Source organism: Mesorhizobium sp. M1169 (assembly GCF_040318345.1).
Taxonomy (GTDB): Bacteria; Pseudomonadota; Alphaproteobacteria; order Rhizobiales; family Rhizobiaceae; genus Mesorhizobium.
Window position 1 is genome coordinate 1 of the sequence record NZ_JAMYME010000018.1, and the last position, 57,133, is coordinate 57,133.

54 protein-coding genes, 2 pseudogenes and 1 riboswitch are annotated in these 57,133 nt (G+C 60.5%); of the genes and pseudogenes, 36 read left to right on the forward strand and 20 right to left on the reverse strand.

Annotation, left to right across the window (positions count from 1 at the left end; genetic code table 11):
• Positions 1-189 precede the first annotated feature (189 nt).
• Complete coding sequence (locus NKH41_RS18550) at positions 190-492, forward strand: hypothetical protein (protein WP_352473687.1); 303 nt, start codon at positions 190-192, stop codon at positions 490-492.
• Positions 493-975: 483 nt separating this feature from the next.
• Here the strand turns inward: NKH41_RS18550 and NKH41_RS18555 are convergent, their stop codons facing one another.
• Complete coding sequence (locus NKH41_RS18555; protein ID WP_352933254.1) at positions 976-1,452, reverse strand: KTSC domain-containing protein; 477 nt, start codon at positions 1,450-1,452, stop codon at positions 976-978.
• A gap of 20 nt (positions 1,453-1,472) precedes the next feature.
• Here NKH41_RS18555 and NKH41_RS18560 point away from each other — a divergent pair, with 20 nt between their 5' ends.
• The 17 genes from NKH41_RS18560 to NKH41_RS18640 all read left to right on the forward strand — a co-directional run bounded on the left by NKH41_RS18560 (position 1,473) and on the right by NKH41_RS18640 (position 20,112).
• The gene (locus NKH41_RS18560; protein ID WP_352457940.1) at positions 1,473-1,706 is read left to right on the forward strand and encodes a hypothetical protein; all 234 of its coding nucleotides are present in this window, start codon (positions 1,473-1,475) and stop codon (positions 1,704-1,706) included.
• A 313-nt stretch (positions 1,707-2,019) separates the two neighbouring features.
• Complete coding sequence (locus tag NKH41_RS18565) at positions 2,020-2,262, forward strand: GcrA family cell cycle regulator (RefSeq protein WP_352473685.1); 243 nt, start codon at positions 2,020-2,022, stop codon at positions 2,260-2,262.
• Between the two features lie 425 nt (positions 2,263-2,687).
• Positions 2,688-4,715 (forward strand): conjugal transfer protein TraG, encoded by a 2,028-nt coding sequence (locus NKH41_RS18570; protein WP_352933257.1) that lies wholly within the window; start codon positions 2,688-2,690, stop codon positions 4,713-4,715.
• Between the two features lie 120 nt (positions 4,716-4,835).
• Positions 4,836-5,249, forward strand: a complete 414-nt coding sequence (locus NKH41_RS18575) for a CopG family transcriptional regulator (RefSeq protein ID WP_352547797.1) — start codon at positions 4,836-4,838, stop codon at positions 5,247-5,249.
• Positions 5,246-6,214 (forward strand): P-type conjugative transfer ATPase TrbB, encoded by a 969-nt coding sequence (trbB, locus tag NKH41_RS18580; protein WP_352933260.1) that lies wholly within the window; start codon positions 5,246-5,248, stop codon positions 6,212-6,214. Before NKH41_RS18575 ends, trbB begins: the two co-directional genes overlap by 4 nt.
• An 11-nt stretch (positions 6,215-6,225) precedes the next feature.
• Complete coding sequence (locus NKH41_RS18585; RefSeq protein ID WP_352547795.1) at positions 6,226-6,534, forward strand: TrbC/VirB2 family type IV secretion system protein; 309 nt, start codon at positions 6,226-6,228, stop codon at positions 6,532-6,534.
• Entirely contained in the window at positions 6,534-6,806 is a 273-nt protein-coding gene (locus NKH41_RS18590) for a VirB3 family type IV secretion system protein (protein WP_352571685.1), read from the forward strand. Before NKH41_RS18585 ends, NKH41_RS18590 begins: the two co-directional genes overlap by 1 nt.
• Positions 6,800-9,250: a conjugal transfer protein TrbE gene (gene trbE, locus NKH41_RS18595; RefSeq protein ID WP_352933264.1), complete on the forward strand. Its 2,451-nt coding sequence runs from the start codon at positions 6,800-6,802 to the stop codon at positions 9,248-9,250. Before NKH41_RS18590 ends, trbE begins: the two co-directional genes overlap by 7 nt.
• The gene (gene trbJ / locus NKH41_RS18600; RefSeq protein WP_352933267.1) at positions 9,247-9,972 is read left to right on the forward strand and encodes a P-type conjugative transfer protein TrbJ; all 726 of its coding nucleotides are present in this window, start codon (positions 9,247-9,249) and stop codon (positions 9,970-9,972) included. Before trbE ends, trbJ begins: the two co-directional genes overlap by 4 nt.
• A gap of 36 nt (positions 9,973-10,008) precedes the next feature.
• Positions 10,009-11,331, forward strand: coding sequence for a P-type conjugative transfer protein TrbL (gene trbL / locus NKH41_RS18605; RefSeq protein WP_352933270.1), 1,323 nt, complete (start codon positions 10,009-10,011; stop codon positions 11,329-11,331).
• Positions 11,332-12,063, forward strand: a complete 732-nt coding sequence (gene trbF, locus NKH41_RS18610; protein WP_031212913.1) for a conjugal transfer protein TrbF — start codon at positions 11,332-11,334, stop codon at positions 12,061-12,063.
• Positions 12,053-13,081 (forward strand): P-type conjugative transfer protein TrbG, encoded by a 1,029-nt coding sequence (gene trbG, locus NKH41_RS18615; RefSeq protein WP_352746265.1) that lies wholly within the window; start codon positions 12,053-12,055, stop codon positions 13,079-13,081. The genes trbF and trbG overlap by 11 nt, the downstream gene beginning before the upstream one ends.
• A 10-nt stretch (positions 13,082-13,091) precedes the next feature.
• Positions 13,092-14,309, forward strand: coding sequence for a TraB/TrbI/VirB10 family type IV secretion system protein (locus tag NKH41_RS18620; protein WP_352933321.1), 1,218 nt, complete (start codon positions 13,092-13,094; stop codon positions 14,307-14,309).
• Positions 14,310-14,320: 11 nt separating this feature from the next.
• Positions 14,321-14,593, forward strand: a complete 273-nt coding sequence (locus NKH41_RS18625; protein ID WP_352449738.1) for a DUF2274 domain-containing protein — start codon at positions 14,321-14,323, stop codon at positions 14,591-14,593.
• Between the two features lie 798 nt (positions 14,594-15,391).
• The gene (locus NKH41_RS18630; protein ID WP_352690732.1) at positions 15,392-17,422 is read left to right on the forward strand and encodes an AAA family ATPase; all 2,031 of its coding nucleotides are present in this window, start codon (positions 15,392-15,394) and stop codon (positions 17,420-17,422) included.
• Entirely contained in the window at positions 17,422-18,393 is a 972-nt protein-coding gene (locus tag NKH41_RS18635) for an HNH endonuclease family protein (protein WP_352449736.1), read from the forward strand. The genes NKH41_RS18630 and NKH41_RS18635 overlap by 1 nt, the downstream gene beginning before the upstream one ends.
• Positions 18,394-18,405: 12 nt before the next feature.
• Positions 18,406-20,112: a patatin-like phospholipase domain-containing protein gene (locus NKH41_RS18640; RefSeq protein ID WP_352815105.1), complete on the forward strand. Its 1,707-nt coding sequence runs from the start codon at positions 18,406-18,408 to the stop codon at positions 20,110-20,112.
• Between the two features lie 426 nt (positions 20,113-20,538).
• Here the strand turns inward: NKH41_RS18640 and NKH41_RS18645 are convergent, their stop codons facing one another.
• The 5 genes from NKH41_RS18645 to NKH41_RS18665 all read right to left on the reverse strand — a co-directional run bounded on the left by NKH41_RS18645 (position 20,539) and on the right by NKH41_RS18665 (position 26,296).
• Complete coding sequence (locus NKH41_RS18645) at positions 20,539-22,476, reverse strand: DUF3732 domain-containing protein (RefSeq protein ID WP_352933274.1); 1,938 nt, start codon at positions 22,474-22,476, stop codon at positions 20,539-20,541.
• A complete protein-coding gene (locus tag NKH41_RS18650; RefSeq protein ID WP_352449733.1) occupies positions 22,476-22,961 on the reverse strand; it encodes a three component ABC system middle component in 486 nt (161 codons plus the stop codon). Before NKH41_RS18650 ends, NKH41_RS18645 begins: the two co-directional genes overlap by 1 nt.
• Position 22,962: 1 nt before the next feature.
• Positions 22,963-24,150: an ABC-three component system protein gene (locus NKH41_RS18655; RefSeq protein WP_352541482.1), complete on the reverse strand. Its 1,188-nt coding sequence runs from the start codon at positions 24,148-24,150 to the stop codon at positions 22,963-22,965.
• 844 nt (positions 24,151-24,994) lie between these two features.
• Positions 24,995-25,693, reverse strand: coding sequence for a thermonuclease family protein (locus NKH41_RS18660; protein ID WP_352810641.1), 699 nt, complete (start codon positions 25,691-25,693; stop codon positions 24,995-24,997).
• A 123-nt stretch (positions 25,694-25,816) separates the two neighbouring features.
• On the reverse strand, positions 25,817-26,296 hold the full coding sequence (locus tag NKH41_RS18665) for a hypothetical protein (protein ID WP_352933278.1): 480 nt from the start codon (positions 26,294-26,296) through the stop codon (positions 25,817-25,819).
• Between the two features lie 687 nt (positions 26,297-26,983).
• Here NKH41_RS18665 and NKH41_RS18670 point away from each other — a divergent pair.
• Positions 26,984-27,262 (forward strand): annotated as a pseudogene (locus NKH41_RS18670) (integrase core domain-containing protein); the annotation flags it as partial.
• A gap of 124 nt (positions 27,263-27,386) precedes the next feature.
• On the opposite strand, the gene gmd reads toward NKH41_RS18670, so the two are convergent.
• From gmd to NKH41_RS18685, 3 genes and pseudogenes are all read right to left on the reverse strand, one after another.
• Positions 27,387-28,457: a GDP-mannose 4,6-dehydratase gene (gene gmd, locus NKH41_RS18675; RefSeq protein WP_352479096.1), complete on the reverse strand. Its 1,071-nt coding sequence runs from the start codon at positions 28,455-28,457 to the stop codon at positions 27,387-27,389.
• Between the two features lie 131 nt (positions 28,458-28,588).
• Positions 28,589-28,866, reverse strand: a pseudogene (locus NKH41_RS18680) (nodulation factor ABC transporter ATP-binding protein NodI); the annotation flags it as partial.
• 436 nt (positions 28,867-29,302) lie between these two features.
• On the reverse strand, positions 29,303-29,707 hold the full coding sequence (locus NKH41_RS18685) for a hypothetical protein (protein ID WP_352479097.1): 405 nt from the start codon (positions 29,705-29,707) through the stop codon (positions 29,303-29,305).
• A gap of 247 nt (positions 29,708-29,954) precedes the next feature.
• Between NKH41_RS18685 and NKH41_RS18690 the strand changes: the two genes are divergently transcribed.
• The 7 genes from NKH41_RS18690 to NKH41_RS18720 all read left to right on the forward strand — a co-directional run bounded on the left by NKH41_RS18690 (position 29,955) and on the right by NKH41_RS18720 (position 37,126).
• On the forward strand, positions 29,955-30,110 hold the full coding sequence (locus tag NKH41_RS18690; protein WP_352483792.1) for a hypothetical protein: 156 nt from the start codon (positions 29,955-29,957) through the stop codon (positions 30,108-30,110).
• A 393-nt stretch (positions 30,111-30,503) separates the two neighbouring features.
• Complete coding sequence (locus NKH41_RS18695) at positions 30,504-31,493, forward strand: nodulation protein NodZ (RefSeq protein ID WP_352517223.1); 990 nt, start codon at positions 30,504-30,506, stop codon at positions 31,491-31,493.
• Between the two features lie 152 nt (positions 31,494-31,645).
• Complete coding sequence (locus NKH41_RS18700) at positions 31,646-31,807, forward strand: hypothetical protein (protein ID WP_352479197.1); 162 nt, start codon at positions 31,646-31,648, stop codon at positions 31,805-31,807.
• Between the two features lie 55 nt (positions 31,808-31,862).
• Positions 31,863-33,278 carry a mannose-1-phosphate guanylyltransferase/mannose-6-phosphate isomerase gene (locus NKH41_RS18705; RefSeq protein WP_352933281.1) on the forward strand — a complete coding sequence of 472 codons (1,416 nt, stop codon included), beginning with the start codon at positions 31,863-31,865 and terminating at the stop codon, positions 33,276-33,278.
• Between the two features lie 666 nt (positions 33,279-33,944).
• Positions 33,945-34,118 carry a hypothetical protein gene (locus NKH41_RS18710; RefSeq protein WP_352479198.1) on the forward strand — a complete coding sequence of 58 codons (174 nt, stop codon included), beginning with the start codon at positions 33,945-33,947 and terminating at the stop codon, positions 34,116-34,118.
• Between the two features lie 347 nt (positions 34,119-34,465).
• Complete coding sequence (locus NKH41_RS18715; protein WP_352467057.1) at positions 34,466-34,924, forward strand: (2Fe-2S)-binding protein; 459 nt, start codon at positions 34,466-34,468, stop codon at positions 34,922-34,924.
• A 3-nt stretch (positions 34,925-34,927) separates the two neighbouring features.
• Entirely contained in the window at positions 34,928-37,126 is a 2,199-nt protein-coding gene (locus NKH41_RS18720; RefSeq protein ID WP_352933283.1) for a xanthine dehydrogenase family protein molybdopterin-binding subunit, read from the forward strand.
• A gap of 825 nt (positions 37,127-37,951) precedes the next feature.
• Here the strand turns inward: NKH41_RS18720 and NKH41_RS18725 are convergent.
• The 7 genes from NKH41_RS18725 to NKH41_RS18755 form a co-directional block, all read right to left on the reverse strand.
• Positions 37,952-38,152: a hypothetical protein gene (locus NKH41_RS18725; RefSeq protein ID WP_352769308.1), complete on the reverse strand. Its 201-nt coding sequence runs from the start codon at positions 38,150-38,152 to the stop codon at positions 37,952-37,954.
• A 261-nt stretch (positions 38,153-38,413) separates the two neighbouring features.
• Positions 38,414-39,007, reverse strand: a complete 594-nt coding sequence (locus NKH41_RS18730; RefSeq protein ID WP_352474460.1) for a HupE/UreJ family protein — start codon at positions 39,005-39,007, stop codon at positions 38,414-38,416.
• Between the two features lie 47 nt (positions 39,008-39,054).
• Positions 39,055-39,594, reverse strand: coding sequence for a hypothetical protein (locus NKH41_RS18735; protein WP_352474461.1), 540 nt, complete (start codon positions 39,592-39,594; stop codon positions 39,055-39,057).
• Between the two features lie 2 nt (positions 39,595-39,596).
• Positions 39,597-40,805, reverse strand: coding sequence for an agmatinase family protein (locus NKH41_RS18740; RefSeq protein ID WP_352474462.1), 1,209 nt, complete (start codon positions 40,803-40,805; stop codon positions 39,597-39,599).
• A 10-nt stretch (positions 40,806-40,815) separates the two neighbouring features.
• Entirely contained in the window at positions 40,816-41,625 is an 810-nt protein-coding gene (locus NKH41_RS18745; protein WP_352474463.1) for an ATP-binding cassette domain-containing protein, read from the reverse strand.
• A complete protein-coding gene (locus NKH41_RS18750; protein ID WP_352474480.1) occupies positions 41,622-42,500 on the reverse strand; it encodes an ABC transporter permease in 879 nt (292 codons plus the stop codon). The genes NKH41_RS18745 and NKH41_RS18750 overlap by 4 nt, the downstream gene beginning before the upstream one ends.
• Before the next feature lie 38 nt (positions 42,501-42,538).
• Positions 42,539-43,603 carry a putative urea ABC transporter substrate-binding protein gene (locus NKH41_RS18755; protein ID WP_352933287.1) on the reverse strand — a complete coding sequence of 355 codons (1,065 nt, stop codon included), beginning with the start codon at positions 43,601-43,603 and terminating at the stop codon, positions 42,539-42,541.
• A gap of 101 nt (positions 43,604-43,704) precedes the next feature.
• Positions 43,705-43,820: riboswitch (guanidine-I (ykkC/yxkD leader) on the reverse strand.
• 381 nt (positions 43,821-44,201) lie between these two features.
• Here NKH41_RS18755 and NKH41_RS18760 point away from each other — a divergent pair.
• The 7 genes from NKH41_RS18760 to NKH41_RS18790 all read left to right on the forward strand — a co-directional run bounded on the left by NKH41_RS18760 (position 44,202) and on the right by NKH41_RS18790 (position 49,707).
• Positions 44,202-44,843, forward strand: coding sequence for an NADPH-dependent F420 reductase (locus tag NKH41_RS18760; protein ID WP_352769315.1), 642 nt, complete (start codon positions 44,202-44,204; stop codon positions 44,841-44,843).
• Entirely contained in the window at positions 44,840-46,339 is a 1,500-nt protein-coding gene (locus tag NKH41_RS18765) for an aldehyde dehydrogenase family protein (protein WP_352769317.1), read from the forward strand. Before NKH41_RS18760 ends, NKH41_RS18765 begins: the two co-directional genes overlap by 4 nt.
• Entirely contained in the window at positions 46,336-47,106 is a 771-nt protein-coding gene (locus tag NKH41_RS18770) for a type 1 glutamine amidotransferase domain-containing protein (RefSeq protein WP_352769320.1), read from the forward strand. Before NKH41_RS18765 ends, NKH41_RS18770 begins: the two co-directional genes overlap by 4 nt.
• Positions 47,107-47,252: 146 nt before the next feature.
• On the forward strand, positions 47,253-47,597 hold the full coding sequence (locus NKH41_RS18775; protein ID WP_352501397.1) for a hypothetical protein: 345 nt from the start codon (positions 47,253-47,255) through the stop codon (positions 47,595-47,597).
• A gap of 75 nt (positions 47,598-47,672) precedes the next feature.
• Positions 47,673-48,467, forward strand: a complete 795-nt coding sequence (locus NKH41_RS18780; RefSeq protein WP_352501396.1) for a helix-turn-helix domain-containing protein — start codon at positions 47,673-47,675, stop codon at positions 48,465-48,467.
• A 112-nt stretch (positions 48,468-48,579) separates the two neighbouring features.
• On the forward strand, positions 48,580-48,738 hold the full coding sequence (locus tag NKH41_RS18785; RefSeq protein ID WP_352616453.1) for a YdeI/OmpD-associated family protein: 159 nt from the start codon (positions 48,580-48,582) through the stop codon (positions 48,736-48,738).
• Positions 48,739-48,897: 159 nt separating this feature from the next.
• Positions 48,898-49,707 (forward strand): MBL fold metallo-hydrolase, encoded by an 810-nt coding sequence (locus NKH41_RS18790; RefSeq protein WP_352769323.1) that lies wholly within the window; start codon positions 48,898-48,900, stop codon positions 49,705-49,707.
• A gap of 160 nt (positions 49,708-49,867) precedes the next feature.
• On the opposite strand, the gene NKH41_RS18795 is transcribed toward NKH41_RS18790, so the two are convergent.
• Complete coding sequence (locus NKH41_RS18795; RefSeq protein ID WP_352501394.1) at positions 49,868-50,737, reverse strand: LysR family transcriptional regulator; 870 nt, start codon at positions 50,735-50,737, stop codon at positions 49,868-49,870.
• A 235-nt stretch (positions 50,738-50,972) separates the two neighbouring features.
• Here NKH41_RS18795 and NKH41_RS18800 point away from each other — a divergent pair, with 235 nt between their 5' ends.
• From NKH41_RS18800 to NKH41_RS18810, 3 genes are read left to right on the forward strand one after another with little or no spacing between them, the layout of a single operon-like run.
• Positions 50,973-51,128: a YjiS-like domain-containing protein gene (locus NKH41_RS18800; protein WP_352769326.1), complete on the forward strand. Its 156-nt coding sequence runs from the start codon at positions 50,973-50,975 to the stop codon at positions 51,126-51,128.
• 10 nt (positions 51,129-51,138) lie between these two features.
• Positions 51,139-51,684, forward strand: a complete 546-nt coding sequence (locus tag NKH41_RS18805; RefSeq protein ID WP_352769328.1) for an aldo/keto reductase — start codon at positions 51,139-51,141, stop codon at positions 51,682-51,684.
• Positions 51,567-52,121 (forward strand): aldo/keto reductase, encoded by a 555-nt coding sequence (locus tag NKH41_RS18810; protein WP_352933293.1) that lies wholly within the window; start codon positions 51,567-51,569, stop codon positions 52,119-52,121. Before NKH41_RS18805 ends, NKH41_RS18810 begins: the two co-directional genes overlap by 118 nt.
• A 160-nt stretch (positions 52,122-52,281) precedes the next feature.
• Here the strand turns inward: NKH41_RS18810 and NKH41_RS18815 are convergent, their stop codons facing one another.
• From NKH41_RS18815 to NKH41_RS18825, 3 genes are all read right to left on the reverse strand, one after another.
• Positions 52,282-54,171 (reverse strand): calcium-binding protein, encoded by a 1,890-nt coding sequence (locus tag NKH41_RS18815; protein WP_352933296.1) that lies wholly within the window; start codon positions 54,169-54,171, stop codon positions 52,282-52,284.
• A gap of 667 nt (positions 54,172-54,838) precedes the next feature.
• Positions 54,839-55,948, reverse strand: coding sequence for an acyltransferase family protein (locus NKH41_RS18820; RefSeq protein ID WP_352769338.1), 1,110 nt, complete (start codon positions 55,946-55,948; stop codon positions 54,839-54,841).
• 64 nt (positions 55,949-56,012) lie between these two features.
• Positions 56,013-56,801, reverse strand: coding sequence for a class I SAM-dependent methyltransferase (locus tag NKH41_RS18825; RefSeq protein WP_352769341.1), 789 nt, complete (start codon positions 56,799-56,801; stop codon positions 56,013-56,015).
• Between the last annotated feature and the right edge of the window lie 332 nt (positions 56,802-57,133).

The following is a 57,133-nucleotide window of genomic DNA, read 5'->3' on the forward strand; positions in this document are numbered from 1 at the left end:
GGATGCGTTTCATCTTCTTTCTCCTGTCTGAATGCGCGGGATGCGCCTGGCAAATTGAACAGGCAGACAGAAGGAGTGTTCCCCGGTGAAGTTCAACTTTTGTAACTCTGGTCGTAGGTCAGCCTTAGGATGGCCGGCGTATATTAGAGGCCTCTTGAAGAAGACACTGCCCGCACCAGAATCCATGGCATGGCTCGGAGAATAGGCATTGGTGACCAGGTGGCGATTACGGCCAGGGTTCTGACGCGGGTAACAGAGGACCGCGTAAGGGTCTCGATCCCAGGTTACGACTTCCCACATTCCATCATCGACCACACCAAGGTGAACCGAGGCCAGCAAATCGACCTGAAAGGCGAGGTCACGCGCATCGACGAGGACACCGTGACTATCGACCTCGGGCCGCTGGTCACGGTCGACCGTGACAAGGTCCGGCTAATGGAGAAATATCGGCCGCCAAAACGACGAAAGGCACTTGTCGTTGCCCCGGATTAGAACCGACAACATCGCGACAGGCTATGAGGGCAGGCCGCATGACGGGCCGGTAGAGGACCAGTCGAAGCACTTGGTCTACTGCCCAGTCTGCGGCCAAACGTTCGACGCGCGCGATCTTGGACAGGTGTTCCACCACGCTGAGCCGCAGCACGAGCCGCTTCCGGTCGAGCAATAGTCCAGCTAGTTGAGCTCCGGCGGCAGACCGACGTTGAGACCCTTCAGCGCGCCACCGACGTACGTTGGATGAGAAAAGGGTGCTGCGTGCACCGCGCCTTCCCCGCGCGCCGATGTTCCACCTGGACCGCAAAAAAGTCCCGCCGCACTGCCAGAACGGCGGGACCGATCAAACGCTTTGCACCAGGCGGGGGGATGCGGGGTGGGCTTGCCAAGTGAGCGCGGACCGTAACCAACCCTAAGCGCAACGGCGGCAACGCGTCCACCAACCGCCGGTTGGAGCGACAGGACGATTGAGCCGCCGGCAGGTCAGGTCATCCCAGGGTCGCTATCGCTCGCAACCAGACGGTAGCGGAAATTGTTGCGGATGTGGTCGTTGAAATAGCGGCCCTTGGCGAACGCGGCCCGGAACGCGGCAAAGGTTTCCGGCGGTACCCCCTCAAACTCGTACCGCTTGCTGCTGGCGACGAACCACACCGAGAGGGTCCTTCTATCCAGATCATATTCCATCTTGCGGATCGAAGTAGATGGCATGAGCACCACAGGCCGAGGCCCGCGCCCTTGCGGGGAGCGCGGGCCGATCGGGATACCGATCTGCAGCAATACCTGGAGGGGAGGAATGGCTGCGTGCACCGAACTTGCGCGGCGGTCCCGTGTTCCAACCAGGATACACAAAAAGCTAGCCGCACCTTTCGGCATCATGCGGACGTTGGATTTCTGAGAAAGCGGGAGCGTCAATACCAACTTCTGGCGATGGAATTTTCCCGTGAGATAGGCACGCTCCACGGCGAAAGGAGTGCCCCGCCATGGCCGTCCTCGCCTATAACCTTGCCAATGACATCAAAGGATCGTGGAGGGTCGTCTTCGTGCCGGACGAACTGCATCTGTATGTGGAATTCAGCCAGCCAGACGCCGACACAAACCCGGCTGATTGGATGAGCGTTGATGATTTCCTTGCATGGCGGCCGAAAGGCGCACTCCACGAGCGAGCGCGCGACAGCTTGGTTTCGCTCATTTGCAAGGCGCTGACAGGGCGATGAGACACGGCAAACCCGCACCGAGATCGAGTGCGAGCGCCGCGAGTGGGCCTAGGGCCCCACAAGCCAGTGCCACCCCGCCGCCGGCAAACCGCGGCGGGCGAGTGCCTCGGGGACACGATGGTAGATTGCTAATGCGTTCGCGCGTGTGGCCTTAAGTCGCAAACTATTGGCTTCAGAAGCAGGGCGTAGGGCTTCATTGATGGTGCTACCAACACCATATGGTGACCCATAGCCCTCCAAAACGAGAGAAGCTCGTCCCGACGGGTCGCACTGCGGCCGTCAGCTGGTAATTGCTACGAACTAGGAAACCATCATGCCTGAAAATCCTGAAAATATCAGACCAACTTCGAGAGACGTCCCCCTCATTCAGCTAGGCCTCTATCAGTGCCGCTTCCCGGTGAGCGAAGACGCTTCTGTACCTGGCGGTTATCGTTTTTGTGCTGGGCCAACTTCGCCGGATCGCGTCTACTGCGATCACCACCACAACATTGTGACCGCCGTGGACCCTCGTCGAGCCCGTTCGGGTCTTCACCTCGCTCAACGACGCGCCGCGTAAGCCTGACTGGCGGCGGCCTCCCGGCCAGGCGCTATGCGCTCCAAGGCCTTGGCTACGACCTTGCCGTCGGCTCGGTCTGGCCCATCCTGCCTTATGCCGTCTTCGCCGATGTATCCCCGTCGCCCGATTGAGAACGACGACTTCTCGCCGAGCCCTTCAGCTCGCTAATCGCACAAACGCGTCGGCTCCAAAGGTTTGTCTGTCAGCACATCTTCCATGTGCCCGCACCTGAAGCCCCAACATCTTCTGCGACCAAACCGCGTACCTGGCACCGCCGATCGGTTGCTGCGGCGGATTTTTGCTGTTCGCAGCTGAACAATGCCTATCAACCTTGTCATCGCACCTAGTCGCACGTAGCGGCCGTTCGAATTCTCATCGCTCGGCGCGATGTTTGGTCCGTCTGCCCAGAAGAGCGGAGCAAGCCATTGACACCCACGAAGTTGCTGATTGGGCAGATCGCTGTCGTATTCGCAATTGTCATTCTTGGCGTGTGGACTGCAACCCAATGGTGCGCCTACATGCTCTCCTATCAGCCGCCACTGGGCGCGCCATGGTTTGTGACAGTCGGCTGGCCGATCTACCAGCCGTGGAAACTGTTCGAATGGTGGTTCCAATTTGACGCCTATGCGCCTGAAGTCTTCGACAAGGCTGGCATACTTGCCGGAGCCAGCGGGTTCCTGGGCTGTGCCGCCGCGATAGCTGGGTCCCTCTGGCGCGCACGGCAGCGGGGGTTGGTCACCACCTATGGATCCTCACGATGGGCCATGAAGCTGGAGATCGAGAAGGCGGGGCTGTTTCAGCCGGCCGGCGTTTTCCTTGGCGAACTGAATTATCGCTATCTGCGCCATGACGGACCGGAACACGTCATGGCCTTTGCGCCGACACGTTCGGGCAAGGGCGTCGGACTCGTTGTTCCAACCCTTCTTTCCTGGACCGGCTCGGCCGTCATTCACGACATCAAAGGCGAGAACTGGCAGCTGACCTCTGGCTGGAGGTCGAAGTTCTCGCACTGTCTCTTGTTCAATCCGACCGATCCGAGATCGGCGCGGTACAACCCGCTGCTGGAAGTGCGCAAAGGTCCAGATGAGGTCCGCGACGTTCAGAACATCGCCGACATTCTCGTCGATCCGGAAGGCGCGCTGGAGCGGCGGAACCATTGGGAGAAGACCAGTCATTCACTCCTAGTTGGCGCCATCTTGCACGTGCTCTACGCCGAAGAGGAAAAGACACTCGCCCGTGCCGCCACCTTCCTGTCGGACCCGCAACGCTCATTCGCTGCGACACTGCAGCGGATGCTGACCACAAACCACCTCGGCACGGTGGACAAGCCTCAGGTCCATCCGGTCGTGGCCTCGGCGGCTCGTGAGGTGCTGAACAAGTCAGAGAACGAGCGCTCAGGCGTTCTCTCGACCGCCATGTCGTTTCTCGGGCTCTATCGTGATCCAACGGTGGCCGCGGCAACATCGGCCTGCGACTGGCGCATTGCCGACCTTGTGGATGCCGAGCGACCGATGTCGCTGTATCTGGTCGTGCCGCCGTCGGATATCTCGCGCACTAAGCCCCTGGTGCGATTGGTGCTCAATCAAATCGGCCGGCGGCTGACCGAGCGCCTGGAGGGGGATCCAAAGAAGAGCCGCAAGCATCAGCTCCTGATGATGCTGGATGAATTTCCGGCGCTCGGTCGGCTCGACTTCTTCGAGACTGCGCTCGCCTTCATGGCAGGCTACGGCATCCGCGCTTATCTGATAGCGCAATCGTTGAACCAAATCTCCAAAGCCTATGGCGAGAACAACGCCATTCTCGACAATTGCCATGTGCGGATTGCCTTTTCCTCAAATGACGAGCGCACGGCCAAACGCATCTCGGACGCGCTCGGTACCGCGACGGAACTCAGATCGATGCGCAACTATGCCGGCCATCGGTTGGCGCCCTGGTTGTCCCACGTCATGGTAAGCCGCCAAGAGACCGCTCGCCCCCTGCTGACGCCGGGTGAGGTGATGCAGTTGCCGCAGGCTGACGAGCTAATCCTGGTTTCGGGATTGCCGCCGATTCGCGCCAAGAAGTTGCGTTATTACCAGGATCCGAATTTCACGGAGCGAGTGCTGCCTTCGCCGGTGCTGCGCGACGGTGCCTACGCGGATCGGCCCACGTCGCGCCCGGACGATTGGAGCGGACAGGTGCGCGGCGTGGATCGGCGTCTTGCTGGCGACGACGACAGTGCCGGCGCGGGAATCGAAGACGGAGGTGTCCAGCAGCAGCGCCATCCGGGCCTGCGCGAAGAACGGACCCTCGTCGTCCAGGAGCCTGATCAGGGCGATCTGTTCACGCCCGCAGACGATGACTGCGAGACGCTCGCCGACAAGCGCGTCATGGATCGGATTTCCACCGCCGCACGTGCGTACGGCCTCAACGAGGGAATGGGCGACGACAAGGACATCGTGCCCGGCTTCTGAACGGCGCGCCATACGCGGGCGCATCTCAGCGTAGATAACGGCCGTAAGCGATTTCGAGGATCTCGACGATGCTCGTTCCCGTCGCCGGTGCATCAGCGCCGGTCAGAGGGAACGAGCAGCATGAAGCCCCACCGCATTCGTCACCAGTTTTTGCTTGAACCCGAGTTGAGCCAGAAGCTGGAGAACCTCAGCCGCAATCCATCGACCACCAAATCGGCCATTGTGGCGCACGCGGTCGAGACCTTTATCGAGCGGCGTGGGGAGAATGAACTCGACCAGCGCTACGGCAAGAGGCTCGACCGTCTTTCCCGCGACCTCGGACATGTCAGGCGCGATGTCGAGATGATCCTGGAGAGCCTGGCGCTCTTCATCCGCTTTTCGATCACGCTTCATGCTCACACGCCGGTGCCGGACAGGGCCACGCAAGCGATTGCCCAGGAGCGCTTCGACAAATTCGTCGAACAGGTCGGCCGCCAAATCGCTTCCGGGAAACGGTCACTTGGCACCGACGATCGCAGGGGAGGGGAAGGATGAGTTCTCATCCGGAAGCCGACCATCGCCGCCGCGTCATGCTGCGCACCGCCATGGGTCCGGCGATCACCGAAGCCCTTGCCGATCCGACCGTCATTGAGGTGATGGTCAATCCCGACGGTGCGCTGCGGCTCGACCGGTTGGGTGAAGGCCGGGTCGACACCGGCGTGCACATGCATCCTTCTGAGGCCGAACGCATCATCCGCCTGGTCGCCTCCCACGTGCGCGCCGAGGCGCATGCTGACAATCCGATTGTCAGCGCCGAATTGCCATCGGGCGAGCGCTTCGAGGGTCTGCTGCCGCCTGTCGTGCTGGGGCCATGCTTCGCCATCCGAAAGCCTGCGGCGAAACTCTACACGTTGGCCGACTATGTCGCCGACCGGGTCATGCTGCCGCTGCAGGCCGATGCGCTGCAGAAGGCGGTCCGCGAGCGGCGCAACATCCTGGTCGCCGGCGGCACGTCGTCGGGCAAGACAACACTTGCCAATGCGCTGCTGGCACAAGCCGCCGATTGCGACGAGCGGGTGATCCTGATCGAGGACACGCGCGAACTGCAATGCGCGGCGAAGGATTGCGTTGCCTTGAGGACGAGGCGGGGGTCGGTCACGCTCGCCGATCTCGTGCGCTCGACCCTGCGGCTCAGACCCGACCGCATCATCGTGGGCGAAGTCAGGGGCGCGGAAGCCCTGGACATGCTGAAGGCATGGAACACCGGGCATCCCGGCGGCATCGCGACGGTTCACGCCAATTCGGCGCGCTCCGCTCTCTACCGTATCGAGCAGCTCGCCCAGGAAGCCGTCGTCACCGTTCCCCGCCGCCTCATCGCTGATGCGGTAGATCTGATCGTCTTCATCGCTGGGCGCGGATCCTCGCGCCGCATTGACGCGATCGCTGAGGTCACCGGTCTCGACAGCAGCGGTGATTACGCCATCACCCCGCTCACGCTTCCGCAACTCCAGCAGTTTTGAAAGGTCACCTCATGCTCAAGAAGCTTCGCTTCCTTTCGTCCACCGCGCTCGCGTTTCTTCTCACCCTCCCGGCCCACGCAGCGGGCTCCGGAATGCCTTGGGAACAGCCGCTGCAGCAGATCCTTGAGTCGGTGCAGGGACCGGTCGCCAAGATCGTCGCGGTGATCATCATCATCACCACCGGCCTGACCCTTGCTTTCGGTGACACGGCAGGCGGTTTTCGCCGGCTGATCCAGATTGTCTTCGGCCTGTCGATCGCCTTCGCGGCATCGAGCTTCTTTCTCTCCTTCTTCTCCTTCGGCGGCGGGGCACTCGTCTGATGGCCACCGGAGAGCAGCATGTCGAGGGTTTCGAAGTCCCCGTTCACAGGGCATTGACTGAGCCGATCCTGCTGGGCGGCGCGCCGCGAGCGGTGGCGATCCTCAACGGCACGGTGGCCGCGGCAATAGGCCTTGGCCTGCAGCAGTGGATCGCCGGACTGGCGCTCTGGATCGCCGGCCACACCCTCGCGGTCTTTGCCGCTCGCCGCGATCCGGACTTCGCCAGCGTGCTTGTCCGTCATCTTCGCCTGAAGGGGTGGCTTGCATGCTGAACCTTTCGGAGTATCGCGGCAAAGCCGATCGGCTTGCCGACCATCTGCCCTGGGCCGCTTTGGTCGCGCCCGGCATCGTGCTCAATAAAGACAGTAGCTTCCAGCGAACCTTCCGGTTCCGTGGCCCCGACCTTGAAAGCGCGACCGAAGCCGAGTTGGTCGGCATCTGCGCACGAGCCAACAATGCGCTACGAAGGTTGGGCTCCGGATGGGGGTTGTTTTTCGAGGCCGAGCGCGTTGAAGCGCTGGGCTATCCGAGCTCGGCTTTTCCCGATGCTGCCTCATGGCTGGTCGATGAGGAAAGGCGCGCGGCCTTCGAGGGCAAGGTCGCGCACTTCGAGAGTCGCTATCATCTGACCTTGGTCTTCATGCCGGCGCCAGATGGCCAGGCGCGGGCGGAAAGCGCACTGGTCGACTCGCATCACTCGGGAGGGGCTAGAGACTGGCGCCAGGAGCTGGCGTGGTTTCGCGACGAGACCGACCGCGTCCTGGATTTGCTGTCCGGGTTCATGCCGGAAGTGCGCGCCCTCGATGATGCCGAGACGCTAACCTATCTGCACGGCACAATCTCGACCTACCGCCATCCGGTCGCCATGCCGGAAACGCCAATGTATCTCGACGGTGTTCTGGTTGACGCGCCGCTTACCGGCGGCCTGGAGCCGATGCTGGGTGAGCAGCATCTGTGCACCCTCACCATCCTTGGTTTCCCGAACGTCACCCGGCCAGGGATCCTCGACGCGCTCAACCATCAGGATTTCGCCTACCGCTGGATGACGCGCTTCATCCCGCTCGACAAGACGGAAGCCACAAAGACACTGACCCGGTTGCGCCGTCAGTGGTTTGCCAAGCGCAAATCGGTCGCAGCCATCCTGCGCGAGGTCGTGACCAACGAACCCGTCCCTCTCGTCGATAGTGACGCCGACAACAAGGCGCTCGATGCGGATGTCGCCCTTCAGGCATTGGGCGGCGATCACGTCGGCTTCGGCTATCTCACCACAACGGTGACGGTATGGGACCAGGACCGACAGGCCGCCGCGGAAAAGCTCCGAGCGGTTGAGCGCATAGTCAATGGGCTCGGCTTCACCACGATCCGTGAAAGCATCAATGCGGTCGAGGCGTGGCTCGGCTCGTTGCCCGGTCATGTCTACGCTAACGTTCGCCAGCCGCTCGTTCACACGCTGAATCTTGCCCATGTCATGCCGCTGTCGTCGGCGTGGGCCGGTCCGGTGGATAACGAGCATCTCGCCAACGTGACTGGGACCGAATCCCCGCCGCTTCTCTTCGCAGAGACCAACGGGTCGACACCGTTTCGGCTTTCCACCCATGTCGACGATGTCGGTCACATGCTGATCGTTGGTCCGACCGGTGCCGGCAAGTCGGTTCTGCTCGCGCTAGTCGCTCTGCAGTTTCGACGCTATGCCGGGGCGCAGGTCTATGTCTTCGACAAGGGCAATTCGGCTCGTGCGGCAACACTGGCCATGGGCGGAGAACACCACGCGCTGGGCGCGGATGGTGCGCTTGCCTTCCAGCCACTGAGCAATATCGGCGACCAGACTACTCGCAGCTGGGCGGCGGAATGGATAGCCGGCCTCGTTGCCCATGAGAATGTCAGCGTTACGCCGGAGGTAAAGGAGGCGATCTGGTCGGCACTCATCAGCCTTGCGACTGCGCCGGTGCAGGAACGCACGCTGACGGGCCTGTCGGTTCTGCTTCAGTCCAATGGGCTCAAGGCCGCGTTGATGCCCTACACGCTCGACGGTCCCTTCGGCCGGCTGCTCGATGCCGATGAAGATCGGCTGGCTTTGTCGGATGTGCAGTGTTTCGAGACCGAAGAGCTGATGCACAGCCAAGGCGCTGTGCTCCCGGTGCTCACCTATCTGTTCCATCGTCTCGAGGAGCGGTTCGACGGACGGCCGACGCTGCTGATGCTCGACGAGGCGTGGGTCTATCTCGACAACCCTCTCTTTGCCGCCCGCATCCGCGAATGGCTGAAGGTGCTGCGAAAGAAGAACGTCTCCGTGATTTTCGCCACGCAGTCACTTGCAGAGATCGCTGCCTCGTCGATCGCGCCGGCAATCATCGAGAGCTGCCCACAGCGCATTTTTCTTCCCAATGACCGTGCCGTGGAACCGCAGGTGCGGGCAGCCTATGAGTGCTTCGGCCTGAACGAGCGGCAAATCGAATTGGTCGCCCGTGCCACACCGAAGCGCCAGTATTACCTGCAGTCACGCCGCGGCAACCGCCTCTTCGAGCTCGGGCTCGGCCCGATCGCTCTTGCGCTCTGCGGCGCCTCTGATCCGGCCACGCAAGCTTTGATCGACAGCGTCCTGTCAGAGCACGGGCAGGACAGCTTTGCCTCCCGGTTCCTGAGTGCGCGCGGCCTCGATTGGGCTGCCGAGCTTCTCCAGCAATTCCCTCAACCAGACAAGGAGCAATCGTCATGATGCGGCGCCGCCTTCTCACCAGCCTGATCACCGTTTCCCTGATCGCAAAACCAATGGCCGACTACGTTCAGCCGGCCCACGCCCTGATCGTGTTCGATCCGTCGAATTATGCGCAGAACGTGCTGACAGCGGCACGTTCCCTGGAGCAGATAAACAACCAGATCCAGTCGCTTCAGAACCAGGCGACGATGCTGCAGAACATGGCGCGGCACCTTCAGCGCCTGGATTTTTCTTCCGTGGGCCAGCTCACAGGTTCGCTCCAACGGATCGACGGCCTGATGACCCAGGCCAGCGGCCTGAGCTTCGATCTCGACAAGCTTCAGAACCAGTGGCGTGTGCAATATCCGGAAAGCTACGACGCCACAATCGAGGTCAACGATGTGGCGAGCGCCGCGCGCGAGCGCTGGCAAAACGCCATGCAGGCGTTCCGCCAAACCATGAGCGCGCAGTCGCAGATCGTGGAGAACGTGCGGGCCGACGGCGACCTGCTTACCGATCTCGTCAACCGCAGTCAGGGCGCGGCAGGTGCCCTTGAGGCAAGCCAGGCCACCAATCAGCTGATCGCGCTTTCGACCAAGCAGCAGATCCAGATCCAGACGCTGCTCGCGACCCAGTTCCGGGCTGAAGCCGAAGATGCTGCCCGCAAGGCGCAGTCCGAGGAAGCCGCCCGCGAGACGACGAAGCGTTTCCTCGGCACCGGTACGGCCTATCCCGGCAACTGATCAGCAGTTCTTCAAGACAACGAGGAAGGCGGCGACATGAATGACCTCGGCGTCATTGATCGCTTCATGGAGACTTTTACCCGCTATATTGATAGCGGGTTCGGTCTGCTTTCGGGCGACGTCGCCTTTCTCACCACCATCCTGATCGGCATCGACATCACGCTGGCAGGCCTGGTCTGGGCGTTCGGCGGCGAGCCCAATGTTCTTGGCCGGCTTGTCCGAAAGGTGCTCTATGTCGGCGCCTTCGCGTTCATCCTGAACAATTTCAGAAGCCTTGCCGACATTATCTACCGCTCCTTTGCCGGGCTCGGCATCAACGCTTCGTCCGGCAATTTGTCCGCCGACAGTCTCCTGCGGCCAGGCCGCATTGCCGCGGCCGGCTTCGAGGGCGCCTGGCCGCTGCTCAATCAAGCGAGCCAGCTAGTCGGCTTTCCCGAGATTTTTGGCAACGCGCTGACCATCTTCGTGCTGCTTCTCGCCTGGTTCCTGGTCCTCATCGCCTTCTTCATCCTTTCCATCCAGCTTTTCATCACCATCCTGGAGTTCAAACTCACCACATTGGCCGGCTTTGTTCTGGTGCCCTTCGCGCTCTGGAACCGCTCGGCGTTTCTGGCCGAGCGCGTGCTCGGCAATGTGATCTCGTCGGGCATTAAGGTGATGGTGCTTGCCGTCATCGTCGGCATCGGCTCCACGCTCTTCGGCGAGTTCGCTTCCGCCCTGCAAGGCAAGGAGCCGGACTTGGCCGCGGCCATGTCACAGGTACTGGGCGCGTTGGCGCTGCTTGGGCTCGGCATTTTCGGGCCGGGAATTGCCTCGGGTCTTGTCTCGGGCGCGCCGCAGCTTGGCGCGGGAGCCGCACTCGGAACCACCGCGGCGGCCGCCGGATCAACGCTCGTTGCCGGAGGTGCGGCGCTTGCCGGCGCGCGCATGGCAACCGGCGGCGGTCTCGCCGCCGTTCGAGCCGGCACGGCCATGGGATCGGCTGCTTCCACAGCTTGGCAGATGGGGCGTGCAACATCGCCCGAGTCCGGCCTCTCCGGCGTAGCGGCTGGACTGCAGGGCGTTGCCGGCGCAGCTGGCGGCGCCGCGATGCGGGGAATGCGATCTGCAACAGAACCATTCCGGCGCAGCGCCGATGCCGGCCGCGATGCCGCCTGGACCGCGACGGGCGGCACGCCGACCGCATCAATGACCGGAAACCCTGCCGCGTCAGGTGCCAATGCCGCGCCGGCGTGGGCGAGGCGCTTGCGTTCCGAACAGACCGCGCGCGCCCATCGCCACGCCGCCACGCAGGCCGTCCGCGATGGCGATCGGGGTGGAAGCGGCGCCAACCCCTCTCTCAACGATAAGGAAGACTAGATGCTCTTCAAGCGACCAGTTCAACGCTACGGGAAGACGCCCCACCCCGTCACACCATACCAGAAGGCCGCCCAACTTTGGGACGAGCGCATCGGCACTGCGCGCGTGCAGGCAAGGAACTGGCGCCTGATGGCCTTTGGCTGCCTCGCTCTGGCCACCGGGCTCTCTGGTGGACTCTTGTGGCAGTCGATGCAGGGCCGCGTCGTGCCCTATGTCGTCGAGGTTGATCGTTTCGGCGAGGCGCGCGCCGTCGCTCCAGCAATCCGGGACTACGAGCCCACCGATGCCCAGATCGCCTGGCATCTCGGCCGCTTCATCCAGAATGTCCGCTCTGTTTCCACCGATGCGGTGCTGGTGCGGCAGAATTGGCTCTCGGCCTACGACTTTGCCACCGACCGCGGAGCCCTCTTTCTCAACGAGTACGCTAAGGCCAACGACCCGTTCGGCAAGATCGGCACGCGCAGCGTCTCGGTGCAGGTGACGAGCGTGGTTCGAGCGTCCGACAGCTCCTTTCAAGTCAAATGGACCGAGCAGGTCTTTGAGCGCGGCAGCCTCGCCAGCACAACGCGTTGGACCGGGATCCTCACCATTGTGATCCGGCCGCCGAACAATACCGATCAGCTGCGCAAAAACCCGCTCGGCGTCTTCATCAATGCCATCGACTGGTCGCGCGAGCTCGACAGTGCCGCGCAGACTTCCGTTCCCCCAAAGGAGCCCGCCAATGATAAATAGACTCTCGTCGCTCCGCACTGCGCTGGTCCTGTCGACGTCGGCTGCGGTCATCTCCGCCTGTGCCTCGAAGCCGGTGCCGCCACCTCAGATTTCCTATGATGCTGCCAAGTTCCAACCGGCGGCAATCGAGAAGGCGCCGGAGAAGCCCGTCAAAGTCGTGGAAGTGCCGAAACCGCTACCGCTGCCCGGCCAGTTGCAGCCCGAGCCGGGCAAGGCTGCTGAAGACAGGCGCTCGCCTGAAGAACGTGTCGCCGATGCCAACAAGGCGGCGACGCAGCAACCCACCAAATATGGCTATGTGAATGCGGTGCAGGTTTACCCCTTTGCCGAAGGCGCGCTCTACCAGCTCTATGCCGCACCGGAGCGCGTCAGCGATATCGCTCTGCAGTCAGGCGAGAAACTCCAATCCGTGTCGGCCGGCGATACAGTGCGCTGGGTAATTGGCGACACCGTCAGTGGCTCCGGCGATGACCAGCGCACCCATGTGCTGGTGAAGCCCTTCGCGCCAGGACTTGCCACCAATCTGGTGATCACCACGGACCGGCGAAGCTATCACTTGCAGCTTCAAAGCACGGATAAGACCGCCATGGCGGCAATCTCCTGGACCTACAGCGAGGACCAGATTATCGCGCTACGCCGGCGCGATGCGCAGGCCGAGGCTGCTATGCCAGTGGCGTCGAATGTGGCTCTCGAAAATATTCGCTTCCGCTATTCGATTACCGGCGACATGCCGCCCTGGAGGCCGACGCGCGCGTTCGATGATGGCAGCAAGGTCTACATCGAGTTTCCGCGCCGCATCGATCAGGGCGAGGCCCCGCCGCTCTTCATCGTCGGTGCTGACGGGGACAACCAGCTCGTCAACTACCGCATACGCGGCAACTATTACATTGTCGATCGCCTCTTCGCCGCGGCCGAACTGCGCCTCGGCGCCAAGCAGCAACAGGTGGTGCGCATCACGAGGACCGACGGCAGGCAAGCGCCGCTGCGGAAATTGCTCTTTTCGCGTTCCAGCAGGTGAGGGACGGCCCATGACGGATACTTCCCGCTCCGATGCTTCACCGAAACTCGATCCAGAACAGCTGCAGCTGCGGGCCTCGCCTCGCCGCGCTGTGCGCTTCAAGCGCGGCATTATTGTCGCCATTGCTGCTGTTGGTTCCGGGACCGTTCTAGGCGTCACCATGATGGCGCTGCAGGGACCGGCGCTGCGCATCAAAGAGCAGGCTGAAGAGCTTTACAACACTGAGCGGAAGCCAACCGCGGAGGCAATTGAAAGGCTGCCTAAGGACTATTCCGGGATCAAGCCCAAGCCTCCGGTGCTTGGACCACCGCTGCCCGGCGACCTCGGCCGCCCCATCCTTGAGCACCAACGCCAGCTGGGCATCGCGCCGGGCCAGGAGGTTTCGGCGGAGGAGCAGCGCCTTGCACAGCAGGCGATCGAGGCGCGCGAATCGCAAGTCTTCTTCCGGATCGAAAATCGACCCCGGCTAACGGATGCCGCCGGCAACGGGCAGGGCGGGCGTCCACCCTTTGAGGCAACGGCTCCACAATCGGACGCCGCACGCGATTCAGCTTCCGTAGCACCGGCCGAGGGCGACCAAAACAATCAACAGCGAAAGCTCGATTTTGTCAGCCAGCGGAACACAAGTGGAATCTACAATCTGCATGCACTGCAGACGCCGGCTTCGCCGTATCAGCTGATGGCCGGCAGCGTCATCGCAGCGAGCCTGATCACTGGCATCAATTCCGACTTGCCCGGCCTCGTCGTCGCACAGGTCACCGAGAATGTGCAGGACACAGTCACCGGCAGCACCTTGCTCATTCCGCAAGGCTCTCGCCTGATTGGCACCTATGACAGCGTTGTTGCCTTTGGACAAAGGCGCGCGCTGCTGGTCTGGCAACGGATACTGCTGCCCGACGGCTCTTCGATCGAAATCGACAATCTGCCGGCGACGGACACCGCCGGCTATGCCGGGCTTGAGGACAAGGTGGATTTCCACACCTGGCAGCTGATGAAAGGCGTTGCGCTGGCCACGTTGCTGGGGGTCGGCACGGAGCTGAGCCTCGGGCAAGACGAAAGCGACCTGGTCAAAGCAATCCGCGAATCCGCTCAGCAGAACGTCAGTCAAGCTGGCCAGCGCATCACCGAGAAGAACCTCAATATTCAGCCCACGATCACCGTCCGCCCTGGTTGGCCACTGCGCGTCATCGTGCACAAGGATCTTGTGCTACGGCCGTACCCGAATTGACTGGAGTCATCATGACCAATCTGAAACTCGGCAAACTTCCGGATCGGACACCTTCGAAGATCACCATAAGCGTAAGTGCAGACCTGAACCAAGCACTGCAGGACTATGCGGCGCTTTATCGTCAGACCTATGGCGAGTCCGAATCGGTAGCGGAACTGATCCCGTTCATGCTGGCGGAGTTCCTGGAGAGCGATCGAGCGTTTGCCAAGGCCAGAAAGGAAGGGCTCCCTGTCGTCGACAAGTCAGAGAAATCGCGGCGGCAGCCAATTTCAGGGTCCGAATAAGTCACAGCGACCAGTGAGTCCGAGGGGGCACCTTTCTAGGCGGGCGAATGCATTGAAGCAACTTGCCGGCGGCAAGCCGAAACATAGGGCACAATAGTCGAGCTGATCTGCCCCGAACCAATGCCGGCTCTGCGCCTCATGTCGGTCACCCCGTCGACGTCAGACGTGCACTGATAGTGTTGAAAAAGTCCGGCGCACCGCAAATCGCCATCGATATTAGAATCCAGTTCCACCCCGGCGCATTGCATGGAATCAGGATTCAATTTTGGGGTCTCTGCGGAACGCCATGCTACGAAAGTGCCACGGGCGACCGCGACGCGGACTTTTTCAACAAATATCCACTGAAAGCAGACATGATGCCGCAGACACGACACGTGAGCTTGTGGCGTGATCGTGATGCCGATCAGGCCTAGGTAGATCATGATATTGCAACTTACTGGGCTTCGACGGGCGGGGCGTTGGGCCGATAACCTCGCGGCTCCGCTGCTCTCTCCCGACTAGATGAGGCAAGTCACAGCTATGAGCCGCAGCAGGCGAGAAGTTATTCTTCGAAGAAACTTTATGGTTGCAAGTTTCTCGCGATATTCACATGATCAGCCTTGGCTCTAAAAGGTAGAAAACGCTGCCCGCCGAGGAATCGTCTTTTAGCCTAAAATGAAGCCTGACGTGCCGACACCGAATCACTTGGAGTAGATCATGCGAAACGTCGCGCGGGCACCAAGTCCGCCAGCGGCCTTGGGGGGCTCGCTCGCTACGGAGAGACGTCAATCCTTTCTCCGTTATCTTCAGTTGGATCCGATGAAACGCGAACAGACCCGCGTTCCGATCATGCAGCTCGAGTCACGGGAGATCATGCGCGATCTCTCGCACATGTTCCTGGGAAAGTGCGCGTTCTGCGAACAGGCTTCGAAAAGCATGTTCCTGCACCGCTTCAGGCCGATGAACGATGCCGAGCCAACGATCGGCAGCGAGGAGGACGGGCGGGCACGCGATGCCCATCTCTACTACGGCTGGCTGTCGGATGCCTGGATCAATCTCTATCCGAGCTGCGGGGACTGCAGGCCGAAACGAACCAATTACTTCCCGGTCGACGGACAGAGGACGCCTATCCCGACGCCGGAAGAATATGCCCGGTTTGTCGAGAAAGGCGACGGGACGTGGCCGGACATGGTCCTCAACGAGGCACCGCTCCTGGTCGATCCCTGTGCCGACGACATTGCCCGCCATCTCGTCCCGCGGAAAGACGGATCGATGGAAGCTGCAAGTCCACAGGGCGAGGAAACCATCAAGCATTTCCGGCTCAATCGGACGCGATTGAGAACCAGACGAAAGCAGGCCTTCGACGATTATGCAAAACTTGAAGGCGATGGGCCGAACGACACCAATGAATTCGTAGGCCTCTGGCGGATACTCAGGCGCCAGGTCGATGCCAGCGACGCGGAAATTGTGCGGATTGCCGCTTCTGCGAATATCGTCGAGGAAGACGACATAGCGGGAGCACCCCCCCGCCTCAAGGAAATCCGGCTGACGAACTTCAAGGCCATTGAGACGCTGTCGATCAAACTGCCTGCTGCACCAGACTCGACCGAACGCATGGCGCAGGCATTGTTGATCCTTGGCGAAAACGCTGCTGGCAAGAGCTCCATCCTAGAGGCGATCGCGCTTGCCCTCATCGGCACCGACGCGCGCCCCGACCTGGTGGAAGAACCGGGTAGCCTAAGGCTCAACCCCAGCTTCATGGGTGCCGAGGACCTGCCGCAAAGGCGATCGGCCAAGGTTCGCCTTCAGTTCGACAATGGACAGGTCTCGACACTCACGGTCGGTGTCAAGGGCTATTCTCAAATCGGCGAGAACCGATTGCCCTTGGTCTTCGGCTACGGCGCCTACCGTCATTATGTGCGCGACCTGCATGACTGGAAACCGTCACGACCGGTGCTCAGCCTGTTCCATACCGACAGCCTGCTCAGCAATCCGGAGCACTGGCTTCTCGGGTTGCCGCCGACCGAGTACCGGGCCGTCGTCCAGGCCTTGGGAGTGATCTTCGGGGCGGCCGAAGAGATCGAAGTCATCCATCGAGACGAGGCCAAGAGGCGATGCTTCGTTGAGATGCAGATTGATGCGTCCGGCAAGAAGAGCAGGACCCCGCTCTCAAACGTCTCGTCGGGCTTCCGTACCATTCTCGCATTGTCCTGCGACATCCTGCGATGGCTCATGGATCGCGACATCAATCCGAACTTCACAACGCTGACCTCGGCGGAAGGGATCGTGCTGATCGACGAGGTCGAGGCCCATCTCCATCCGCGCTGGAAGATCCACATCATGAAGGGCCTGCGCACTGCATTGCCGTCGATGACCTTCATCGTCACGACGCATGATCCGTTGTGCCTCAGGGGAATGCGCGACGGTGAAGTGGTGGTGTTGAGCAAGGTCGCCAGGCAGCTAGGCAGCGGCCAGATCCCGCTCATGGTCGACAGCCTCACCCAGTTGCCGAAGGTGTCGGCGCTGACCATCGAGCAGCTCCTGACCTCGGACCTGTTCAGCCTGTTTTCCACCGACGACCCCGAGATCGAGGCAAGCCTCGCAAGGCTTGGCGACTATCTCGCAAGAAAGGACGGGAGTGCGCCGGACCAGGACGTCAGAACTGCGATGGACGCGATCCGCAGGCAGGTAGTGGATGCCCTTCCGGTCGGCATGAGCGAGGCTGCCCGCCTCGTGCAGGAGGCCGTTGCCGACTACCTCGTCAAGCGGCGCAACCTTGCCGGCCGGCCACGCGAGGTCCTGCGCGATGAAACGAAGAGGCGGATCCTGGCCGTCCTGGAGGGCATCTGATGCGGCGCGTCGATCGGACCCTGGTTTCGGCGCCGGCTGTTCTTGTCGGTGAGAAAAGCCGCGGCGGCAAGGAACTGGCAAAGGCGAAGATCTTCTTCGCGGCGCAGGCAAAGGCACAAGCTGTGACAGCGGCCGCCGGCGCTGCGGCTCCAGGTGCGAAAACCAGGAAAAAGAAGGACAAGACGTTCAGTTTCAGCGCCTATTCCGACGAAGCAGTCAAATACGCGCTCGACAAGCTGTTCTTCGGCAAATGCGCTTATTGCGAAAGCCGGTATGCCAACCAAGCGCCGGTCGATGTCGAACATTACCGGCCAAAGGGACGCATCGCCCGAGTTGCCAATCATCCCGGCTACTGGTGGCTTGCCATGGTGTGGGACAACCTGCTGCCAAGTTGCATCGATTGCAATCGGCGGCGCTGGCAGGACTTGCCGAGATTCCCCGAGAGTCTCGCGCAACTGCTGGCGGCTCCTGAAATGCAAGGTGTCAAGGCATCGCTTGGCAAGCAGGATTTGTTTCCGATCGCCGGTGCAGCCAGGGCGACGGCGGACTTTCCCGGTATCGACGAGCAGCCCGACCTGATCAACCCCTGCGTTGACGTTCCGGAAGAGCACTTGGTGTTTCACATTGACCGTGGCGACCCTCTCGGCCTCGTCCTTCCGACCTTCAAGGACAACGTCCCTTCCAGGCGTGGCCTGACATCGATCCATGTCTACGGCCTGAACCGGCTCGGATTGGTTCAGGAGAGAACACGGGTCCTGCGCAAGCTAGATTTCCTGAGCCGGTTGATCGACGAGATCGGCAAGATTTCGGAGACGCTGCTTGCCAGCCTTGATCAGCAGACCAAGACCATGGGCGCGCGGCTCGACCTGCTGGTCAACCAAATCCTCGACGAAATCCGCACGATGGCGGAGCCGGGCCAACCCTATTCGAGCCTCGTGAAGGCCTGGTCGGACACGCTTAAAATCAATTGAGGTAGATGGGACATGAGCGCGCCTGAACTGAGCTGCGACCTCGTCATGAAGGGCGGGATCACAAGTGGGGTTGTCTACCCGAAGGCCGTCGTGAAACTTTCGCGCAAGTACCGCTTCCGCAATATCGGCGGTACGTCGGCCGGCGCGATTGCCGCGGTGGTCACTGCCGCCGCCGAATTCGGTCGCGCCGAAGGCGGATTTGAAAAGATCGAGGCGCTCCCAAAGCAGCTGTCAGCGACGCTCTTGGAGAAATTCCAGCCTCGCCAGGAGCTTCGCCCGGTCTTCAATCTAGTGCTGGCGGCGATGTCGAAAAGTATCGCGGGCACGGTCTTCGCGCTTTTGAAGGGCTACCCGGTGCCAGCCCTTTTTGGTGCCATCCCTGCGATCATAATCGCCATCATGATCCCGTTCACCTGGCATTCCCTGCCAGCGGCGCTGCTCGTTGTCTTGCTGTTCCTGTTTCTGCTCCTTCTTCTGCCGGCCGCCACAGCGGCTTTGGTCGCCGCCCGCGATGTCGCCCGCAGGCTCCCGCAGGCCGATTACGGCCTCTGCAACGGAATGACCCAACCTTATATGACGGCCGGCCATCCCGCCCTGACGGAGTGGCTAGCCGACACGATAGATCTCGTCGCCGGGCGTTCGGCCACCGGGGCACCGCTTGGGGTCAAGGATCTTCAATCCCGCCAGATCAAGGTGCAAACGGTAACCACCGATATCACCTCGCATCGCCCCTACGTGCTGCCGATGGAGAATAACCTTCATCTCTTTTCCGAGCGGGAGTTCCGTTCGCTTTTTCCTGCTCGCGTCGTCGACGCGATGCTGACGACGCCAAAGGAGGGGTCAAGCGACCTCTATCCGTTCAAGATCGACAATCTTCCGCTAGTGGTCCTCGCACGTATGAGCCTCAGCTTCCCGGCACTGATCTCGGCGGTGCCGCTCTACAGGATCGACTATACGCTGGTCGGCGTCCCCGAACAGGACAGGTTGGTGCGCTGCATGTTCTCCGACGGAGGGCTGTCGTCAAATTTTCCGGTACATTTCTTCGACCGCTTCCTGCCGTCGCGCCCGACCTTTGGCATCTCTCTCGGCGAATATGACCGCCGGCGGGAGAAGCCGGAAAGCACCGGGGAAACCCGCGTATTTCTTCCGACAAAGGCGGGACAGGGGCAACTCCTGCCAACGCAAGGCTTTTCCGGCCTGATCGCCTTCGTGTTCGCCCTGTTTGACAGCGCCAAGGACTGGCAGGATTCCCTCCAGTCGATCCTCGCCGGCTATCGCGAACGGATCGTGACGGTCGACCTCAAACCGGAGGAGGGCGGCCTCAACCTGGATATGCCACCCGCCCGCATAGACCAGCTCACCGGCTTCGGCGAACGTGCCGGCGACCTCATCACAAACGATTTCGAACTCAACGAGCACAAGTGGCGTCGGTATCTAGTCGAAGTCCGCGCGCTCGACGAGATGCTGCGCCAATTCGCCGATGCCTACGCAGAAGAACCCGAACCGGGCTCGCTTGGATACGCAGAGATCGCAACCAGCTACGAACCGTCATCCTACAAGGATCTCTCGGTAAGCGAACGGCAGATCTTGCGAGAACGAGCGGAGGCGATCGCCGCTCTTGGAAAAGCGTTTCAGAAGCAACAGCGTCTGGAAAGCTTCGACGATCATATGCCGAAGAGCCGCAGCCGGATCCGCTCTGTTGCCCGGATGGACTATTGACCGCGACAATCGCAGCCGGACCGCGAAGATGTCTGATCGACAAAGGTCAAGACGTCGCGGTTGTTTCAAACTCATCGATCCCCGTGCGGTGTCTATGTTCATCATATCGAACCGCCATGTGCCGGGGGATACTTGTTTAGAGGTGCAGCGGTCCAAAATTTATTGGCATCGCATCCGGCAGAATGCGGCGAAAAAAAGCATGATCTCGTGACGACAGGGTGGCAGGGAAAACCTCACAATCGACAAAATGCCTCCCGGCCGGTTGATACGGCATTTCGCTGGTTGTTGAAGGCGATATTGGTGAGACGATGATCGGAATATTCTTCTCGTGGCAGAGCGATGTCGCGCCAAACAAAGTTGATGGCAGGCAGGCCCACCACTATGACTGTCATCGACTTACGTGGCGACCATGACGTCGGGGGTTCATCAGGACTGCAGGTTTTGCTTCAACCAATCTTGGGGCACCAGGGATCCTCCCTCCCACCAGTCGTGCTTGAGGTGGTCTGTGAAACGCGAGTCGTTCTCGAATTTCGCGTGGTCGGTGACGATAATCTGCATCTGGCCATTAAGTTTTTCGACGACGTCGAAAAGCCACTCGTAGATTTTGCGGACCTCCATCCAGTCATTGTCCTCTGTCTCCCCGTTAGCTGAAGGGAAATAGACCTGTGACGGCTGATCGAGGATCAAAAAGTTAGGTACGGGCCGCTTGTTCGAGGCAAACCATTCGTGGAGAGCCAGATGGCCGAGCAAGTGATACCAGACCCAGTTCCGTCCGCTGCCAAAGCGCGAAAACGGAATCGTCTCGTCTGCAGTCTCGCTGACAAGCCTCGGCCCGCGGAGATCAAATGTCAGAAAACCGTTCGCGTATTCGAGACGTTGCTCGCGAGCCCAGCGGGTGATCTGCTGCCCGATACCGCCGAGGAAGGTCGCGGTCTTCGCACGTACGTCTGACAGGTTAGTCTCTGATTCGAGTTCTTCGATGTCCGTGACCAAGGAGGCCCTCTCAAGTTCCATCGCGACACGTGTCTCGTCGTCGTCGACCGATATGAGCCTGCGGAACATGTCGATCATGCCAGAAAGCCGGGCAACTTCGTGTTTCTGCTCCAATAGCGACTTGATGGAGTCTTCCTCGACCTTCAAGCGTTGAACCTCGCGCCTAAGCGAAGCGATTTCCGACGTGAGATTGGTAACGGCGGCACGGTGCTTTGAGAGTTGTTCCCGGACATCGATCTTGTCCGAATTCACCATCGCAAGTTCGACGGCAAGCGTTTCCAAAGATTGCTTCATATCCGCTACAGCCGGCGTGACACCCTCTAGCCAGCTTTCACAAACCGGGCATTGCTTGGAATCGTGGTCATCTGCGAGGAGATGCAACGCCGTCAAACGTCGCCGCTGCTCGTTGAGCGCGCTATCGACGACGTTTTGGTCGTTCTCAAAACGCTCCAGAGCGTCAATCTCTTTTTTGAGATCTGACCTTTCACGAGTCTTATTCAGTAGCTCAGTATTCATCTGCTTGAGGACGTCAACGTCCTGACCGTCCGCTAATTGGCTACCGGCGAAAAGAGTGGTTTGGAGGGCCGAAGAAACTCTCTCGAGTATCTGTGCCGTCGACCTCCTAGCTGGGATGTCGGATGTCGCAATCAAACCCAGCCGGGTGCTTTCCGCCACAATTGATACGAGTTCCGTGTCACGATTGGCGGCGATCGATACGCCGCGTTCAAGCGCACGCTCGACCTCTCGCAGTCTCTTCCGCTTATTGCGGAGTTCGGCTTGCTTTTCGATGATGGCAGGGGAGATTGCCCCGAGGTAGTATGGCAACGTATCTCTTATCGTCTGAGCGAGTTCGCTTTGACGATGGAAATACAGGTCCGGGTTGGCGATCTCATTCTGCTTTTGGAAGCTGTAGATAAGACCTGACCGGAAGGTAAGCTTTTGTCGGTCAGCCGTGCCGTCGGCCCGAGGAAGAAGTGTGACTCCCACGCCTAGAAGCGATCCGATCTTTTCTACAAGATCATCCCGACGAGCATTCGGCTTCAAATCACTCATAGGCGGCGTTTCGTGGTCCGGGTTTGGCCGCACGAAGAACTCATTGCTCGCCGTCCTCCCTACGGGGACGCTACGGCGGGCCACGAATAACCTTTCCGCACCAAAATCCAGTTTCAAGGCGAACCATGACACGGCATTCGAGATCACACCTGCCGGGATCTCGAAACGCGATGCTCCAAGACAGTAATCGACGACGCTTAGCATTGCAGACTTTCCCCGACCGCTTGGGCCAGTGAGGATGTTCACGCGACCTAGGTCGAACGAGATTTCGTTGATCCTGCCGTCAAGGGAGTAAAGGACCACGCTCTGGATTTGCATTATGGTTTTACTCCTACCTGTTGGTAGATTTCTCTGTCGTCTCCTACCTTCGCGAACCACTTCCCGACAAATGCGGCCGCCTTCTGGTCGTCATCAAGGGTTTTGTCCGACTTCAAGATCGGAGGCCCCTTGGTGGCCGCAATCAGGCGGCCGTTCTCAGTCGAGACCCAGTTCGAGCGGAGCGACGTCAAAACGGCCTCCTTGACCTGCGGAACAAGGGACTGCGTAGATGAGATCAGGTCGGTTCGAAGTTCTGGGTGATCCCTCAGCCACTTCGAAAATCGGGTAGCGATAGTGCGGGGAAGGGCATTCCGGATATCGGGATGCAAGGCTATGGCGATGCCGGGAAACGCAAGGGCCAGCGACATGCCCCCATTAGTAACGCTATAGCCTTTGGCCATGCTATACACGAGGACGCCGAGATAGCCCGGATTAAAATAGTTGGCGAAATCTGTCTGCCGATCGTTCCAGGGAGCAAACGCCATATTATTCGTCCGGCTTGAATTTCGCGGTCCAGTGAGGGTGCCAACCGATCACTGGTTCGTTCGCCATGAGGTGTAAGACGCCGCGCCGTAGATAATCGAGCTCGACGTCCTTGAGCTTTGCCTGACTTCCCGAGAGTGAGCCGCTTAGAGCGGTTCGGCCGAGCTTTTCTAGCTCAAATTCTACGCCGTCCCGGCCAAGGCAAGCGTCTGCGTCAGGTTCGATCGCACCGAATTTCGCTGCCCAGTGACCGTAAAGCTGATCCTTGAACTCTTGTAATTCCTTTGGCTGCAGCCGCAGGCTCTCAATCCAGCGCTTTATGTGCCCATCAGCCTTGTAGACATCAAGTAGCGCCCCGGCGACCGCCGTCTTGTCCGGAGCGTGCCCGATAGCCATCAATTGCCGAACGAACAGCCTCTGCAACAGGCGAGCCTTTTGGTCGGCGTTCGGGTCCGTGATGTCTTCGAATATAGGCAAGCTCGACACGACATACTGGGAAACCAAATCCGTAATTTTCTCTTGGAGCAGCTCTTTACTGATCGGCACTTTCTCTTTCGTTCTGAGGCGCTCGATCAAAACCCAGTACCACCAGCCAACCAGCGACTGCGCCAAGCGCTCCAGATTTCCGGTCGTAGCACCCGTCAGGCTTAATCGCTTGACGATCTTCTGGCGAAGGCTCTCGATAACCGCCACTCCCGGCACTATGGTCATGTTTCCAATCAGCACGTCGCGGGCGGCTTCTGGTAATGCCAAGAAAGGCTCGACGTTCTTCTTCATGCTACCCGTCGTTCCGGCCTCTATCTCCTTCGCGATCTGCATGAGAAGGCCTTTAGCAGCCTTTACGTGCCTCGTTCCTCCCGTGATTCCCTTGGGCGCTAGATAATCCACAAGCATCGCAGAGGACGAGGGCTGGGCAGTGGTGAGCAAAAAGAACGCGGTTTTGCTTGGATCGACAGCGTCGTCCCTGACGAGAGAGGACCAGATGCGGATCGTTTTCCACAAATCCGCACTTTTGTCGGTGAAGGCCTTTGCCTTGGCGGGGTCGTGGTGTTTCAGCTGCAAAAGCTCAAACGCCTCGTCCTTCCCTCCGACGACCACGTCGTCGAAGGTTTCCACCATGAAGCCTTCCGCGGGATCATCCGTATCCAGGGCTCGAAATAGCGCATACTCACATTGGTAGACATATCCCACCAAGGAGTCTGCTGCAGAAAAACTCTCTATCCCAGACAATCGCTACCTGCCACCCAAGTCGAATCGACCTTGTCATCAGCTTGGCGATCTCTCGCGGCAATTGCAATTTCAAGCCGATATTTCTGGAGTGTTTCCCATAGGAAAAACAGGTGGTTTCAATCCTATTTGAATTGCGCAGCAAAAGGTGCTCCGACAACCGGCTGCGCCCCGCGAAATACATTACATTGACAGGCCACTGATTTCTCATCCGCAAGATGGGCACCTCCTCCCTGAAGGCGCTTTTGGTAAAATCTTCAGGAACACAGGGCCAAATTAGCTGGATTCCGACAACGGACGAACACTTAGGTCCGATCCAAGGTCTTGGCGGTGGGTAGCTATCGGTATCTTGGTGAGCTCCGCGATTGCCACCATGAGAAAGGGTGCACTGGCGAGCGTCAAATCCATTGCAGTGACAGACTCGCTTGCAGAAAACGCTTGTACGCCTAATGCTACACCTGTCGTAAGACCAATCGCTGCGGCCGCAATCTCTAGGCCCAGGCACCACGGTAGGTCCACTGGCCATAGCTTGCCAGCTTTTGACTCATCACAGTCTGCATTTTACTCGCCCCCCCGACAGGGCAACATCACGCCTTGATCGCCTGCCAGCATACACTTAACGGTTTTGAAAGTCTTAGTTAAGGCGTCTTCTCTCTATTGTCGGAATAACTTTTTCTGCCCTTCAGATATAGAATACCTCGTCAAAAAATGGGGTTAGCAGACCGCGTCGCCCATGCATGGTCTTCGTTGGATCGGTGTAAGCGGAAAGCCGAACAGGCCGTAGCGCGCTTACTCCGTTACATTTCAGCTAGCAGAGTGTTTCGCATGGGATCCCATCCTTGTCGCGATCGAGTTTTCCGCCCCATGAGCAGTTTTGCAGGTACCAGTTGGCTTCGTCGCAGGAACCGATCTGCTTGCACGTTCTCCGCGGCTCGCAAGAATAGCCGCTCTGCGCGACCAGCTTACGGCTGATGATGCCCAGTGGGCGGCTCGACGGCGCCGCGCCGTCGGCGTGCGCAGCGCGCCATTCCCAGGGTGCCTGAAACGTCCCGGCCCACAGGCCGATCTTTGAGGCTTGGGCTTGCGCCTGCTGCCCCGCATAGGCGCCCTGGCTGTAGTGAGGCCAATCCAGCGCCTGGCCGTGCTGGACCATCCAGGCGGCCACGCCCGCGCCGTCGGCGCGCCGACAATCGCCGACAAAGCGGTGGTAGCGATCCCACGTCACGAATGTGCATTCGAGCGGCCTCGACGCGGCCAGGAAAGTGTCCAGCGCTTCGGCCGATCGCCGGCCGCAAGGATACTCGGCGCCATTCGCATCGCGGCACAGCTGTCGGCTCTCTGGCGCGTCGATGCCGTTGAAGCGGACGCGCTGGCCGTGGATTTCGATCGTATCGCCGTCAATGACGGATGCGACACCGGTAAGCAAGGCGGGCGCCGCCCTTCGTGGGCTGGCCTTTGATGCATCGTCGCTGCGTTGCGCGCCCGACGGCGCCAGGAAGGCAGCCACTGCCGCCGCTGCCGTAAGACTGAGCATTGCCGGCACGCTCGCAAGTTGGCGCCGCCACAGCTTGGCACCGGTGGGTCTCTGCCACCGATTGGATCGATATTTGCGGTATGGCCTGCTCATCCGCTACGCCGACCAGCCCGGCCATGCGCTGTCGACCATGGGCAGGCCGGCGCAATAGTAATCGTCAACGAACCGCCCGGTGGACCGGTCGCGGCAGCGCCAAATAACGCTGTAGTTCTGGCCATAGAATTGGTCCCACGCGACGCCATAGATTTGTGGTGGCGGTGGCCGGTAATATGTTCCGCCTCCATAGCCGTTGTTGGCAGCGACACCCACAGCTGCGCCGCCGACAGCCGCGACCGCTATTCCTGTCGCGACAGCATTGTCGGTTTTCACAAGCCTGGTGCACTTCTCTGCTGTTGCGCGCCTGCGCACTAGAAGCGCCGCTACCCGACTACGATACTGTTCGTCCGTGCTGCTGGCGAGAACGTGACATAGCGCAACGGTATTCATTGCCGTGAGATCGCTGTCCGACACGACAGTGCTCGTAGAGCAGCCGCTGACGCACAGGGCTGCACTTGCGATGAGTGCTCCAATTTTCATGTGAATTCCCCCAAACAAATATTGGGGCGAGTCCGACCTAGAAGTCCAGAGTTTTGTTTTTCACATTGCTACGATTCACAGCATGCTGCGGCTAGCTGGCATCCACTGCAACCAACTCTTCCGCCGGTCGTTGACTGATGCTGGGTTGATCTCAGCCACTCCAGAACTTGCCCGCTGGCTCAAAACCGGCGGGCTTTTTTTCCGCGACGCCGGAAGGCTCTATCTCGCCGCATGTTGTGGTACATCGGCACGCCGTCATCGGGCCGTGCCGTTGACCAAGGTGGTCCCTCCGCCATGGTCGGCCGGCGCAGCCTTGACCGTCCGCGCGGGCAGCGGCTTTTTATTTGATCCCCGGCGCCGTCGGCTTGGATCTAGATCCTCGCCAGTGCCGGATTTGAAGGTAAGCTGCGGCGGTATGATCGCACTTCGCGCGGGACGGACCATTGGTGTGCACCAAGAGCGCCGAGTTCATTCGGCCAAGATTCTGCACTAGGCCGAGGTAGGTGAAGGCAGATAGCTATCCGGTAATCGCTGAGATATTGGAGATAATGTTCCCCCATGGAGGTGTGTACCAGTATTATAAGTTTCCAAACTTCATGTACGAACGCCGTGGACGAGCTGCTGTGTGCGCTTGCCGTAAATCGCTTCCGCGAGTTCACAGTCGGAGGTTGGCTATGACCCTAACGCGAGAGCTTCAACGGCCCCCTTCGCGATGAACTCCTCAACGAGACGCGGTTCACGTCCCTGGCCCAGGCCCGCGCGAGGCTCAATGTATGGCGCGCCGATTACAACGGCGCGCGTCCGCACTCGCACATCGGATGGCAGACACCCAACGAATGTGCATCGACCTTCAACCCGCGACGGTCGCTCGCGCTGCGCAACGTGAAACGCTCCGCGCCAGCACCCGTCGCGTCCACTGGCCATCAGGGCAAATCCACCCGCGGAAACGAACTCAAGACTGGATAAAATTTGGGGGAAACGTCAGGGCGGCCATAACTTTGCAGTCTTCAGACGCGAGGCGGCCTACAACAGCGCTGCCCACCATGCTTGTGGCCCGCGACCCACACGGCTTTTCCCTTCAGATCGTACATTATGCTTCCTTCATGATTACCGATGTCTGCATGACCTTGAGGTCTTCCCGCACCATTTCCGCGGCGAGCTCGCGCACGGATGTCTCATGCACCCAGCCGAGCTTCTCCTTCGCCTTGGTGGCATCGCCCAGGAGAAGATCGACTTCCGTGGGGCGGAAGTAGCGTGGGTCTACCTGGACTAGGCATCTGCCGGTCTCGACATCATAGCCCTTTTCGTCGACTCCCTCACCACGCCATTCGAGCTCGACGCCGACATCTTTGAAAACCCATTCGACGAATTGGCGGACAGGGGTCGTCTTGCCCGTCGCCAGCACGTAATCATCCGGTTGATCCTGCTGCATCATCATCCACATACCACGCACGTACTCACGCGCATGGCCCCAATCGCGTTGAGCATCGAGATTGCCGAGATAAAGCTTGTCCTGCTTGCCGAGGTAGATAGCAGCGGCGGCGCGGGTGATCTTGCGCGTCACAAAAGTTTCGCCGCGCAGTGGGCTTTCATGATTGAAGAGAATGCCGTTGGAAGCATGGATACCATAGGCCTCGCGATAGTTGACCACGATCCAGTAGGCGTAGAGCTTGGCGGCGGCGTAAGGGCTGCGCGGATAAAAGGGCGTTGTTTCGTTCTGCGGTACGGATTGCACGAGGCCGTAGAGCTCTGAAGTCGAGGCCTGATAGAAGCGGGTCTTGTCCTTCAGACCGAGAAGGCGGATCGCCTCAAGAAGTCGCAATGTTCCGATACCGTCGGCGTTTGCTGTGTATTCCGGCGTTTCGAACGACACCTGGACATGGCTCTGAGCGGCCAAGTTGTAAATCTCGTCTGGCTGGGATTCCTGAACTACTCGGATGAGATTAGTCGCATCAGTGAGGTCACCGTAATGCAAAATTAAGCGCGGATCGGGATCGTGCGGGTCTTGGTAGATGTCTTCGATGCGACCCGTGTTGAAGGAAGAGGAACGTCGCTTAATCCCATGAACGACGTAGCCTTTTTCCAGCAGAAGACGCGTGAGATAGGCACCATCCTGTCCCGTTATGCCCGTAACCAGAGCAACTTTCCTGTTCTCGCCCATTTTCTTCCTGCTCTATGGTAGTTGAAGTTTCGAATCTGGCTCGCCACACCGGCGGCCCGCCTCATACCCTATGGTAGGATTTCGACAGATGCGGCGCGGAGCTCGTCATTGACAGTGTCAGCCAGCGAGCACACTTGCTCCTGCTTCGAGGCATAGCAAAACAGAGTCTCGCCGCTAACCTGCCTAAGTCGCACATGCGGCCTGAGTGCCGAACTCACCCGATTTGCTCATCAATCAGCGAGTTAGGACGCCCTTCTGGGATTCTACATCCGTTCTCAAGCACGCACAGTCGGTTTCCCAGCCGCTCCGCTTCTTCCACGAAGTGGGTGGCCAGTGGAATCGTATTGCCCTGCGCCAACAGGGCACGTAGCAGTTCCCAGATAAAATGGCGAGCATGTGGGTCCAACCCACACTAGAACTCCACCATCCCTCTTTTGCGCTGACCAAGTAATCTTTGCCTGCTTCAGCGTCTTCTAATGGAAATTGTTTGATCAGTGAAATCGATTGTTTGGATGAGGTGCATCCACAAAATGGATTGTTTGACAGGGCAGCGCGGCACCATCGGCGGCACAAAGTCGTGGGCGCGAGGTTTCGCTCCGCGCGAAGACAAAGTTCGTGGCAGTCGGGGCTTGGGCGAACCGCACATCTGAGACGGCGGCGAAAAGCCGGGTAGGGCATTACGTATTGACCTCCAAGGAATTTCGGGCGCGCTAGCCCGAAAACGGTGGCTGGGCTTCAACGATGGGCGGGACGAGGCGACCATCAAACTGTGATTCATACTGTAGGCGATCGCAGTGCGGCGAATTTGAACGGCCGCCTTTGCCAGCCCTCGCCATCGCATCCGGCTACAGGTGCCGAAGATCTTCTCGATCCGAGTACAAATTCTGTGGATCGGTTGGTTCCAGGCGTCGAGCTTTCGGCCTCGTCGCGCCCCCACATAGCGGTTGCGACGATGCGCGGCCTTCCACCCTTGGCGCGCACCGCGTCGCCGAGATGATTGCCTCGGTAGGCGCTGTCGGCAAACACTTCGCCGGGATTGTCGGGCAGAGCATCAGGAACGGCGTTGCCGTCCTCGGTGTGGGCGCCGTGACGGCGATCTCCTCGACAAGGGCCGTATCGGCGTAGGCACCGAAATGGGCTTTGAAGCAATGAAACGCTGGTCGGCGCTTGTACTTGACCCAATGGCCCTCTTCATCATCTTCGCTGGCCGAGGCGATGATCGCCGCATCGACAGGCGTGCCGATCTTCACCTGGATCGCTGAACTGGCGGGTGATCTCGGCGAACAACAGGGTCATGAACCTCAAGGGCCTGTCGAAAACGGACGAGAGCGGGTTCGCACAGGTGTCCGCTCTGACACCGAGAACCCGCAGAACCGTCGGAACGATCCTCCACATGGCTGCAGACGCCAAAATTCCTCTCCCGGCCATCGTCGCACAGCATCGCGTGCCAGTCGCTCAGTCCAGCCGGCTCGAAAGCTATCCGGCAGGAGTTGCGCCATGTTGGCGCACTTGAAAGCGTCAGAGGGCGCCGTGTCGCATCTTTCGATGGGACCGGACGCCATGATGGCCATAAATGACGTGGATGGCCTGCGCCTGACATTCGACGGCTGGCGGGTCCTGCACATCCGTCCTTCAGGAAACGCCCGCAAATGACATGTTACGTTGAGGCAGTTAAGAATTGGACTTGAAAAAGGGACTTTGTGGACTGCCTCGACCGGCTGTTTCGCTTAGCAAAGCGCGGCCCCACGTCAGCAGAGGCTCATGGTCAAGGAACGCCTTAGTATCCATCACATGGATGGGCCACATTCACGCAATCAATTTTACACATGTCGCCGGGCGCATTAGAGAACGCTGAATTTAAACCGGAAGCGAGTGTACCCGGCGTCAAGATTTGCGAGCGTCACAGAGATAAGGATAGGCAGTGCTGAGGAGCTCTTCTGCCCCACGCGCAGCCTCTACCAAATCGCCCGGCGTAACGGTCGACTAGTATCGATTAAGAGATCCCAAGTCAGATGCAACCTCGTCTCTGAAACGAGATTTCCGAAAATGCAGGTCAGTGGATTGGTAAAGCGCAGGTTCGTCGTCTCTCAGAGGCGTACGGGGTTCGGTGATTGTCTGTGGTCGCTGGCGGCCGCTTGGCGCTACGCTCAGCGGTCGGGACGAACGCTAGCCGTCGACTGGCGCGGGTCCTGCTATCTCGACCAACCCTTCACAAATGCCTTTCCGGTGTTCTTCCAACCGATCAATGACATCGCTGGCGTACCGGCTATTTGCGACGACCGGATCAACGACTTTTCCTTCCCGGGTCCATTCTTCCCGGAGTGGTGGAATAGGCCAGCGATCGACTGCCTTTACCGCCCAGATGAGCAGATTTTCCAAGAGCGCGACGAGTTGGGCGAGCTCTTTCAGGCCGAACACGATGTCGAAGCGAACACAGTAGTGTGTGACGCTTGCTTGATGTGGCGCTGCGATGAGGATGCCGAGCGGCAGGTCTTCCAGAGTGTCAAGCCTCGGTCTGAAATTCAAACACGCATAGATGCCATTTACCAAGAATGTTTTGAGGGGCACAGCATCATCGGGGTTCATGTTCGACATGGTAACGGTGAAGACATCATGGACCATGCGCCCTACTGGGCCGATCCGGAGTTCGCCGTTCGACAAGTGTGCACTGCGGTTGATAAGGCTAAAGCGTTGCCGCACCCCAAGCCTGTGCGGCTGTTCTTGTGCACGGACAGCGCGCAAATCCTGGATCATCTGTCGGCCAAGTTTCCCGATCTTCTGACCGTCCCCAAGCATTTCCGATCCGATCAAGACGGCCCCTTACACACTGCAGCACTTGGGATGGACGGCGCAATTTCCGCCCTCGTTGAGATGTATCTTCTCGGGCGCTGCGATACTGTAGTTCGGTTTCCTCCGACGAGCGCCTTTACACGATATGCACGCCTTTTCGTACCGCGGGTAATTGAGTTCGATCTGAAGGACCCAAGTCGTTTGATTTTGATAGAAGGCAGCCAAAGAGTCTCTCATCTTGATTAAGACCGCTACCTGGGCAATTCGGCAAATGGAACGAACAGGCATAGAGACATCGACCGCAATCCACGAGAGGCGGGCCATGGCATACGCTAAATGTCCCGCAGCTGCTCAGCTTGATCCGCAGGCTTGAGGATCCGGACACACTGCAGCAGTTCTTGGCTCCATTCGGCACTGTTGCCGACGTCGATGAAACCAACGGCCTTAGGGCACGAATACAGAATGACGAGATCATTCATCTGCGGCCGTCCGGCAACGCGCCAGAACTTCGCTGTTACTCGGAGCGCCGCAAGACCATCCTAGAGCGACGGCGGTCGTGACGCTGACGCTAAGGGCGCGGGCAATGACGTCCAGAGACGAAATCGAGGTTGTTTAATGAAAGTGGTTCCCGTCATCATCAGCGGTGGAGCCGGATCGCGGCTATGGCCCGCTTCGAGGCAATCGCACCCCAAACCTTTCCTTAAAGTAGCAGATGGACATTCTCTCATTCAGCACACTGTGCTGCGCGTCGGTTCGATAAAGGGCGTAGTGGAACTCGTCGCCGTGACATCTGGGGAACACCTCTTCCTTACCAAGGACGAGTTCGACGAACTAGATTCCGTGGTCCTGCCACGCACCTTTTTGCTCGAGCCTGAAGGCCGGGATACGGCCGCAGCCGTTGCGGCAGCCGCCATCCATGCCAAGGCAACGCAAGGCCCTGACGCGATTCTATGCGTCTTCCCAGCCGATCACATGGTTGGCAACCTGCCTGCATTTTTAGACGTCATGTGCCGGGCCATCGAACATGCGAAGCTCGGGCGGATCGCCACATTGGGCATCACCCCAACCAGACCGGACACGGCATTCGGCTATATCGAAGCGGATGGTGAGAAAGTCGTCCGTTTCGTTGAAAAACCGGATCTGGACACAGCCAAAGCCTATGTCGCGTCCAAGCGCTTCTTCTGGAACGCCGGCATTTTCTGCTTTAGCGCACAAACCATGCTCGACGAGATGGCATCGCATTGCCCCGCGGTGATCCAGGCCGCCTCCGACAGCTACGAGAACGGGCGCTTCAGTCAAGGCGAAGGCTTTGCCAAAATCGAACTCGCGCCTGAGCATTTCGGCTCCGCCCCGCGAATCTCGCTCGACCACGCTGTCATGGAGAAGACGAACAAACTTGCCGTGGTTGCCTGCGACATGGATTGGAACGACATCGGATCCTGGAACGCAATGGCCGATTTGATCGCCCCCGACGAAAGCGGGAACAGGATACGCGGCGATGTGCATATGGTCGACACGACCGGCAGCTATGTGAGCTCCGACAAGCGCGTCATCGGCACGGTCGGTGTCAGCGATCTGGTGATCGTCGATTCCCCGGACGCTTTGCTTGTCGCATCCCGCGACCGCGTTCAGGACGTCAAGAAGCTGTTCGAGGGCCTCAAGGCTTCAGGACATCAAGCTCACCTGGTCCATAGCACGGTACACCGGCCGTGGGGTACCTACACGGTTCTTGAGGAAGGCGAGCGCTTCAAGATCAAACGCATCGAGGTGAAGCCCGGTCGGCGGCTGAGCCTGCAGATGCACTATCATCGTTCGGAGCACTGGGTCGTGGTCAGCGGCTCCGCGAAAATCGTCAATGGCGAGCAGGAGTTGTTCCTGGCGACAAACCAATCAGCCTACATCCCCTGCGGCCATAAGCATCGGCTGGAGAACCCAGGCAGAATTGACCTGGTGATCATTGAAGTGCAGAGCGGCGATTATCTCGGCGAGGATGATATCGTTCGCTTCGACGACGTATATGGTCGAACGTAGATTTCACCCGCATGACGAGAACGGTCAACGTGTCGCTGACTAATTACCACTAGGAAGGCCGTCTGCCCACTCAGGACCGGATGCTTGTGGAATCGGGAATTGACCAAGGCAGCGGCGAATGACCGCAATCGGCATCAGGGTGGGACAAATCAACCGGAAAAGACCGGAGAGCATAGTAACGCAACACAGTCCCACTGTCGAATAGCCTTTGATATTTCTGACTTTCCAAGCACCCTCAGGGCCCACCAAAATTATATCAATGGCTTATGGCCGACTTCGCTCTGAAGTGGGCCAAATCGACCTCGCTATCCCCGCAGCACTCAGTTCGATTGTTTTCTCATGAAAACGAGCAAGGACCGGGGGAGGGCGATCTTGTGCTGGCTTCTATGTCCAATCTTGCTCCTGTTCGTCGTCAGGTTGTGTGCAGCCACATAGCGCGGCTATCGCGAGGCTGGAAGGCCTCCGATCGATAGGTGCGGCGAACGGCGGCAACGAGGTGCGAATAGGATAGCTGAGCGTATGATCGAGAATACCGCAGTTGCGGTCTAGCGCGAAATGCAGCGTCTGTGACTCATCGGTCATTGCAGCGGGAAATCATGACCCTAAGCCGCCCTTCATCAGCCCACCAGCGCCCAGAAGAAGGCGAAGATCCGTCACAATGCCTACCTGTACCAAGGCTTCAAGCAGTTCACCGCGAATGTGAAGACCGCCAGCCATTGCTTCTTCATTTTCGGCCATTCGCTCGCTACGAATGACGACCACATCCTTAACCGCATAGCGCGTGGCAAGTTTCTGGCATCTATGGTGAACCAGCATCCGCGGATAACCAGCGGATCATGAACCACGCGAACGAGCTAGCGGTGCAGCGCAACGAAAAACGGCCGCTTGATGTCGTCTTTTATGATGCTGCTACAGTTCATGTCTGGGGTTTAGGCTTAGAAGCGGAATGACTGCCAACCAGGTCATCGAGCCGGAAACTGACCGGCCGGTCGGCCCAAAAATGACATTCAGTTGCCTCCAGCCTTTCGACACGAGCCACTTCACGATCTCGCGATTGCCAGCTAGCGGCTTGTTGCTCGAGCTGCGCGATCCTAGTCTGTGGTCGCTATGCCTCAGCAAGAAGAGTCCGGTTCCTAGCCGGGCGGAGGCGCAACGAGATAGCCAGCTCAGGACAAGGAGAGCAAGCCATGGTCGCTTTTACCCTCAATGGCGAGGCGCGAACACTCGACGTCGATCCAGAGATGCCGCTGCTCTGGGCGATCCGTGACGGCATCGGACTCACAGGAACGAAATTCGGTTGCGGCCTTGCCCAGTGCGGCGCTTGCACGGTTCACGTTAACGGCATGCCGACGCGCTCGTGCCAGACCGCAGTCGGCGACATCGAAGGAGCCTCGATCACCACCATTGAGGGCGTGTCGGGCAAGATCGGCGAAACGGTCCAGGCCGTGTGGGCCGAGTTCGACGTACCTCAATGCGGCTATTGCCAGTCTGGCCAGATCATGTCGGCCGTGGCCCTCCTGACAGAGACGCCGAAGCCGACGGACGATGATATTGATTCGGCGATGAGCGGCAATCTCTGCCGCTGCGCCACCTATCATCGCATCCGCGCGGCCATCCACGAGACCGCCAACCGGCTGGAGACTTGAGGCATGTTGCAGTTTCTCCCGAAGCATAATGCCGTGGGGCCCACGCGCCGCCAGTTCCTCCTCGGCACGGCCGTCACCACCGCGGGCCTCGCCGTGGGCTACCGGCTAATGATGGCCGCGCCCGCCAACGCACAAACGCCTGCAGCGGTCCAGGCGAACCCCTTCCAAACCTATGTCGAGATCACACCGGAGAACCGAATCGTCATCCACTCGTCGCAGTTCGAGATGGGACAAGGCTCCTATTTCGGCATCGCCACCCTGGTTATGGAAGAGCTCGACGGCGCCTGGGCGCAGGTCCACGTGGTCGGCGGATATGGCAATACCGCGCTCTACGGCAATCTCGCCTGGGGCGGGGCCGCGCAGGGAACCGGTGGCTCCACGTCGATGAGCTCGTCGTGGGAGCGCTACCGCAAGGCGGGTGCTGCCGCACGGGCCATGCTGGTGGCGGCCGCGGCGCAGCGGTGGGACGTGCCAGCCGGCGAGATCACAGTGGCTTCCGGGGTCGTGTCGCACGCCTCAGGGATGCAGGCGCGCTTCGGTGACCTGGCTGAAGCCGCAGCGGGAATGCCGGTTCCCGACGACGTGCCGCTAAAGCCGCGCGACAAGTGGGCCCAGATCGGATCGGACAGCCTCAAGCGCTACGATTCCGCCGGCAAGACCAATGGCGCGCAGACCTACACGATCGACCTCAAGATGGATGGACTCAATACGGCCGTTATGATCCATCCGCCGAAGTTCGGCGCTGAGATCGAGAGCTTCGACGCCTCCAAGGCCAAGGCACTCGACGGCATTGTCGATGTCGTCCAGACGCCGCGCGGCATTGCCGTGGTCGGCAGGGACATGTGGACGGCGCTCAAGGGCCGCGATCTCGTGGAGGTGACCTGGAACGAAGAGAAGGCCGAAAGGCGCGGCACGGCCGAGATCATGGCCGAATACACTAAGGCAGCAGACGATCCGGGCGCGGCCACCGCGCGCGACGACGGTAACACTCCCGCAGCGTTGGCCAGTGCTGAGAAAGTCATCCAAGGGCACTACGAATTCCCCTATCTTGTCCATGCTTCGATCGAGCCACTCAACGCGGCCGCCCGAATCAACGAAAACGGCACCATCGACGTCTGGGGCGGACACCAGATGCCCGACCTTTATCAGGCGGCTGCCGCTCAAGTAGGCGGCACCACGCCGGACAAGGTGACGCTGCACGTGATGAAGACCGGCGGCAGCTTCGGCCGCCGAGCGGTCTCGGACGCAGATCTCATTATCGAAGCTGTTTCCACAGCGCGTGCACTGGGACCCGGCAAGCCAGTGAAGGTGCAGTGGACCCGCGAGAACGACATGCGGGGTGGGCGGTACCGGCCGGCCTATGTGCACGCAGTCAAGGCGGGGCTCGACAAGGAAGGCAATGTCGTCGCTCTCCATGACCACATCGTGGGCCAATCGATCGCGGGCGGTTCGCCCTTTGCGGCGATGATCGAGAACGGCATCGATCCGACCTCCGTGGAGGGCGCCACCAACCTGCCCTATGCGATCCCGAACCTGAAGGTCGAGCTGACCACCACGGACGTGAACATCCCAGTGCTGTGGTGGCGTTCGGTAGGCTCCACCCACACCGCTTACGCAATGGAAACCCTGATTGATGAGCTCGCCGCCGCTGCGAACCGTGATCCGGTCGACTTCCGCTTGTCGATGCTCGGTCACCATTCACGGCATGCCGGCGTGCTGAAATTGGCTGCTGAGAAGGCAGGCTGGGACAAGCCTCTGCCGGAAGGCCATTTCCGCGGCGTGGCCCTGCATGAAAGCCTCTCGACCTATGTCGCCGAGGTGGTGGAGATCACCTTCAACGATGGAAATGATTTCAAAGTCGACCGCGTCGTCTGCGCGGTAGATTGCGGCACCGCGATAAATCCTGACCAGATCCGCGCTCAGATGGAGGGCGGTATCGGCTTCGGGCTAGGCGCGATCCTCCAGGAGGAGCTGACCCTGACGGGCGGTGTCGTAGACCAAGAGAACTACGACACCTATATGCCGCTCAGGATCGAGCAGATGCCGCGCGTCGAGGTGCACATTGTGCCGTCCGACGAGCCGCCCACGGGCGTTGGCGAGCCGGGTGTGCCGCCGATCGGCCCGGCCGTCGCCAACGCGCTACGGGCGGCGACGGGCAAGACGATCCGCAAGCTGCCGATCATAAAGAACTTGTCAGCATAGCCGGGAATGACACCATGAAAACGGCCGGATGAAGATCGCGGTCGTAGGTCGTTTTTGAACGCCTCCTGACAGGCGATCACCTCCATTCGCAATTTCCGGCGGCTGCCCGGTCCAATATCCGGTTTAGAGACGGTAACCCGTGTTCTGAACGACCGCAGACGGTCGTTGGTGCTGGTAGCACTAAAGAACCGCTTTCGAGACGCAAACGCCGCACGCAAATGTCTCGAAAGGGTCACGCTAGAGACTTTGTACCACCTAGTTGCATGTCTGCTATCGCTTTCTGGGCGCGAGAAGCGGCCGGTCCTCTGACGGCCCCATAACAGGACATTGATGTCTTCGCGCTGAGCGTCAGCAGTTGGCGCTACCGCGACCCTTCTCAGGAAGGCTGCACACCGACGCGATCTTCCTTTCGCCTTGCGCAAACCTCCCTTCCGAGTGAGGCGTTCAGTGCGTGGGCTTGGTGGACTGAGGCACTTCTGAGTGGGACAACAACATTGAAAAACATTGGAAAAGATTTGAATGCTCTGAAGTCCCACTGATCTCTTACCAATTGATTTTTATGGCTTTCTGAATACCCTCCGGGCCCACCATTATCGTTATCTTTCAATGATTTAGAGGCATTGTTGCACTTGGCTAGCCAAGTCAAGGCAGGCGAACCGCCGTCCATAGCGTTTGATTTTATTGACTTATGGTGGGCTCCGGAGGCCGCAGATGTGTTGCTAACCGGCGGTGGAGTGTCAGGATCGTTTATCAAGTGCTTGAACGACGCCGGCAGGGTGTTCGGAATGGAAATCCGCGCATAGTCCCGTCGCAATCAACCTCGAACTACTGTCTGGATGCTACATCGGCCATCGCCGCACCCCACCCTGCGGCGATCTCGTAGCCCATGCGTGAGAAGCCGAATTCGCGATCGAATGTGTTCGGCGCTTTGACACGCCAGTTCTTCATGACCTCGCCCGGGGAGGCCGCCAGCAGCGGTGACGACCAAGTCACGCTCGTCGGCGCGGAGTTCACGACGGCGATCATTTGGCGTAGCTGGGAACAGGCCGGCGACGTCAGGCAAGACCGTCCGGCTGCAGCTAGGAAGTTAATCGCAACCCACGGCGGACGGCTCCGTACGCGCGCGCGGCGTACGGCAAGCTGCTAGCCTCAATCTCCGGATGAGATCAGAGTCGCTCAGACCGGGTCTTCAGGATCTGGTACAGCACGTTTCGGATGCGCTGCCCAACGGTTAGCCGGTTGATCACGCCTTCGCCTCCTGTTCATCGCAGATGAATGGGCTGCGGTTCAGATGATCTGTGCCGCCAGCGCCACGCCGACCAACGACGTGCCGACGCCTGCCGTGCGGATGGCTCGCGGCCAGCGCCGAAGTGTCAGGGCGGCTAACGCGCCGGTCGCGTGAAGAGCCGAAGTAGCGACCACGAAGCCGACCGCATAAGCGATGCCGCTGGCCGTCTCGGGAATTTCGAGGCCATGGGCATTGCCGTGGAAGAGGGCGAAGAGAGCAGTCAGCGAGGCGGCCACAGCGAGCGGAAGCGGCTTGGCAAGCGCCATCATCGCGCCGAAGACCACCAGCGATAGCGTTATGCCGGTTTCCAGTGAGGGCAGGCCGATGCCGGCGATACCGAGCAGGGCGCCAGCGAGCATCGCCGAGACAAAGCACGACGGCACGATGATGATCCCCTTGCCGCCGGCGCGAGCGGCAATGATGCCTACAGCCATCATGGCAAGCAGGTGGTCCATACCGGTCAGCGGGTGCTGAAGGCCGTCTACAAACCCGTGGGCATGAAAACCGCCGCTATGGGCGAAGGCCAATGAGGGGATGAGGGTTGTGGCGGCTGCCAGGGCGAGTCTACCGAAGGATGAAAGCGTTCTGTTCATGGTTCTGGACCTGTTTGATAGGGGTGCGATCGGTTCAAGGCCGGTGCTCATTGTCCGGCCCCTGGCATGGTGAATTGTGCGGCGCCGGACCTGTCGGCCAGAAGTCGCGCCTCGCCGAAGTCAAGGGGCGTTTGTGCCTTGCCGTTATGGTAGACGAAGGCCAGGCGGCGCCGGCGCGACGTCAGTTTCGCGGGCAGCGGGTGATAGGTGACGCCGGCGCCACCAATCAGCGGCATGACGGCGCCGACATCGACCATGTCCTGCGTCTCGACGCGCAGAAGATGCAGCCGCACGCCGTCGGCGGTCTCGCCGACGAACGGAATCCCGGCGAGGCGCAGGAAACTGGACGGGTCGGGCGCCCGCGAAAACCCTTCGAGAAACGCGATCTCGACGAGATCGAGATCGGTCGCCCGCGCGTCGGCGGGTTCGGGCGCATGGTCGTGCGGTAGATGCGGTGTCTGCCATTGCAACGGCTTGCCGGCCGGCCCGTTGTGGCCGACGGGGTGGGGATGGTGATGATGACCGTTCGGCCCGTGATGGTGACCGTCGCCATGATCATGGCTGTGGTGGTGATGATCATCGTGCATGGTCAAAAGCTCGTCGGCTTGTCGATGATGGATCTGTGTTTGCCGAGATTGCCGTGCGCGACCATCGAGCCTAGCGCCTCGACGACAACCCGCACGCCAAACAGCGCCGTGATGTCTGACGTGTCGTAGGGCGGCGACACCTCGACCACTTCCAGTCCGCAGATGCCGGGCGCCGACACTAGCCCGAGCAGCTTCAGTGCCTCGCGCGGCAGGAAGCCACCGGGCTCCGGCCAGCCCGTACCCGGCACGAAACCGCAATCGATGCTGTCGACATCGAAGGAGATGTATACGGCGTCGGTGTCCTTCCATGCGAGCTCGAGCGCGATCTCGGCCGCCTTCTCCAGCCCCATCTGTTCGATATCGGAGATCGTCAGCACGTTGGTTCCGCGCTTTCTCGCCTCGGCCACGCCGTAACGGGGCACCTGCCAGCCGCCGATACCGAGCTGCACCAGATTGGTGGCCGAGACGTTCGGCAGGTTGGTCGCCCAATACCAGGGCGTCGTGTGCATACGTTCGTCGAGATCCTTTTCCTGGATGTCGATGTGGCGGTCGAAATGGATGATGCCGATTCGCTTGGAGGTCACGTCGGCGATACCGCGCACGCACGGAAACCCGATCGAATGGTCGCCGCCGAGCATGATCGGCAGCGCGCCGGACGAGGCGACATGGCTGACGCCCTTGGTGATCTGGTCGAAGCTCTTTTCGAGATTGGCGGGGATGGTGAAGACGTCGCCGGCGTCGCAAAGCGTCATCTGCTCGCGCAGGTCGACACCGAGCTCGTAATTGTAAGGGGTGTAAAGCGCCGAGATGCGGCGCATGCCTTGCGGCCCGAAGCGGGTTCCGGGCCGGTAAGTGGTGCCGCTGTCGAAAGGAATGCCCATGACGGCAGCGTCATATCTGCCGACATCGCGGACGTTCTCGACATAGGGCGCCTTGAGGAAGGTGTTGATGCCGGCGAAGTGCGGCAACTCGCCTCGCGCGAATGTCGGGATCGACTTGTCGATGATCGAATCCGATCCGGGCAGGCCCATGTCGAGTGCCCATTTCTGTTCCTTGCGCCAGCCGTCCTCGGGCAGCTTTCCTTCCGCCTCGATAGACTTCCAGCCCTGCATGTCGCGGATCTCGAAGTTCGGATGGTGGAAGCGTTGGCGTGGCTGGTGGTCGGTGAGCCCGGCGCGACGATGCCGGCGTTCTGGACTATCTCTGTGCATGAAACCTCCTTCACGACGCCGTCGTCGCGATTGCGCTATCCAGTCGGGTCGTCCCGACCATCGCGGCCACTTCGGCCACGTCTCGTGCGGAAGCCCGGTGCTTGCGGTCGAGCTTCAGATCGTAGGTGATCGTCGCGCCATAGGCGGACGGGAACTGGGGGTCGTGGCGCACCTTGTCGAAGACCAGCACGCGGGTGCCGAGCTTGAATGCCTCGCCGATATCGTGGGTGACCATGACCACGGTCATGCCGTGCTCGGTCCAGAGCTCGGTGAGCAGCTCATGCATCTCGATGCGAATACCGGGATCGAGTGCGCCGAACGGCTCGTCGAGAAGCAGGATCTGCGGCCGGCCGAGCAAGGTCTGCGCGATCGCCAGCCGCTGCTGCATGCCGCCAGAAAGCATGGCCGGATAGAGGTCGCGCGCATGGCCAAGCCCGACCCGTTCCAGCATGGTTTCGGCTTCTTGCCTGGCGCTTGTGCGCCTGGCGCCGAAGACGCGGCCGAACGGTCCGCCCGAACGGAAGTCCTCGACCAGCAGCAAGTTCTGCAACGCGGTCAGATGCGGAAACACGGAATAGCGCTGGAAGACGATGCCGCGCTGCGGCGTCGGCTCCGGCACGATCGGCTGGTCGCCGACGACGACCACGCCGCCACTTTGCTGTTCCTGGCCAAGCAGGATGCGCAGGAACGTCGATTTTCCACAACCGCTGGCGCCAACCAGCGACAGGAATTCACCCGCTTCGGCGGAGACGTTGACCCGTTCCAGCACGCGGGCGTCGCCGTAGCTCTTCTCCAGTCTATGGACGAGGATCCGGCTCATCTGCGCCGCACCGGATGAGCCCAGGGCGAGATGACGTGAGAGAGCCGCACGAGCAGCCAGTCGGTCATCACCGCAAGCAGCGTGATCCAGGCGACGTAAGGCAGGATGACGTCCATCGATAGGTAGCGACGAACGAGGAAGATGCGGTAGCCGAGCCCCTCGGTGGAGGCGATGGCTTCTGCCGCGATCAGGAACAGCCAGGCCGGCCCAAGCGCCAGCCGTACACAAGTGATGAGGCGCGGCATGACCTGTGGCAGCACCAGCCTGAGCACCATGGTCCAGCTGTTGCCGCCGAGCGTCTGTGCCTTGGCGACGAGCTCCGGCGGCAATTCCATCACCCGGTTGGCGATGTCGCGCACCATGACCGGTGCGACGCCGAGAGCGATCAAGGTGATCTTGGCCGTTTCGCCGAGGCCGAGCGCAATGAACAGGATCGGCAGCAGCGCCAGTGGCGGGATGACGCAGACAACTGTGACCAAGGGCAGCAGAAAGGCCCTGACGCGCGGGATGAAACCTATGGCGACGCCGAGGCTGAGCGCCACCAGCGTGGCCATGCCGACTCCGGCGAACAGCCTGATCAGGCTGGCATAGGTGTCGGCCCACAGGATCAGGTCGCCGGAGCGCTTGTCCGGCACTGTCGCCAGGTCTGAAAAGGCCGACCACATCTGTGCAGGGGAGGGCAGCAGCTTGTCGCTGGGATTGACCGCCAGCCTTTGCGACGAAGCGAAGAGATAGGCAATCGCCACGGCGGCAAACGGCAGCGTCCCAAGCAGCAACGCTCCGCCGCGCGAGACCGTCGCGTTGATGAGGCGAAGCCGCGCTTTCGGCCTGCTAGGTTGCAGGCGGGCGACTTCGGGGCCTGCCGCGGCCTGCATGATGCCGGTACCTCTGGCTAGCATGTCGCGCTCCCGCGTCAGAGCGTTCCGCCCGCCGCCTCTGCCATAAAGGCCGGATCGAAGCGCAGCTTGACGTTGTTGACATCGCCCAGCGTCGAGCCATCGGGGAAGCTCGTGCCGATCACGTCGACGCTCGGCGCGTTGGTACCAAGAATGCCGTGGCTGAACAGGAAGTTGCGCACCAGATCCATGGTCTTCGGCAGTTCGGCGCCGTTGGTGAATGCGACCGCCTTGGCCGGCTCGAAGAACATCGCCGTTGATGCAAGCTGAGCGTCGAAACCGGCAAGATCCGTCCCCGACGCCTTGGCCATCTCTTCCTTGGCCGCCTTGCCTTCGGGCGTGCCCGACGTCATCAGCGCCATGGCTTCATACCATGCACCGACAAGCGCCTTGCCCAAGGACGGATTGTCCTTCAGCGTCGCGGTGTTGACGACCATCATGTCGATGATCTCGCCGGGAATCTCAGTCGAATCGAATACCTTGTGGGCGCCCGGCATGGCGGCGATTTCCGAGACCAGCGGATTCCAGGTGACGACGGAAGTGACATCGCTGGTGCCGTAGGCAGCGACCATGTCGGCATCGGAGGTGTTCACCACCGTAATGTCCTTTTCGGCCAACCCCACCGTCTCCAGTGCGCGCGCAAGTAGGTAATGTGAGACGGAAAGCTCGACGAGATTGACCTTCTGGCCGGCAATATCCTTGAGCGCGGCCTTGTTCTTTAGGATGACCGCGTCGTTGCCGTTGGAGAAATCGCCGACGATCAGGGCCGTCGTGTCGACACCTCCGCCGGCCGGGATCGAAAGCGCATCCATGTTGGTCATCGAACAGCCGTCAAAGCCGCCGGCCGTGTACTGGTTGATGCTCTCGACATAGTCGTTGATGCGGGTGATCTCGACATTGATGCCGTATTTGTCGGCCCACTTCTTCATGATGCCGCTGTCGGAAAGATAGCCCCACGGCATCCAGCCGACATAGATCGACCAGCAAATCTTGAAGTCTTTCTTGGGCGCCGCTTGCGCGGCTGAGATGAAGGGGAGGCTGAGTGATGCGGCTAGGATGATTGTGGCCAGTTTGCGAAGCATTACATACCCCTGTTTGCGATCCGGATTGCGTCCGAACGTCTGTTGGGGGGTTCACAGAGCGCGCATCCGGGAGAGGTTCGCGCCAGCAAACCCGTGCAGGGTTCTCCCGGGATTTTGGCCCGCCGTGTTCCGCCAGATGCCTCAATGCATCTCAAGCGGTCGCGTCTCTTGGACCAGCACCGTGATCGACACGGCCGGAACCCTAGACGCTCTGCACGTGAATAACGAAGCAAGGGGCGTGCCAGTCCGGAAAGCCGTCCTGAGGCGGCCTTTCCCCGGATTTGCAGGCAATCGCGCTATGCTGATGCCACAAAAGTCATCGCAACGCCGACGGATTAGGCAAGGAAAATCCAGCGTCAACCCATATGAGCAGGCTTGTGCCCTGGGGACCTCCGCTGATCGCACCCTGCTCTATGGTCGCCCACACATACATGCCCAATAGGGACACGTTCGGGAAGGGCGTGAGCGCGCGGCGGATCCGGATGCCAATTGGCGCCGACCCATGTGACAAGTGCGCCCGATCGTGCAAGGGCAATTCGTGAAATAAGCGCGACTGCAATGATGCTAGGCAAGCCCGATCGCGTGTCGGGAGGCAGTTGTGAAAGTTGCGATCATCGGACCAGGCTCGCTCGGGAAGGCCTTGGCGAAATGTCTTGGCCTCGCCGGGCACGAAATTCGCCTCAGCTTCAGTCGTGACGAAGGCAAGTTGCGCGCAATCGCGGCAACCCTCCGTGTTGGCTTCGGTGCCCCTGACGAAGTAGCGAGATGGGCCGACGTAATTGCCCTGGCGACGCCATGGCCGGCTCTCGAGTTGGCGATGGACGCGCTTGGCGATTTGTCGGGCAAGGTCGTCTGGGACAATACCAATGCAGTCGCGCCTGACCTTTCCACGATGCTGCTAGGCACTGCGACTTCTGTAGGCGAGGAGGTTCAGAGGCGCGCGCCGGGCGCGCTTGTCGTCAAGTGCATTCCGACGTTTGCCGAATTGCTTGACAGGGATGATCCGCATCTCAACGGCGATCCGGTGACGAGCTATGTCGCCGGCAATGACGCTAATGCCAAGGCGGCGGTTTGCCGGCTTCTCGCCGATCTACCGACAATGCCGGTCGATGTCGGCGATCTCACGGCCTCGCGCCTGATCGAGCCGATGATGCTGCTATTGGTCCAACTCGCCTATCGGCGGGGGATGGGGCCGACAATTTCCTTCAATCTCATTCGACAGGACGGAACCGGTTCATGACTGATTATCTACCCGCGCGGCGCAACGCGATTCCAGTAGGACGTCTGCTGATCGATGGCCAATGGCGCGATGCCGTCAGTGGTGAGACTTCGACGACTTTTGATCCGACCACGGAGGCGGCTATCACCGATATTGCGAAGGCGGACGTCACCGACACGAGCGATGCCGTCGCGGCCGCGCAGCGGGCTTTCGAGCAAGGACCCTGGGCGCGGATGCATCATGAGGAGCGCGCCAAGATCCTGTTTCGCATCGCCGATCTGATGGACGAGCGGGCCGAGGATTTCGCGGTGCGCGAGGCGATGGATATGGGTATGCCCTATCGCGATTTCCGCGATATCATCATGCCGCACTGCTCAGGACTGTTCCGCTTTCATGGCGGGCTCGCCATGAGCGCGATGGACGGCGCCTATCGTACAAGCTACGAACCAAATATCAGGATCCTGACGCGGCGCGAGCCGCTCGGCGTGGTCGCTGCGATCACCCCGTTCAATTTTCCCCTCGCGCTGTCCTGTTCGAAGATCGCGCCGGCACTCGCGGCGGGTAACACGGTCGTTCACAAGCCTGCGACCGACACGCCCCTGACGGCCCTCGCCTTGGCGCAAGTGATCCTCGACGCGGGCGTGCCGCCGGGCGTCTACAATCTCGTCACCGGCCCGGGCGGCACCATAGGCGACGCGCTGGTCAACGATGTCCGCGTCGACAAGATCGCCTTTACCGGGTCGTCCGCCGTCGGCCAGGGCATCATGCGCAACGGTGCCGGGACGATGAAACACCTGACCATGGAGCTCGGCGGCAAGAGTCCCAATATCGTTTTCGCCGATGCCGATATCGATGCCGCGATACAGGCAGCCTTCTGGGGCATCTTCTGGAACAAGGGCGAAGTCTGCGTCGCCGGATCGCGCCTGCTGGTCGAACGCGCCTGTTATGACGAGGTCGTCGAGAAGCTGAGCGCCATGGCGAAGTCGGCGACGCTCGGCGATCCGCTGGACCCTGCGACGATGATCGGGCCGATCGCATCGCGGGGCGAGTATGACAAGGTCTTGAGCTATGTCGAAGAGGGCAAGCGCACCGCGCGACTGGCCGCGGGCGGCGGCACCCGCCAGGTCAACGGCAAGGGCCTCTTCATCGAGCCGACCATCTTCGCCGATGCGACCAACGACCTAAGGATATCGCGCGAAGAGATTTTCGGCCCTGTCCTGCCGGTGATTCCATTCGACAGCGAGGAGGACGCGATCCGGATCGCCAACGATACGAACTACGGGCTCGCCTCGGGCATCCAGACCAGCGATCTCGGCCGCGCCTTGCGGCTCGCCGACCGGATCAAGGCAGGCACGGTCTGGCTGAACTGCTGGCACAAGTACCATCCTAATGCGCCGTTCGGAGGTTTCAAGATGAGCGGCTATGGCCGCGAGCAGGGCCGCGAGGCGTGGGAAAGCTACACCCAATACAAGACGATTTGGGCGAATCTTGGCGAACCGGTCGAGATGGCCCGATGAGCGTGCGCGATTCCAACCCACTCGACCCGCGGCATCCCAAACGCATCGCGATGGTCCTTTCCAACCCGGCTGTATCGATCACCACCGGCTGGCCTGTCGGGTTTTGGTGGAGCGAGTTGACCCATCCCTGGCTCGCCTTCACCGACCGCGGATACGAAGTCGCGATCTTCTCGCCTGAGGGCGGCAAATGCGAGGCGGATGCATTGAGCGACCCGCGCGATCCGTCCGGCTATTCGGATACGGATCTGATCTCGCTCGGTTTCCTGTCGACGCCGAAACTGGCGGCGCTGGTGGAGACGACCCGGCCCATCGCAGAGCTGTCGGTCGACGCGTTCGACGCGATCGTCGTCGCTGGCGGCCAAGCGCCGATGTTCACGTTCCAAGGTGCGACTGAGTTGCAGCGGCTGTTCGTCGCCTTTTTCGCGGCCGGCAAGGTCGCGGCCGCCTTGTGTCATGGCGTCGCGCTGCTGCGCTACGCGCGCCTCTCAACCGGCGAGCTGCTGGCCAAAGGGCGCACTGTTACGGGGTTCGCCAATGTCGAGGAGGACTTCGCCGACAATGCCGTCTGGGAGATGGGCGCGCTGCCGCACGGTACGCATCTGATGCCATGGCGGATCGAGGATGAAATGCGTGCGCTCGGCGCGAACTATATTCAGGCCGGGCTGTGGCGCGATTTTGCGGTGCGCGACGGCAATCTGATCACCGGCCAGCAGAACTTCTCCGGAGCGGCGACCGCCCGTCTTGTCATCGAGGCGCTCGGTGGCTGAGGACCAAGGACCGCTCCTGTCGGTGAAGTTCGGGAGACAAACTCGCCGTCAGGGCGGGCGATGCCAAACGACATCGGCCCAATAGGATCCGGGGTCCGTCCAAGAACTCCACCTCAAACAACCACTATCAGCAGCGGGGATGAACCATGGCCGTAGTGACGACACTTGATATTGCCGGCCTGACGGCCGAAGATTATAGCCGCATCCTCGATCGGATCGGCGTGGAGAAACGGCCCGCTGGCGGCATCTACCAGCACATCGCGCATGCCACAGACGATGGTTATCGCATCATCGAGATATGGGACGACAAGGCAGGCCTGGAGCTCTTCTTGCAGGACACATTGTTTCCCGCCGCACAGGAACTGCAAGTTCAGCGTGAAATGACCATTATGACCCAGACACTGCACAACATCTTTGTGCCCCGGATTGGTGAACTGACTGCCCTGGCAAGTGATGCGCCTGGTGGACCAGTCAAACGGGCAAGAGTGTAGGCATCAAGGATCGACGATGCGGCGATCGATCATCGAAGTCCTGGAGGAACTTGCGTCCGGACGCCCGGTACAACGATGGTGACCGCGGCAAGTGCAAAGAGGTTGTTCTTTCCTGCCGGCGACTATCGCCACGCGCCGGCCGGAGTCGTTCAGCTGCGAGTGATTCGCAGCGGTTCATCCTATGCAGAGATCGATCTTGGCCGCGGGCTGCGGCGCGTCTTCACCCGCCCCGGCGATCTGCTGCTCAGTCTTCCCGAGCGTGCCACGCGGTTCAAGATCGAGGAGCCGCGCGAGCTGACGATGATCACCGTTGACTCCGCGCTGGCGTCAAGGCTCCTGGTATCGGCAGGCGGGACCCCCGAGGACCTGGTCATCCTGACCGATCGACCGATACGCGATTCGCTGGTGGCCGAGTTGTGCCGACGCCTCGAAGGCGACCCGCCAGCCAACCCGATCGTCCGCGAATGGGCGCTGGGCCTGGTTTTCGCGAACCTGCTCCGTCTCGGGCATGCACGCCAGCGACAGCAGAAGTCTCCGGTCCTAACCTCGCAGCGGTTCGACCGGGTCCTCGCTGCGATTGACGGCGATCTGGAAAAGGGGGTGTCGATCGACCATCTTGCCGGAATCGCGGGAATACCACGACGCGCCTTCACCGCCGCCTTTCGCGAGGCGACGCAATTGCCGGTACATCAATTCATTTTACGCCGCCGCGTTGATCGCGCGGTCGAGCTTTTGGAAAATAGCGATCTGCCGCTGGCCGAGATTGCTCAGCACGCGGGTTTCACTCACCAGGCCCATATGAATCGCGTCGTGACCCGATTGAAAGGGCTGTCGCCAGGCCGGCTGCGGTCTCGCAGGCGCGACGGCTGACTTGTGATCTATTCCGGCATCAGGATTCGAATGGCGGAGACGTAAGTTGCTGAAACGTCCGTTGGCTAAGATGCCCGACAGTTTGCGTGCAGAGCTCGAGGCCGCAAATCTGATGACTGCTTTCGAGCAACGGCCTCCCTATCAGCGCAATGATTACTTGCATTGGATCGAGCGCGCCCGTCACCCGGAAACACGCCGAAAGCGCATAAATCAGATGATTGACGAGCTTACGAAGGGAGGAATCTACATGGGCATGAAAAAAAAGAGCTGAGATCGCCGCGAAGCTAGCAGATCCGTCAACGATCATCTTCCAATCCGTGCTTTCCGCATCGATCTTCATCGATTTCCCCACGTCTTTGCGCAGATTATGCAGGGAGCCAATAGTGACAATCGAACCTATCCTTCATTTTCGTTCGCGGCAGGTGGCCATATGATCGTGACATCGCAAACCAATAACGTGCTCGGCAGCACGTCGGGAAGGTGGCGCGTCTGGTCGCTCTCGGACGGTTACGTCGAGATGCCGGCGGACCTTTTGCGGGACCCGCAGGATAATCCGGTGCCGCAAGCTGCGTTGGCAGGGGCGCTTCGCCTGTCTGTCAATTGCTTCGCGCTGGTAGGTCCAGGCGTTGACGGCGTTCTAATCGACAGCGGAGGAGGGGGCTGGGCCCCGACAGTGGGGCGTCTTGAGCAGGCCATGGCGGAAGCCAAGATCGACCCGGCTTCGATCACGGTCTTGGCGCTCACCCACGCCCATCAGGATCATGTGCACGGACTTTTGACCCCCGACGGCCGAGTGCTCTTTCCAAACTTGAAGGCGATCGTAATTCCCGAGGCGGCTGTGCAGAGCTTTTTCGCTTACGCGCACCTTGCGCAGTTCCGGCCCCTGCTGAAGCCTGTCCAGAATGGCGACCAGGTGGGTGAGCGATTGAGGGCGGTCGCCTTGCCCGGTCATGCTGCCGGTCATACCGGCTACACGTTCGACACGGACGAGGATCGTTTCCTATTCTTCGGGGACATCGTTCATGTGCCGGCCTTGCAGTTCGGCAATCCCGCGTTCAGTTGGGGCTATGACGACGATCAGCTGACCGCGCGCGCAACCCGCCTAAAGGTTTTCAGTGACGCGGCCGAGGCGGGGACGTGGATCGCCGGCGCGCACCTTGGCTGGCCGGGCATCGGTCGCGTGGTGCGTAAGGGCGAAGCATACGGCTATGAGCCGGCAGGAGGACGAGTGACCGGATAGGCGGCCCCGTGCTGGTCGGTTTATACCGCTCTCTTCGCCCAAGGCAAGGATCTCGACGAGCAGCGCGCCGCACTCCGGCGTCCTCAACGGCGGCGGTACCATCGTCCGGCCCACCAAAATATCTGATTCTTGATCCACTGGCGGCCGATCTGCCTGAGGCTTACCGGATCGGCGTCTCGCCGCGAAACAGCGGCTGGTGCGCCCGCATCAAGGCGGCAATCCGGTCGGCGACTTTCCGTACCGGCGGGGAGTGACGTTCCTCGTGATGGGTGACGATCCATTGGTCGGTTTCGAGTTCGGGGATAGGCTGAGCAACGCGAACCAGCCGCGGATCGCCGTCACCGACGAAGCACGGAAAGACCGAAAGGCCGGCGCCGGCGGCCACCAGTTCGCGCACCGAGTGGGTGTTGTTGCCGCGTACGGCGATGCGGTCGCCGTGATGGGCTTGCAGCCAGCGCGCCGAGGCAATGTTTGCGCCTTCGCCGGTGACGCCGACGAACAATCCGGCGGCGATGCCGTTGATCAGGTGACGTCCGGAATAAATGGCGTGGGCGACCTTGCCGCTCTGACGGCCGGCCAGCCACTGCTCGGTCGGGCGCTCGCTGCGGATGCCGATGTCGGCGGCACGGCGACCGATGTCGACCCGGTCGGTGGTGGTGACGAGCTCCACCCTTATGCCGTCATCGACCGTCCAGATCTCGCCGATATGGGCGGAAACGAAGGCCGAGGTCCATGGCCCGGCCGAGACGCGGACAATGCGGTCGGGCAGGTTTCCCTCGCGCCAGCGGGTCAGCGACTGCATTGCCGCCTCGACGTCTTCGGCGCGCCGCAGCAGTTCCTCGCCGACCGGGGTCAGCCGGTAGCCGGTCTGCTGGCGCACGAATAGAGGTTCGCCGATCTGCTTTTCGAGCGCGGTGACGCGTCGTCCAAGGGTGGCTGCGCTGAGGCGCGTGGTTCCCGTCGCTGCGCTCAAGCCACCCAGCCGCGCAACGTCGAGAAACAACCTCAGATCGTCCCAGCCGATATCCATTTTGCAGAAATGAAAAACTCCTTGCGACCGTGGCTGTAGCGCAAAGCGGGCATCGTGCGCAAGTATGCAGGCATTGGAGGCGTTGGACAATCCTGCCTGGCGGGACAGGGACAAGCGCCTCGGCTGGCCAAGAAGCGAACTGAACCCTTTCGATCGCGCATGCGATTGGCGCAGAGGTTTTGCGCTTCCGACCAACCCAGGCGCGCAGGCATTCTGCGTACCAAAGGAGACGATCATGTTGGATGAACTTCAATGCCGTTTCGCCCGCTGGATTGCCTATCGCCAGACGCTTGCGAGCTTGAGGCAGGCCCGGGACAGCACACTGGCGGATGCCGGCATTTCACGCGAAGAGATCCGCGAGCGTGCCCGCCACGCCAGCTTGCGTCGTTGAGGAGCCGGGCATGCAGATGATGATGCTTTGGGATGGCCGCTCGGTACCGCGCATCGGCATCGGCACCTGGGCGGCGGGTGGCCGCGCGCGTTGGCGTGACACGGCGACAATCTATGGCGAGGTCGATCATATCAGGTCGCAAGCCGCGCTGGCGATGGCTTATGAGATCGGCGCGCGGGTGTTCGACACGGCTGCCGCCTACGACGCCGGCAATGCCGAACTGATCCTCGGGCGGGCGTTGAGGGGTAAGGACGAGGCCGTCATCGTCACCAAGGTCGGCTATTTCGGCGATCCCGAAACGCGTAAGATCGCACCCGAGGATGCCTCTGCCGCGGCAATCCGGACATCGATCGACAATTCGCGGCAGCGCCTGCAGCGGGACTGTATCGACGTCGTGCTGCTACAATCAACGAGTATCCGATCGAGCGCGCCGGCGAGGTGTTCGATACGCTCGGCCTGTTGCGCCAGGAGGGCAAGATCGGCGGCTTCGGCTGGAGCACCGATCACCGCGAACGGCTTGCCGCCTACGCGCCGCGCGAGGGGTTCGTCGCCGTAGAGAACGACTTCAACGTGTTTACCCCGGCGAACGAGCTGATGGCCGTTGCGGCGCGCGAGAACCTCGTCTCGTTCAGCCGGCTGCCGCTGGCAATGGGGCTGCTCACCGGCAAATACACGCCGGCCATGCGGCTGCCCACCAACGATGTGCGCGGCGGGAATGCCGAATGGATGGTGTTTTTCCGGGATGGCGCCGCCAACCCGCACTATCCGTCAAGGCTCTCGGCAATCCGCGACCTGCTCACCTCGGGCGGACGCACGCTTGCGCAAGGCGCGCTCGGCTGGATACTCGCCAAATCGGCAATCGCCTTGCCGGTTCCCGGCTTCACGCGGCCCGAGCAGGTCGAGGACAATCTCGGTGCGCTGGAGAAAGGGCCGCTGCCGGCAACGGTGATGGCCGAGATCGACGCAGTGCTGAAAATTGCCGAGACTGCGTAGGGTGTGGTGAATCCGGAATTCGCATTGGCGATAATGCGACCAACTTCGATCTCTCTGATGTCTGCCGATATCGCATTTTTCTCAGTCAAGCTTCCGTGGCGCAATTGAACACGGACGGAGCGGCGGACACGCTCGAGTTGAAGGTCCGCCGCTCCGGTTTTCAGATCAAAGAGTGATGCTGCAACGGGAGATGGGTAGCGAGCTGCGCTTGAGCTGCGCTGCCGACCGCGTCGCTGTCGAGAGAGAGCGACCCGGTTGAGCTGTCAAAGATGATGTGGTGGGAACCATCATCCGTGGCCGTACCAGCAGGGGAAGTATGCAATGAAAGCCCGCCCGACTTAAGGTCGGCAAGCGCGGAGTGGTCGAGCTGGACTTTGTCCTGAAGCTTGCTGAAGTCGAAGGCATCGTTGCCGTGACCGGATGTCAGGTCGGCGACGGCGCTCTTGTGGACACCGGCGCCGGCATTTTCATCGCTCTGGACGGTCTGGGCGAACCCGTGGCCGGTCAGGTTGGTTGCCGTTCTGTCTGAGTGGTTGTTGGCGGCGAGAAACTCCGAGCCGGCCGAAAGAGCATGGCTCAACGCAGCCAACACCCGGTCAACGCCGCCGCCCAAATCGTCCATCTTGTTGCCGCTAGTGTCGGCATGGGAGGCGTCATTGCCGCTATGGCCCGCTATTTTGTCGGTGCTTACACTTGCATGGGAGGCATCACCGGTCGCTTTTCCGTGACTGGTCGTGCGGTGGGAAGTGGCGGCTCCAGTAGAATTATTATCGCTGGTGCTGGCGTCGGAAGGGGCGGTGGCGGTAGCAGTCGCAATAGAACTGCCATGGCTGATGGTGGAGTCGGAGGCGGCCACAGCAGAGCTACTATCGGTAGTGGTCGCGCCGGCGGGGGCGGCGGCAGTCGAGGTGCTGTCACCGGTGGTGGCTTCGGAAGGGGCGGCGGCAGTCGAGGTGCTGTCGCCGGTGGTGGCGTGGGAAGGGGCGGCGGCAGTCGCGGTGCTGTCGCCGGTGCTGGCTTCGGGAGGGGCGGCGGCAGTCGAGGTGCTGTCGCCGGTGGTGGCGTGGGAAGGGGCGGCGGCAGTCGAGGTGCTGTCGCCGGTGGTGGTCTCGGCAGAGGCGGCGGCAGTCGAGCTGCTATCGCCGGTGGTGGCTTCGGAAGGGGCTGTGGCGGTCGAGGTGCCGCCGCTGGAGGTGGCTTCGGAAGGGGCTGTGGCGGTCGAGGTGCTGCCGCCGGTGGTGGCCTCGGAAGGGACCGTCGCCGTAGAAATGGGATCGGTGGCCGCAGCTTCGGAAGGAGCAGTCCCAGTCGTTGCGAGGTTGTGTTGCCGGAAAACGGCCTGCAGTTCCGGGGAGCTCTCAAGCGCGGTGTCGCCTCGCTGTGAACCCCAGGCGTACGCGTAGTCGAAGGCGGGCGACGGAACCAGCTTGGCCCAGTGCTCCATCATGGTCTCCATCTGGGCGGCGGTGGGCACGACATATTTGCCGCCCATGTCGGTGTTATACTCGCCACCGCCAAACGTCTGGTAGCCCGGAATGATCTTGCTCGTCGGGATGCCCGATGCCTGAGCGGCGGCGACGAATTTGTCGATCATGTTGTAGTCGACCGCGCCATCCGTGCGGACAGGATAGACATCCACGCCGTAGTAATCGATACCGGTATTGGCGGGATTGTACGTGCCCGAAAAATCCGGATTCGCCGACGTTCCCAAGCTCATCATCGTGATATAGGTCTTGCCGTCCGGCACATTGGAATGAATCCAGTCGGATTCTGCCTTCAGATTCGCGGCGGAAGCGTAAGTGCCCCATTGGCCGGTGGGATCCGGCTCGTCGACAAGGAAGAATCCGAACAGCTTCGAATTGCCGATGAAGGGCGTGACCTTGTCGATAAACGATTGGGTTACTCCGTCGGTTTCGTTCAGATAGACCAAGCCTTTCGTACCGTCCGGCAGCGCATTGAGTTGGTCAACTGATGAAACGTCAGCCAGGTTGAATCCGGCTTGCGCAATTTCCGTGCCTGATCCGCCTGACGTGTAATGCAGAGTTGTCATCCAATATTCCTTTTTCTGTTTCGACAGCGCCCTACCTACAGACAGCGTATATTAGCGCCAAATCACATACCGGCACCCTCTGACAGAAATATTGAGGGTTTGAAGTAGGATTGAACGTTGGAGGGGCGCTCCCTTCGAACTCGTTTCCGCAACGGTATCGACGACCAGCCAACGATGGTTCTATTCGGGATAAGACTCGGCTAACTTGATCCGGCCGTGTGGAGCTTGGCTCGAATGGCGCGGTCGAGAAGCCGTCCGACGCAGGACGGCCGGGAAATCTGAAAACCAGACCAAAAACAAAACCCGCCTTAGCGGCGGGTCGTCGGTGCGAATCTGCACCATAAGAGAATTAGTAGCATAGCTGCCGGCACAAAGCAAGAACAAAATGTGCCGCCATCGACGAAGCTGCCGATCTCGACGGCGCTTCTTCGGAATGCGAATACGCCTCGCAGCCGGCATTGCCGCAACAGCGGTGCCGTGCAATATCGGCGGCTTGAAAGGAACCCCGGTGTTGTCTCGCCTGATCACCGGCCTGCTGCTCGCCTGTCGGATTGACCCACAGGTCACATATTCGCTTGCGCAGCGTCGTGGGGCTACCTAGTCGCCTTTTCCGCGAGGCAACTGTTGGACTCAAGCATGTTCTGCGACATCCGCCGAAAGCTCATGATCATGATGTTCGTGCCGAAGAGGTTGGCCGGATTGGCCGTGAGGCTGGTGCAAGGCGATATATCCCAAACACCAGGGCGCGGACGAGCGGCTTGCGTACCGGCGTCTCGATGAAGCGCCAGACGAGAAAAGAGGCAAGGAGGACCCCGGCCAATACAGCGACGAATGCGGCGTCCTTGCCGACATGCGGCGCCAGTGCGTTAAGCGAAATATAGCCAATGTACTGATGCAAAAGATACAGCGGATAAGTCAACCCTCCGAGCATCATGACGGTCTTGGATGGAGCAATCATGGAGCGGAGCAGTATCGCGCCAGCGAAGACTCCGTAGACCACTATATTGGCAGCGAGGAGGGCCGGATACGAAATGGCTGCGCCAAAGTGCTCCTGCATCCAGTTATGAGAGAACATTGCGGTCTGGCAAGACACCAGGAACGCGACGGCAAGAAACAGGAACGCAGCTGGTGAACGGCCCCTTGCAACGATGTCTTCCGCGAGGATGCCGGCGGCAAACAAAGGCGCATAGTTTGTAATGAAGAGAATGCGTATCGCCATGTTTCCAAAGAAGAACTCGTTGGTTGCCGAAATTGCGAGCCAGATGGCCGCGATGGGTATTTTCCAGCGCTGAAAGGCGCCGGCAAAGATCAGCACTGCAACCCAGCCGTAGAACAGGATCTCGAGCATGATCGACCAGTAGACGCCATCCATGGACGGCCTGCCGAAGAGGCGGGCGAACATGGAAAGATTGGCTACATAGGTTGGAAGATCGGTCGGAAAACGCTGATCTTCGGCGACGACGAGAACAACAAACGTCGCGGTCATGCAGACGAGGAATCCGGGATAAAGCCGGGCGAAGCGGGCGACCGCGAATTCCTGCCAGGTTCGACCTTCGGCCGACCACGCGATGACGAAACCGCTGATCAGGAAAAACAGATTGACGCCGAGATAGCCATAGATGGCGTAAGGTGCTGCGGCAGGATATTCCACGTCGAGATTGCCCGCGATCGCGCCGCCAAAAAGATAGTGAAAGAGCACGACCGCGAGGGCTGCAGCCAAGCGCAGCAGGTCGAGTGATGCCATGCGCGCCGGAATGGCCTTGCCTGCCGGTTCCACAGCTATCTCCCGCAGCCGTTTCAGCTTCTGACAACCATCAGCGGCCTGATCCGCAACACCAGTGCTAACGCGAAGACTGCAAACCGGCGGCAGGCCAAGCCTTTACCTTCTCAAGTACGAACAGCTGCTCGCAGGACAGGAACCGGAGGACGCTGAAAGAGCGTACCAGCTTGAGCCCCGCCGCCGCGAAATCCTGTCGCGCAACGTTGAGATTGACGGGATGAGGCGCCGACATCCTTCCGGTGATTATCTTCCGCAGCCCCAGTCGTATTCTTTGAAGGCGGGTTCCAAGGCCGTAGGATACGATCAGACGACGGCCGGCAACGCGCGCCAGCTCATTGATAATGTCGCGCCTGAGATGTGGCGGAATGAGATGGATGAGGCGAAGGCAGATCACCGTATCAAAGCTTTCGTCGGCGAACGGCAGCTGCGTCACGTCACATCGGATGAATCCCCGAAATCCGGATTGACCTTCATATGCTGATTTAGCCAAGGCCATCATTTCCATTGAAATGTCTGCAGCCAGCACCCGACAATTATGCTGGCCCAGCACGCCGGCCAGCTTCCCGGTTCCGCATGGGATATCGAGCACCTGAGATGGAGGCGGGCTGCACCTCTCCAGCGCCTTGGCGATGCAGCGTTGCTCCCGTCGCGCAATGACGTATGACGCAACGGTGGACAGCTTCAACCGGCCTGCATAGCCGTTCAGGTACCAGCTCGCAAAACTCGGATCTTGATATCTCTGTTTTGTCGGGAGTTCATAGGCCGCGACTGCCGCGACCTTGGCGTTGTAATTGGCAGGTATAGCAGTATTTGCCGCTGCCGTCTGATGTGGCTCGAGGTTCTCGCTCATATGCCTGCTTTCATACGATTTCTCCTGCAGATGAGAGCGAAGATTTTGTCCGACACGTTCATTGGATAGCCGACCAAGCTGCCCTATTGGCGATAGAGGGGATAAACGGCCGGTTGGCTGCGTCCATCACGGAGAAGGTTTCCAGAAGGCTGGGTGTCTCGCATCCCTCGAACGGATGAGACATGCCGAACTCATGACTGCCGCGCCCTCGCGGAAGTGTGCTGGGGAATAGGGCTACTGCACACCCCTTTCGGAGACGGAACGGTAAACGGACGGTAGGCAATCCGGAAGGATAGTGACCGAAACGCACTCCTTCCGTTCACGATTTTGGC

Bases quoted from the DNA above. Each gene is read 5' to 3' on its own strand.
- NKH41_RS18550 (WP_352473687.1), top strand. From the start codon at position 190: ATGGCTCGGAGAATAGGCATTGGTGACCAGGTGGCGATTACGGCCAGG.
- NKH41_RS18560 (WP_352457940.1), top strand. From the start codon at position 1,473: ATGGCCGTCCTCGCCTATAACCTTGCCAATGACATCAAAGGATCGTGG.
- NKH41_RS18565 (WP_352473685.1), top strand. From the start codon at position 2,020: ATGCCTGAAAATCCTGAAAATATCAGACCAACTTCGAGAGACGTCCCC.
- NKH41_RS18575 (WP_352547797.1), top strand. From the start codon at position 4,836: ATGAAGCCCCACCGCATTCGTCACCAGTTTTTGCTTGAACCCGAGTTG.
- trbB (WP_352933260.1), top strand. From the start codon at position 5,246: ATGAGTTCTCATCCGGAAGCCGACCATCGCCGCCGCGTCATGCTGCGC.
- NKH41_RS18585 (WP_352547795.1), top strand. From the start codon at position 6,226: ATGCTCAAGAAGCTTCGCTTCCTTTCGTCCACCGCGCTCGCGTTTCTT.
- NKH41_RS18590 (WP_352571685.1), top strand. From the start codon at position 6,534: ATGGCCACCGGAGAGCAGCATGTCGAGGGTTTCGAAGTCCCCGTTCAC.
- trbE (WP_352933264.1), top strand. From the start codon at position 6,800: ATGCTGAACCTTTCGGAGTATCGCGGCAAAGCCGATCGGCTTGCCGAC.
- trbJ (WP_352933267.1), top strand. From the start codon at position 9,247: ATGATGCGGCGCCGCCTTCTCACCAGCCTGATCACCGTTTCCCTGATC.
- trbL (WP_352933270.1), top strand. From the start codon at position 10,009: ATGAATGACCTCGGCGTCATTGATCGCTTCATGGAGACTTTTACCCGC.
- trbF (WP_031212913.1), top strand. From the start codon at position 11,332: ATGCTCTTCAAGCGACCAGTTCAACGCTACGGGAAGACGCCCCACCCC.
- trbG (WP_352746265.1), top strand. From the start codon at position 12,053: ATGATAAATAGACTCTCGTCGCTCCGCACTGCGCTGGTCCTGTCGACG.
- NKH41_RS18620 (WP_352933321.1), top strand. From the start codon at position 13,092: ATGACGGATACTTCCCGCTCCGATGCTTCACCGAAACTCGATCCAGAA.
- NKH41_RS18625 (WP_352449738.1), top strand. From the start codon at position 14,321: ATGACCAATCTGAAACTCGGCAAACTTCCGGATCGGACACCTTCGAAG.
- NKH41_RS18630 (WP_352690732.1), top strand. From the start codon at position 15,392: ATGAAACGCGAACAGACCCGCGTTCCGATCATGCAGCTCGAGTCACGG.
- NKH41_RS18635 (WP_352449736.1), top strand. From the start codon at position 17,422: ATGCGGCGCGTCGATCGGACCCTGGTTTCGGCGCCGGCTGTTCTTGTC.
- NKH41_RS18640 (WP_352815105.1), top strand. From the start codon at position 18,406: ATGAGCGCGCCTGAACTGAGCTGCGACCTCGTCATGAAGGGCGGGATC.
- NKH41_RS18645 (WP_352933274.1), bottom strand. From the start codon at position 22,476: ATGCAAATCCAGAGCGTGGTCCTTTACTCCCTTGACGGCAGGATCAAC.
- NKH41_RS18650 (WP_352449733.1), bottom strand. From the start codon at position 22,961: ATGGCGTTTGCTCCCTGGAACGATCGGCAGACAGATTTCGCCAACTAT.
- NKH41_RS18665 (WP_352933278.1), bottom strand. From the start codon at position 26,296: ATGAAAATTGGAGCACTCATCGCAAGTGCAGCCCTGTGCGTCAGCGGC.
- gmd (WP_352479096.1), bottom strand. From the start codon at position 28,457: ATGGGCGAGAACAGGAAAGTTGCTCTGGTTACGGGCATAACGGGACAG.
- NKH41_RS18690 (WP_352483792.1), top strand. From the start codon at position 29,955: ATGTTGGCGCACTTGAAAGCGTCAGAGGGCGCCGTGTCGCATCTTTCG.
- NKH41_RS18695 (WP_352517223.1), top strand. From the start codon at position 30,504: ATGCAGGTCAGTGGATTGGTAAAGCGCAGGTTCGTCGTCTCTCAGAGG.
- NKH41_RS18705 (WP_352933281.1), top strand. From the start codon at position 31,863: ATGAAAGTGGTTCCCGTCATCATCAGCGGTGGAGCCGGATCGCGGCTA.
- NKH41_RS18715 (WP_352467057.1), top strand. From the start codon at position 34,466: ATGGTCGCTTTTACCCTCAATGGCGAGGCGCGAACACTCGACGTCGAT.
- NKH41_RS18720 (WP_352933283.1), top strand. From the start codon at position 34,928: ATGTTGCAGTTTCTCCCGAAGCATAATGCCGTGGGGCCCACGCGCCGC.
- NKH41_RS18725 (WP_352769308.1), bottom strand. From the start codon at position 38,152: ATGATCGCCGTCGTGAACTCCGCGCCGACGAGCGTGACTTGGTCGTCA.
- NKH41_RS18730 (WP_352474460.1), bottom strand. From the start codon at position 39,007: ATGAACAGAACGCTTTCATCCTTCGGTAGACTCGCCCTGGCAGCCGCC.
- NKH41_RS18735 (WP_352474461.1), bottom strand. From the start codon at position 39,594: ATGCACGATGATCATCACCACCACAGCCATGATCATGGCGACGGTCAC.
- NKH41_RS18740 (WP_352474462.1), bottom strand. From the start codon at position 40,805: ATGCACAGAGATAGTCCAGAACGCCGGCATCGTCGCGCCGGGCTCACC.
- NKH41_RS18745 (WP_352474463.1), bottom strand. From the start codon at position 41,625: ATGAGCCGGATCCTCGTCCATAGACTGGAGAAGAGCTACGGCGACGCC.
- NKH41_RS18750 (WP_352474480.1), bottom strand. From the start codon at position 42,500: ATGCAGGCCGCGGCAGGCCCCGAAGTCGCCCGCCTGCAACCTAGCAGG.
- NKH41_RS18755 (WP_352933287.1), bottom strand. From the start codon at position 43,603: ATGCTTCGCAAACTGGCCACAATCATCCTAGCCGCATCACTCAGCCTC.
- NKH41_RS18765 (WP_352769317.1), top strand. From the start codon at position 44,840: ATGACTGATTATCTACCCGCGCGGCGCAACGCGATTCCAGTAGGACGT.
- NKH41_RS18770 (WP_352769320.1), top strand. From the start codon at position 46,336: ATGAGCGTGCGCGATTCCAACCCACTCGACCCGCGGCATCCCAAACGC.
- NKH41_RS18775 (WP_352501397.1), top strand. From the start codon at position 47,253: ATGGCCGTAGTGACGACACTTGATATTGCCGGCCTGACGGCCGAAGAT.
- NKH41_RS18780 (WP_352501396.1), top strand. From the start codon at position 47,673: ATGGTGACCGCGGCAAGTGCAAAGAGGTTGTTCTTTCCTGCCGGCGAC.
- NKH41_RS18785 (WP_352616453.1), top strand. From the start codon at position 48,580: ATGACTGCTTTCGAGCAACGGCCTCCCTATCAGCGCAATGATTACTTG.
- NKH41_RS18790 (WP_352769323.1), top strand. From the start codon at position 48,898: ATGATCGTGACATCGCAAACCAATAACGTGCTCGGCAGCACGTCGGGA.
- NKH41_RS18795 (WP_352501394.1), bottom strand. From the start codon at position 50,737: ATGGATATCGGCTGGGACGATCTGAGGTTGTTTCTCGACGTTGCGCGG.
- NKH41_RS18800 (WP_352769326.1), top strand. From the start codon at position 50,973: ATGTTGGATGAACTTCAATGCCGTTTCGCCCGCTGGATTGCCTATCGC.
- NKH41_RS18805 (WP_352769328.1), top strand. From the start codon at position 51,139: ATGCAGATGATGATGCTTTGGGATGGCCGCTCGGTACCGCGCATCGGC.
- NKH41_RS18815 (WP_352933296.1), bottom strand. From the start codon at position 54,171: ATGACAACTCTGCATTACACGTCAGGCGGATCAGGCACGGAAATTGCG.
- NKH41_RS18825 (WP_352769341.1), bottom strand. From the start codon at position 56,801: ATGAGCGAGAACCTCGAGCCACATCAGACGGCAGCGGCAAATACTGCT.